Annotated in this window: 48 protein-coding genes, 1 pseudogene and 1 riboswitch; of the genes and pseudogenes, 23 read left to right on the forward strand and 26 right to left on the reverse strand. The window is 58.5% G+C overall.

Annotated elements, in window-relative coordinates; all coding sequences use genetic code 11:
- From ACUTJJ_RS10485 to hflX, 8 genes are all read left to right on the forward strand, one after another.
- Positions 1–292: tRNA-dihydrouridine synthase (locus ACUTJJ_RS10485; protein ID WP_445542086.1), on the forward strand; the 292-nt coding region annotated here is incomplete at its 5' end.
- A complete protein-coding gene (locus ACUTJJ_RS10490) occupies positions 289–1,434 on the forward strand; it encodes a two-component system sensor histidine kinase NtrB (protein WP_063949021.1) in 1,146 nt (381 codons plus the stop codon). The genes ACUTJJ_RS10485 and ACUTJJ_RS10490, both read left to right, overlap by 4 nt.
- On the forward strand, positions 1,431–2,882 hold the full coding sequence (gene ntrC, locus ACUTJJ_RS10495) for a nitrogen regulation protein NR(I) (protein ID WP_445542087.1): 1,452 nt from the start codon (positions 1,431–1,433) through the stop codon (positions 2,880–2,882). Before ACUTJJ_RS10490 ends, ntrC begins: the two co-directional genes overlap by 4 nt.
- Before the next feature lie 147 nt (positions 2,883–3,029).
- Positions 3,030–5,291, forward strand: a complete 2,262-nt coding sequence (locus ACUTJJ_RS10500; RefSeq protein WP_063949019.1) for a sensor histidine kinase NtrY-like — start codon at positions 3,030–3,032, stop codon at positions 5,289–5,291.
- Complete coding sequence (gene ntrX, locus ACUTJJ_RS10505) at positions 5,281–6,645, forward strand: nitrogen assimilation response regulator NtrX (protein WP_063949018.1); 1,365 nt, start codon at positions 5,281–5,283, stop codon at positions 6,643–6,645. Before ACUTJJ_RS10500 ends, ntrX begins: the two co-directional genes overlap by 11 nt.
- Positions 6,646–6,666: 21 nt before the next feature.
- The gene (trkA, locus tag ACUTJJ_RS10510; RefSeq protein ID WP_296071254.1) at positions 6,667–8,070 is read left to right on the forward strand and encodes a Trk system potassium transporter TrkA; all 1,404 of its coding nucleotides are present in this window, start codon (positions 6,667–6,669) and stop codon (positions 8,068–8,070) included.
- Positions 8,071–8,254: 184 nt separating this feature from the next.
- Positions 8,255–8,497, forward strand: a complete 243-nt coding sequence (gene hfq / locus ACUTJJ_RS10515) for an RNA chaperone Hfq (RefSeq protein ID WP_003496145.1) — start codon at positions 8,255–8,257, stop codon at positions 8,495–8,497.
- 90 nt (positions 8,498–8,587) lie between these two features.
- Positions 8,588–10,021, forward strand: coding sequence for a GTPase HflX (hflX, locus tag ACUTJJ_RS10520; protein ID WP_172801603.1), 1,434 nt, complete (start codon positions 8,588–8,590; stop codon positions 10,019–10,021).
- A 97-nt stretch (positions 10,022–10,118) separates the two neighbouring features.
- On the opposite strand, the gene mazG is transcribed toward hflX, so the two are convergent.
- Genes mazG through ACUTJJ_RS10535 form a run of 3 tightly spaced genes read right to left on the reverse strand, consistent with a single transcriptional unit; the run spans position 10,119 to position 11,807 of the window.
- Positions 10,119–10,964 (reverse strand): nucleoside triphosphate pyrophosphohydrolase, encoded by an 846-nt coding sequence (gene mazG, locus ACUTJJ_RS10525; protein WP_445542088.1) that lies wholly within the window; start codon positions 10,962–10,964, stop codon positions 10,119–10,121.
- Positions 10,965–10,986: 22 nt separating this feature from the next.
- Complete coding sequence (locus ACUTJJ_RS10530; protein WP_371417804.1) at positions 10,987–11,601, reverse strand: deaminase; 615 nt, start codon at positions 11,599–11,601, stop codon at positions 10,987–10,989.
- On the reverse strand, positions 11,598–11,807 hold the full coding sequence (locus ACUTJJ_RS10535; protein ID WP_445542089.1) for a hypothetical protein: 210 nt from the start codon (positions 11,805–11,807) through the stop codon (positions 11,598–11,600). Before ACUTJJ_RS10535 ends, ACUTJJ_RS10530 begins: the two co-directional genes overlap by 4 nt.
- A 30-nt stretch (positions 11,808–11,837) precedes the next feature.
- Here ACUTJJ_RS10535 and cysG point away from each other — a divergent pair, with 30 nt between their 5' ends.
- The 5 genes from cysG (at position 11,838) to ACUTJJ_RS10560 (ending at position 16,763) form a co-directional block, all read left to right on the forward strand.
- Positions 11,838–13,301, forward strand: coding sequence for a siroheme synthase CysG (cysG, locus tag ACUTJJ_RS10540; RefSeq protein ID WP_445542090.1), 1,464 nt, complete (start codon positions 11,838–11,840; stop codon positions 13,299–13,301).
- Complete coding sequence (locus ACUTJJ_RS10545) at positions 13,294–13,608, forward strand: DUF2849 domain-containing protein (protein ID WP_063949014.1); 315 nt, start codon at positions 13,294–13,296, stop codon at positions 13,606–13,608. The genes cysG and ACUTJJ_RS10545 overlap by 8 nt, the downstream gene beginning before the upstream one ends.
- An 8-nt stretch (positions 13,609–13,616) precedes the next feature.
- On the forward strand, positions 13,617–15,287 hold the full coding sequence (locus ACUTJJ_RS10550) for a nitrite/sulfite reductase (protein WP_144574439.1): 1,671 nt from the start codon (positions 13,617–13,619) through the stop codon (positions 15,285–15,287).
- Positions 15,288–15,297: 10 nt separating this feature from the next.
- Complete coding sequence (locus ACUTJJ_RS10555; RefSeq protein WP_445542091.1) at positions 15,298–15,804, forward strand: DUF934 domain-containing protein; 507 nt, start codon at positions 15,298–15,300, stop codon at positions 15,802–15,804.
- A gap of 146 nt (positions 15,805–15,950) precedes the next feature.
- Positions 15,951–16,763, forward strand: coding sequence for a ferredoxin--NADP reductase (locus tag ACUTJJ_RS10560; RefSeq protein WP_063949011.1), 813 nt, complete (start codon positions 15,951–15,953; stop codon positions 16,761–16,763).
- A gap of 48 nt (positions 16,764–16,811) precedes the next feature.
- On the opposite strand, the gene ACUTJJ_RS10565 is transcribed toward ACUTJJ_RS10560, so the two are convergent.
- Positions 16,812–18,110 (reverse strand): MFS transporter, encoded by a 1,299-nt coding sequence (locus tag ACUTJJ_RS10565; protein WP_445542092.1) that lies wholly within the window; start codon positions 18,108–18,110, stop codon positions 16,812–16,814.
- A gap of 191 nt (positions 18,111–18,301) precedes the next feature.
- Here ACUTJJ_RS10565 and ACUTJJ_RS10570 point away from each other — a divergent pair, with 191 nt between their 5' ends.
- Complete coding sequence (locus ACUTJJ_RS10570) at positions 18,302–18,805, forward strand: hypothetical protein (RefSeq protein WP_063949135.1); 504 nt, start codon at positions 18,302–18,304, stop codon at positions 18,803–18,805.
- 24 nt (positions 18,806–18,829) lie between these two features.
- Here the strand turns inward: ACUTJJ_RS10570 and ACUTJJ_RS10575 are convergent, their stop codons facing one another.
- The 5 genes from ACUTJJ_RS10575 to ACUTJJ_RS10595 all read right to left on the reverse strand — a co-directional run bounded on the left by ACUTJJ_RS10575 (position 18,830) and on the right by ACUTJJ_RS10595 (position 24,765).
- On the reverse strand, positions 18,830–19,633 hold the full coding sequence (locus ACUTJJ_RS10575; RefSeq protein WP_296070501.1) for an endonuclease/exonuclease/phosphatase family protein: 804 nt from the start codon (positions 19,631–19,633) through the stop codon (positions 18,830–18,832).
- Between the two features lie 152 nt (positions 19,634–19,785).
- On the reverse strand, positions 19,786–22,650 hold the full coding sequence (gcvP, locus tag ACUTJJ_RS10580) for an aminomethyl-transferring glycine dehydrogenase (protein ID WP_445542093.1): 2,865 nt from the start codon (positions 22,648–22,650) through the stop codon (positions 19,786–19,788).
- Positions 22,650–23,012, reverse strand: coding sequence for a glycine cleavage system protein GcvH (gene gcvH, locus ACUTJJ_RS10585; RefSeq protein WP_445542094.1), 363 nt, complete (start codon positions 23,010–23,012; stop codon positions 22,650–22,652). Before gcvH ends, gcvP begins: the two co-directional genes overlap by 1 nt.
- 27 nt (positions 23,013–23,039) lie before the next feature.
- Positions 23,040–24,179: a glycine cleavage system aminomethyltransferase GcvT gene (gene gcvT, locus ACUTJJ_RS10590; RefSeq protein WP_445542095.1), complete on the reverse strand. Its 1,140-nt coding sequence runs from the start codon at positions 24,177–24,179 to the stop codon at positions 23,040–23,042.
- 151 nt (positions 24,180–24,330) lie between these two features.
- Positions 24,331–24,418: riboswitch (glycine riboswitch) on the reverse strand.
- A gap of 161 nt (positions 24,419–24,579) precedes the next feature.
- Entirely contained in the window at positions 24,580–24,765 is a 186-nt protein-coding gene (locus ACUTJJ_RS10595; protein ID WP_063949006.1) for a DUF3008 family protein, read from the reverse strand.
- Between the two features lie 172 nt (positions 24,766–24,937).
- On the opposite strand from ACUTJJ_RS10595, the gene ACUTJJ_RS10600 reads away from it, so the two are divergent.
- Both ACUTJJ_RS10600 and ACUTJJ_RS10605 read left to right on the forward strand, forming a co-directional pair.
- Complete coding sequence (locus ACUTJJ_RS10600; protein WP_209088455.1) at positions 24,938–25,315, forward strand: hypothetical protein; 378 nt, start codon at positions 24,938–24,940, stop codon at positions 25,313–25,315.
- Positions 25,316–25,399: 84 nt separating this feature from the next.
- Entirely contained in the window at positions 25,400–26,386 is a 987-nt protein-coding gene (locus ACUTJJ_RS10605; RefSeq protein WP_445542096.1) for a copper chaperone PCu(A)C, read from the forward strand.
- Positions 26,387–26,447: 61 nt separating this feature from the next.
- On the opposite strand, the gene ACUTJJ_RS10610 is transcribed toward ACUTJJ_RS10605, so the two are convergent.
- Together ACUTJJ_RS10610 and ACUTJJ_RS10615 are read right to left on the reverse strand one after the other, a co-directional pair.
- Positions 26,448–26,876 carry a plastocyanin/azurin family copper-binding protein gene (locus ACUTJJ_RS10610; protein ID WP_445542097.1) on the reverse strand — a complete coding sequence of 143 codons (429 nt, stop codon included), beginning with the start codon at positions 26,874–26,876 and terminating at the stop codon, positions 26,448–26,450.
- A 119-nt stretch (positions 26,877–26,995) separates the two neighbouring features.
- A complete protein-coding gene (locus ACUTJJ_RS10615; protein WP_404496751.1) occupies positions 26,996–27,286 on the reverse strand; it encodes a hypothetical protein in 291 nt (96 codons plus the stop codon).
- 198 nt (positions 27,287–27,484) lie between these two features.
- Here ACUTJJ_RS10615 and crcB point away from each other — a divergent pair, with 198 nt between their 5' ends.
- The 6 genes from crcB to ACUTJJ_RS10645 all read left to right on the forward strand — a co-directional run bounded on the left by crcB (position 27,485) and on the right by ACUTJJ_RS10645 (position 31,610).
- A complete protein-coding gene (gene crcB / locus ACUTJJ_RS10620; RefSeq protein ID WP_063949001.1) occupies positions 27,485–27,862 on the forward strand; it encodes a fluoride efflux transporter CrcB in 378 nt (125 codons plus the stop codon).
- Positions 27,863–27,927: 65 nt separating this feature from the next.
- The gene (locus tag ACUTJJ_RS10625) at positions 27,928–28,917 is read left to right on the forward strand and encodes an RluA family pseudouridine synthase (RefSeq protein ID WP_063949000.1); all 990 of its coding nucleotides are present in this window, start codon (positions 27,928–27,930) and stop codon (positions 28,915–28,917) included.
- A gap of 6 nt (positions 28,918–28,923) precedes the next feature.
- A complete protein-coding gene (locus tag ACUTJJ_RS10630; RefSeq protein WP_445542098.1) occupies positions 28,924–29,592 on the forward strand; it encodes an HAD family hydrolase in 669 nt (222 codons plus the stop codon).
- 30 nt (positions 29,593–29,622) lie between these two features.
- Positions 29,623–30,417: an ATP12 family chaperone protein gene (locus ACUTJJ_RS10635; protein ID WP_445542099.1), complete on the forward strand. Its 795-nt coding sequence runs from the start codon at positions 29,623–29,625 to the stop codon at positions 30,415–30,417.
- A gap of 163 nt (positions 30,418–30,580) precedes the next feature.
- On the forward strand, positions 30,581–31,069 hold the full coding sequence (locus ACUTJJ_RS10640; RefSeq protein ID WP_063948997.1) for a hypothetical protein: 489 nt from the start codon (positions 30,581–30,583) through the stop codon (positions 31,067–31,069).
- A gap of 151 nt (positions 31,070–31,220) precedes the next feature.
- Positions 31,221–31,610 carry a RidA family protein gene (locus tag ACUTJJ_RS10645; RefSeq protein WP_063949134.1) on the forward strand — a complete coding sequence of 130 codons (390 nt, stop codon included), beginning with the start codon at positions 31,221–31,223 and terminating at the stop codon, positions 31,608–31,610.
- 57 nt (positions 31,611–31,667) lie between these two features.
- Here the strand turns inward: ACUTJJ_RS10645 and fghA are convergent, their stop codons facing one another.
- From fghA to ACUTJJ_RS10660, 3 genes are read right to left on the reverse strand one after another with little or no spacing between them, the layout of a single operon-like run.
- Positions 31,668–32,501: an S-formylglutathione hydrolase gene (fghA, locus tag ACUTJJ_RS10650; RefSeq protein ID WP_445542100.1), complete on the reverse strand. Its 834-nt coding sequence runs from the start codon at positions 32,499–32,501 to the stop codon at positions 31,668–31,670.
- A 30-nt stretch (positions 32,502–32,531) separates the two neighbouring features.
- Positions 32,532–33,191: a DUF1345 domain-containing protein gene (locus tag ACUTJJ_RS10655; RefSeq protein ID WP_445542101.1), complete on the reverse strand. Its 660-nt coding sequence runs from the start codon at positions 33,189–33,191 to the stop codon at positions 32,532–32,534.
- Between the two features lie 25 nt (positions 33,192–33,216).
- A complete protein-coding gene (locus ACUTJJ_RS10660) occupies positions 33,217–33,672 on the reverse strand; it encodes a YaiI/YqxD family protein (RefSeq protein ID WP_063948994.1) in 456 nt (151 codons plus the stop codon).
- 164 nt (positions 33,673–33,836) lie between these two features.
- Here ACUTJJ_RS10660 and ACUTJJ_RS10665 point away from each other — a divergent pair, with 164 nt between their 5' ends.
- Positions 33,837–34,289 carry a DUF5680 domain-containing protein gene (locus tag ACUTJJ_RS10665; RefSeq protein WP_445542102.1) on the forward strand — a complete coding sequence of 151 codons (453 nt, stop codon included), beginning with the start codon at positions 33,837–33,839 and terminating at the stop codon, positions 34,287–34,289.
- A gap of 51 nt (positions 34,290–34,340) precedes the next feature.
- On the opposite strand, the gene ACUTJJ_RS10670 is transcribed toward ACUTJJ_RS10665, so the two are convergent.
- From ACUTJJ_RS10670 to ACUTJJ_RS10725, 12 genes and pseudogenes are all read right to left on the reverse strand, one after another.
- A complete protein-coding gene (locus ACUTJJ_RS10670) occupies positions 34,341–34,997 on the reverse strand; it encodes a peroxiredoxin (RefSeq protein ID WP_445542103.1) in 657 nt (218 codons plus the stop codon).
- A gap of 331 nt (positions 34,998–35,328) precedes the next feature.
- The gene (locus tag ACUTJJ_RS10675; RefSeq protein WP_445542104.1) at positions 35,329–35,823 is read right to left on the reverse strand and encodes a GNAT family N-acetyltransferase; all 495 of its coding nucleotides are present in this window, start codon (positions 35,821–35,823) and stop codon (positions 35,329–35,331) included.
- Between the two features lie 408 nt (positions 35,824–36,231).
- Positions 36,232–36,442, reverse strand: a pseudogene (locus tag ACUTJJ_RS10680) (ISNCY family transposase); the annotation flags it as partial.
- A 1,283-nt stretch (positions 36,443–37,725) separates the two neighbouring features.
- The gene (locus ACUTJJ_RS10685; RefSeq protein ID WP_445542105.1) at positions 37,726–39,099 is read right to left on the reverse strand and encodes an ISNCY family transposase; all 1,374 of its coding nucleotides are present in this window, start codon (positions 39,097–39,099) and stop codon (positions 37,726–37,728) included.
- Between the two features lie 275 nt (positions 39,100–39,374).
- Positions 39,375–41,156 (reverse strand): chloride channel protein, encoded by a 1,782-nt coding sequence (locus ACUTJJ_RS10690; protein WP_445542106.1) that lies wholly within the window; start codon positions 41,154–41,156, stop codon positions 39,375–39,377.
- Positions 41,157–41,177: 21 nt separating this feature from the next.
- On the reverse strand, positions 41,178–42,008 hold the full coding sequence (locus tag ACUTJJ_RS10695) for an MBL fold metallo-hydrolase (protein WP_445542107.1): 831 nt from the start codon (positions 42,006–42,008) through the stop codon (positions 41,178–41,180).
- A gap of 2 nt (positions 42,009–42,010) precedes the next feature.
- Complete coding sequence (locus ACUTJJ_RS10700; protein WP_445542108.1) at positions 42,011–42,793, reverse strand: TatD family hydrolase; 783 nt, start codon at positions 42,791–42,793, stop codon at positions 42,011–42,013.
- Positions 42,794–42,803: 10 nt separating this feature from the next.
- The gene (gene metG, locus ACUTJJ_RS10705; RefSeq protein WP_445542109.1) at positions 42,804–44,354 is read right to left on the reverse strand and encodes a methionine--tRNA ligase; all 1,551 of its coding nucleotides are present in this window, start codon (positions 44,352–44,354) and stop codon (positions 42,804–42,806) included.
- 289 nt (positions 44,355–44,643) lie between these two features.
- Positions 44,644–45,669: a DNA polymerase III subunit delta' gene (locus ACUTJJ_RS10710; RefSeq protein WP_445542110.1), complete on the reverse strand. Its 1,026-nt coding sequence runs from the start codon at positions 45,667–45,669 to the stop codon at positions 44,644–44,646.
- A complete protein-coding gene (tmk, locus tag ACUTJJ_RS10715) occupies positions 45,662–46,336 on the reverse strand; it encodes a dTMP kinase (RefSeq protein ID WP_296070440.1) in 675 nt (224 codons plus the stop codon). Before tmk ends, ACUTJJ_RS10710 begins: the two co-directional genes overlap by 8 nt.
- A 135-nt stretch (positions 46,337–46,471) precedes the next feature.
- Positions 46,472–47,644 (reverse strand): D-alanyl-D-alanine carboxypeptidase family protein, encoded by a 1,173-nt coding sequence (locus ACUTJJ_RS10720; RefSeq protein WP_445542111.1) that lies wholly within the window; start codon positions 47,642–47,644, stop codon positions 46,472–46,474.
- A 71-nt stretch (positions 47,645–47,715) separates the two neighbouring features.
- Complete coding sequence (locus ACUTJJ_RS10725; protein WP_445542112.1) at positions 47,716–48,804, reverse strand: septal ring lytic transglycosylase RlpA family protein; 1,089 nt, start codon at positions 48,802–48,804, stop codon at positions 47,716–47,718.
- Between the last annotated feature and the right edge of the window lie 424 nt (positions 48,805–49,228).

Genomic DNA, 49,228 nt, shown 5'->3' on the forward strand with positions numbered 1-49,228 from the left:
CCAGCCGTGGCTGCCTGCGGTCCTTGCAGGCCATGCGCCGCCGGATCGCGCCGATATCCCTGCAATCGCCGTCGAACATTACGAGATGATGCTGGAATTTTACGGACGGGAAGCGGGCCTGCGGCATGCGCGCAAACATCTGGGCTGGTATCTCGAGCGATTTGCACCTGACCTCGCCACGCCCGAGAAGGCCGAAATCATGACATCGCGTGACACGGGCGAGGTGGCGGACCGGTTACGCCGCGCCCTTTCCGCAACTACGGGCGAAGACGCCCCGAGGAAGGCCGCATGAGCGCTGACAAACACAGCCCGGCAGATACGAACCCACTCGCCATGGCGGTGCTGAACGCGGTTCAGAACCCGGTCATTCTGGTCGATGCCGAAGGTTTCATTGCCTTCGCCAATTGGGAGGCAGAAGCTTTTTTCGGCGCCAGCGCTTCGCACCTTGCGCGCTACCGCGTCTCCACCTTTATTCCCTTCGGCAGCCCGCTCCTGGCGCTCATCGATCAGGTGCGGGAGCGCCGCGCGCCGGTGAACGAGTACCGCGTTGACCTGAGTTCGCCGCGCCTTGGTCAGGACAAGCTGGTGGATCTTTATGTCGCGCCTGTCGTGAGCGAGCCCGGCTCCGTCGTGGTCGTCTTTCAGGAACGGTCGATGGCCGACAAGATCGACCGGCAACTGACGCACCGCGCCGCCGCCCGTTCGGTTACCGGCCTTGCCTCCATGCTTGCGCATGAGATCAAGAACCCCCTGTCCGGCATTCGCGGCGCGGCACAGCTGCTGGAGACATCGGTTGCCGATGAGGATCGGGCGCTGACGCGGCTGATCTGCGATGAAACGGACCGTATCGTCTCTCTGGTCGACCGCATGGAAGTGTTTTCCGACGAGCGGCCGGTGGACCGGATGCCTGTCAACATCCACTCCGTGCTCGACCACGTGAAGGCGATTGCCAAGGCCGGTTTTGCCCGAAACATCAAGATTTCGGAGAACTACGACCCCTCGCTGCCGCCGGTTTATGCCAATCGTGACCAGCTTGTGCAGGTGTTTCTTAATTTGGTGAAGAACGCCGCCGAGGCCGTAGCCAACCAGCCGGATGGCGAGATCGTGCTGACGACCGCCTACCGGCCAGGCATCCGCCTCTCGGTTGCCGGCAGCCGCGAACGCATCTCGCTGCCGCTGGAATTCTGCGTGCATGACAACGGCCCGGGCGTCCCGGCCGATCTGCTGCCGCATCTTTTCGATCCGTTCATCACCACCAAGACCAATGGTTCGGGCCTGGGTCTCGCGCTGGTCGCCAAGCTCATCGGCGCCCATGGCGGCATCGTCGAATGCGACAGCCAGAACCACCGCACGACATTCCGCGTATTGATGCCCGTCTCGCCGGAAGTGGCGCTTGACGACAGCTTGCCGAACCCGACAGGAAATGACAGATGACAGCTACGATCCTCGTCGCCGATGATGATGCCGCGATCCGCACCGTTCTGAACCAGGCGCTGAGCCGCGCCGGTTACGATGTGCGAATCACCTCCAATGCCGCGACGCTCTGGCGCTGGGTATCGGCAGGCGAGGGCGATCTCGTCGTGACCGATGTCGTGATGCCGGATGAAAACGCCTTCGACCTTTTGCCGCGCATCAAGAAGGCGCGCCCGGACTTACCGGTTCTGGTCATGAGCGCGCAAAACACCTTCATGACGGCGATCAAGGCCTCGGAAAGGGGCGCTTACGACTACCTGCCAAAGCCCTTTGATCTGACGGAGCTGATCGCCATCATCGGCCGTGCCTTGTCTGAGCCGAAGCGCAAGTCGGCAAAACTCGATGACGACATGCAGGACGGGATGCCGCTCGTGGGCCGCTCCGCCGCGATGCAGGAAATCTACCGCGTTCTTGCCCGTCTGATGCAGACCGATCTGACGCTGATGATCACGGGCGAATCCGGTACGGGCAAGGAGTTGGTAGCGCGCGCGCTGCATGACTACGGCAAGCGCCGCAACGGCCCCTTCGTCGCCATCAACATGGCGGCAATCCCGCGGGACCTCATCGAATCGGAACTGTTCGGTCACGAAAAGGGTGCATTCACCGGCGCTCAAAACCGCTCCACCGGTCGTTTCGAACAAGCCGAGGGCGGCACGCTGTTCCTCGATGAAATCGGCGATATGCCGATGGATGCCCAGACACGTCTGCTCCGTGTTCTGCAGCAGGGCGAATATACGACAGTTGGCGGCCGTACACCGATCCGCACCGACGTGCGCATCGTCGCCGCTACCAACAAGGATCTGAAACAATCGATCAATCAGGGCCTTTTCCGCGAAGACCTCTATTATCGCCTGAACGTCGTCCCGCTACGCCTTCCGCCGCTACGTGACCGCGCCGAGGATATTCCTGACCTGGTGCGCCATTTCATCCAGACAGGCGAGAAGGAAGGGCTGGAGGGCAAGCGTTTCGAGAATGAGGCGCTGGAAGTCATGAAGGCCTATGCCTGGCCCGGAAACGTGCGCGAACTCGAAAACCTGATCCGCCGCCTGATGGCGCTTTATCCGCAGGAAGTCATCACCCGCGAGATCATAGAGCAGGAATTGCAGTCGGATGTGCCGGACAGCCCGCTCGACAAGATGGCTGTCCGCACGGGCTCGCTGACGATCTCGCAGGCGGTCGAAGAAAACATGCGCGACTATTTCGCGAGCTTCGGCGATGGCCTGCCGCCGCCCGGCCTCTATGACCGGGTGCTGCGCGAGCTCGAATATCCGCTGATCCTCGCAGCATTGACGGCGACACGCGGCAACCAGATCAAGGCCGCCGATCTGCTCGGCCTCAACCGCAATACGCTGCGCAAAAAAATCCGCGACCTCGGCGTTTCCGTCTATCGCAGTTCCCGCCCAACCTGACGATGTTGACAAGTCCGTCGTTGTCGTTGCATTTTCGCCACATTGTGTTGCTTGGACAACACTAGGACGCTCAAGATTCGCTAAGCAGCGGATTCGGTCCGACTTTCGTGAATGTGACGCTGGTAGGCCAGCGATTGGGAGTAGTGCATGCGGAAACCCGCCGCCGAAAACGCCGTTGCCGATGAAGCAGCGGGCATGGTGGTTGCCGATCGCCGGATGTCTTTCGCTTTGCCGGGGCTTGTGCTCGCGGGGGTCGCGCTCGTCTGCGCCATCATCACCCTTTTCGTCCTCCTTGGCGTCACACCGATCGCCCCGACCTCGAACGTCGTCATCGCATCGGTCATCATCAATTCGATCTTCGTCATTGGTCTGATCTTCCTGATCGGCCGCGAAATCAATCGGCTGCTCAAGGCCCGGAAAAAGGGAAGGGCGGCCGCACGGCTTCACGTGCGCATTGTCGTCCTTTTCTCCATCGTGGCGATCACGCCCGCCGTCCTCGTCGCCATCTTCGCCAGCCTGACGCTGAATGTCGGTCTCGACCGCTGGTTTTCGCTGCGCACGCAGTCGATCGTCGATTCATCCAGCAACATTGCCCAGGCCTATATGATGGAGAATGCCGGCTATCTTCAGGGCCAGACCCTGTCGATGGCGACCGATCTCGATCGAAATCGTGCGCTGTTTTACCTCGACCGTACCGGCTTTATCGATCTGATGACCCGCCAGGCCAAGGGACGCGGCCTGCTTGGCGCGTTTCTGGTGCAGGAAGACGGCGATGCGGTTGCGCAGGCCGATATCAAGACCGAAAAGCCGCTTCCGGCCATTCCGCATGACGCGCTCGAGAAAGCGGCCGCGGGTCAGCCAACGCTGATACCTCCCGGTATCACCAACCTCGTTGGCGCCATCATCAAGCTCGAAGGCATCAGCGGCACCTTCCTATACACGGTCCGGGCCGTCGACCCCAAGGTCATGGGCGCGATGCGGCTGATGGAGGAGAACCGCGCCGAATACAAGGCCATGGAAGCAGGTCGCGCGCCGCTGCAGATCGCCTTTGCCATTCTCTATCTCGGTTTTGCGCTGATTGTGTTGCTCGCCGCTATCTGGACGGCGATTGCGGTCGCGGACCGGATCGTGCGGCCGATCCGCCTTCTCATCGGCGCCGCAGACAGCGTGGCAACCGGCAACATGCATGTGCTGGTGCCGGTGCGCGCCGTCGATGGCGACGTTGGGCGTCTGTCGCGCACCTTTAATAAAATGGTGTCGGAACTGCGCAGCCAGCAAGAGCAGATCATCGAGGCCAAGGACGACATTGACGATCGTCGCCGCTTCATCGAAGCGGTGCTATCAGGCGTTACCGCCGCCGTCATCGGTGTTGACGAGAACCGCAGGATCACCATCGTCAATCCATCAGGCGAGGAGTTTCTGGCGCAGACATCGGATCAGCTCATCGGCGCACAACTGTCTGATATCGCGCCCGAGATCGAGCAGGTGGTCACGGAGGCCAATACCTGGGCGCGCGGGAACTTCCGAAAGCAGATCAACATCATGCGACGCGGCAAGGAGCGTACCCTGAATGTGCAGGTGACGCGCGAGGATGCCCGCGACAGCCGCGATAGCTACGTCATTACCCTTGACGACATCACCGATCTCGTGATCGCGCAGCGCTCCACCGCATGGTCGGATGTGGCCCGGCGCATCGCGCATGAAATCAAAAATCCGCTGACGCCGATCCAGCTGTCTGCCGAGCGCATCAAGCGCCGCTTCGGCAAGCAGATCGATGAAAACGACCGGGCCATCTTCGATCAGTGTACCGATACGATCGTCCGGCAGGTGGGTGACATTGGGCGCATGGTCGATGAATTCTCCGCCTTCGCGCGCATGCCAAAGCCGACGAAGGAAAAATCCGACCTGCGGGCTATTTTGAAGGATGCGGCTTTCCTGCGCGAAATCAGCGCCGCCGACACGAAATTTTCCACCGAGCTTGGCGATGTCCCGCTGGAGGGCATGTTCGATGCCCGGATGTTGGGTCAGGCCTTCGGCAATCTCATCAAGAATGCGACGGAAGCCATCGAAGCGGTGGAAGGCGAAAAGCGGCCGGGAAAAATCCTGGTGCGCGCGTCGTTCGACGAGGCCAACTCCCGTTTTGTGGCTGATATCATCGACAATGGCCGCGGCCTTCCCGTCGAGAACCGGCATCGCATTCTCGAACCCTATATGACCATGCGCGACAAGGGCACCGGCCTTGGTCTCGCGATCGTCAAGAAAATCATCGAAGAGCATGGCGGGTATCTGGAACTCCATGATGCCCCAGCCGAATTCGACCATGGCCATGGTGCCATGATCCGAGTGCTGCTGCCCTATATCGAGGCGGTCGGCAGCGAAAATAACAAGGAAGCAGCATATGGCGTCTGATATTCTGGTCGTGGATGACGAGGCGGACATTCGCGAAATCGTAGCAGGCATTCTTTCCGATGAGGGCCACGAGACACGAATGGCCTTTGACAGTGACAGCGCGCTCGCCGCCATTTCAGAGCGGGTACCACGCCTGATCTTTCTCGACATCTGGATGCAGGGTTCGAAGCTCGATGGTCTGGCGCTGCTTGACGAAATCAAGAGCCGCCACCCTGAAATCCCGGTCGTGATGATTTCCGGCCACGGCAACATCGAGACAGCCGTTAACGCCATCAAGCGGGGAGCCTTCGACTTCATCGAGAAGCCGTTCAAGGCCGATCGCCTGATTCTGATCGCCGAGCGGGCGCTTGAGAATTCCAAGCTGAAGCGTGAGGTTCAGGAGCTGAAGAAGCGCACCGGCGACGCAGTTGAACTCGTCGGCGCGTCGCTTGCAGTGTCGCAGCTACGTCAAACCATCGACCGTGTGGCGCCAACCAACAGCCGCATCATGATCCTCGGTCCATCCGGTTCCGGCAAGGAACTCGTGGCGCGCATGATTCACAAGAAATCGTCCCGGGCAACCGGTCCTTTCGTAGCGTTGAACGCGGCGACGATCACGCCTGATCGCATGGAGATCGCACTCTTCGGCACGGAGGGGTTGCCGGGCCAGCCGCGCAAGGTGGGCGCTCTGGAAGAAGCCCATCGCGGCGTTCTTTATCTCGATGAAGTCGGCGAAATGCCGCGCGAGACGCAGAACAAGATCCTGCGCGTTCTTGTCGATCAGCAGTTCGAACGTGTCGGCGGCGGCAAGCGGGTGAAGGTGGATGTGCGCATCATTTCCTCGACCGCACACCATCTTGAAAGCCTGATCGCGGAAGGGGCGTTCCGTGAAGACCTCTATCATCGCCTTGCCGTCGTGCCGGTGAAGGTGCCGGCGCTTTCCGAAAGGCGCGAGGATATTCCTTTCCTCGTCGATATGTTCATGCGGCAGATTTCCGAGCAGGCGGGCATTCGTCCCCGCAAGATCGGCGACGACGCCATGGCTGTTCTCCAGACGCATGACTGGCCAGGTAACATCCGTCAGCTGCGTAACAACATCGAGCGCCTGATGATTCTCGCCCGCCCTGAAGGCGGTGACGCGCCGATCTCGGCCGACATGCTGCCATCTGACATTGGCGACATGCTGCCCAAGATCGCGGCGCAGGGCGATCAGCACATCATGACCCTGCCGCTGCGCGAAGCCCGCGAGATGTTCGAGCGGGACTATCTCGTGGCCCAGATCAACCGGTTCGGCGGCAATATTTCCCGCACGGCGGAATTTGTCGGCATGGAACGCTCGGCACTGCATCGCAAACTGAAATCTCTCGGCGTATAAGAAAGTCGGGCGCTTCGCCGCATCGGATTATTCTGGCAGAGAGACAGCATGAAAGTCATCATTTGCGGTGCAGGGCAGGTGGGTTACGGCATCGCCGAACAGTTGTCGCGTGAAGATAACGACGTTTCCGTTATCGACACGGCCGCATCGCTCATCACTGCGATCACCGAAACGCTTGATGTGCGCGGCTATGTCGGCCACGGCGCGCATCCGGACATGCTGGCCAAGGCGGGCGCCGATCAGGCCGACATGATCATCGCGGTGACGCTGCATGATGAGATCAACATCGTCGCCTGCGAAGTGGCGCACGCGCTCTTCAGCGTGCCGACCAAGATCGCCCGCATCCGTGACCAGAGTTATCTGAAGCCGGAATATGCCGATCTCTTCAGCCGTGAAAACATGTCCATCGACGTGACGATTTCCCCGGAGGTCGAGGTCGGCAAGATGGTGCTGCGACGCATCGCGTTCCCCGGCGCAACCGACGTCGTGCGCTTTGCGGATGACACCGTTTACATGCTCGCCATCGAGTGCATGGAAGACTGCCCTGTCATCAACACGCCGCTGCAGCAGCTTTCCAGCCTCTTTCCCGACCTCGTCGCTACGGTCGTCGGCATCTACCGCGATGGCATCCTTAAGGTCGCCAATTCGGCGGAACAGTTGCGGGTAGGTGACCTCGCCTATGTAATATGCCAGCGCCAGCACGCCCGTCGCACCTTGAGCCTCTTCGGCCATGACGAGCAGGAAGCGCAACGCATCGTGATTGCGGGTGCCGGCAATATCGGCCATTTCGTCGCCAGCAAGATCGAGGAGATGCAGCCGAAGACGCGGGTGAAAATCATTGAGGCAGACCGTGACAAGGCCGTGGCAGCGTCCGAACACCTCAGCCAGACGATTGTCATGCATGGCTCGGCGCTCGACCAGAAAATCCTCCTGCAGGCAGACATCCAGGACGCGGACCTGATCGTCACGCTCACCAACAATGACCAGACCAATATTCTGGCCGCCGTCATGGCAAAGCAGCTTGGCTGCAAGTCGAACCTTGCGCTCCTGAACAGTACGTCGTTCCACGATGTCGCAGATTCGCTTGGTCTCGATGCCTACATCAATCCCCGGGCCGTGACAATCTCGCGCGTACTCCAGCACGTTCGAAAGGGTCGTATCCGTTCGGTCTATGCGGTCCAGCGCGGCTCTGCCGAGGTCATCGAGGCGGAGGCGCTGGAAACCTCGCCGCTTGTGGGACAGGCGTTCCGCGACATCGATATGCCCGAGGGGGTACGCATCGGCGCGATCTATCGAGACGGTATCGTCATACGCCCCGACGGCAGCACCAAGATCAAGGCGAAGGATCGTGTCGTGCTTTTTGCATCCGCCGATGCGGTGCGGGACGTGGAACAACTTTTCCGGGTTTCGATACAATATTTTTGACTGTTCCGAATTGAAAATGCGGGTCAATACTCGTAGCCGTCACACTGTTTTGACCGTTGCGGAACGGAACATGATTTGATACCAGAGTTTGAGGTCGGCCAAGCGGGGGACATGACTCGGCCGGCTTATTATTGATTGATTATTTTCCGGTATCCCTGCCGGCAAAAAAGAAAGAAGCGGCGCCATGGCGGAACGTTCTCAAAACCTTCAGGATCTCTTCCTCAACACCGTTCGTAAGCAGAAGATCTCGCTCACGATTTTCCTCATCAACGGCGTCAAGCTGACGGGCGTTGTGACCTCCTTCGACAATTTCTGCGTGCTTTTGCGCCGTGACGGTCATTCGCAGCTGGTTTACAAGCATGCGATTTCGACCATCATGCCCGGTCAGCCGATGCAGATGTTCGAAAGCGAAGAAGGCGCGGCCTGAAGCCTCCCTCTACGCCTATTCGCTTTAGATTGACCCGAAGCGGGAACATTTCCCGTTTCGCGAGGTTCTTTCCAATGGCCGTTCCCGCGGATGCGGTCGGCCGTTAACGTATTAGATAAGGCCGAGCCCATTTCCACACGCGACACCTCGAACGAATCGATCATCCCGGAGCAGGAAAAACGCCGCGACGACATGCGCGCCGTCGTTCTCGTTCCGGTCCTCAAACAGCAGCGTGACAATCGCGATCCGGCCGCACCTGTGGCACCCGGTCGCTCGGTTGAAGCCAAGCTTGAGGAAGCGAAGGGGCTTGCGCTTGCCATCGATCTCGACGTGACACAGGGCCTTATCGTTCCGGTCAACCAGCCACGCCCGGCGACATTGTTCGGAACCGGGAAAATCGAGGAAATCGGTCATCTGCTTGATGAAACCGATTCCGGCCTCGTCATCGTCGATCATCCGCTGACGCCGGTCCAGCAGCGCAACCTCGAAAAACAGTGGAACGCCAAGGTCATCGACCGCACGGGTCTCATCCTTGAAATCTTTGGCCGCCGGGCCTCCACCAAGGAAGGGACGCTGCAGGTCGATCTCGCGCATCTGAACTACCAGAAGGGTCGCCTTGTCAGAAGCTGGACCCACCTTGAGCGCCAGCGCGGCGGCGCAGGCTTCATGGGTGGTCCGGGTGAAACGCAGATCGAAGCCGACCGCCGGCTGCTGCAGGATCGCATCGTCAAGCTCGAAAAAGAGCTCGAGCAGGTGGTTCGCACCCGCCAGCTGCACCGCGCCAAGCGCCGCAAGGTGCCGCATCCGATCGTGGCTCTCGTTGGTTACACCAATGCTGGCAAGTCAACGCTTTTCAATCGCATCACCGGTGCTGGCGTTCTGGCCGAAGACATGCTGTTCGCGACGCTCGACCCGACCCTGCGACGCATGAAGCTGCCGCACGGCCGCACTGTTATCCTGTCGGACACGGTCGGCTTTATCTCGGATCTGCCGACCCACCTCGTTGCGGCCTTCCGTGCCACGCTGGAAGAGGTACTCGAAGCCGATCTGATCCTGCATGTCCGCGACATGTCTGACCCTGACAATGCGGCGCAATCGGCTGACGTGCTGCGTATCCTCAGCGATCTCGGCATCGATGAGAAGGAAGCCGAGCAGCGCATCATCGAAGTCTGGAACAAGGTTGACCGTCTTGATCCGGAAGCGCATGACGCCATCATGCACCGCGCCGAGGGGCGGTCGGATATCCGTGCGGTGTCGGCGATAACGGGCGAGGGCGTCGATGCCCTCATGGACGAGATTTCCAAGCGCCTGTCCGGTGTGCTGACGGAGACGACCGTTCTGCTTTCGGTGGAGCAGCTGCCGCTGATTTCCTGGGTCTACAGCAATTCCATCGTCGATAGCCGTGAAGACCATGAGGACGGATCGGTTTCTCTCGATGTGCGCCTATCGGAAGCGCAGGCTGCGGAGCTGGAGCGCAAGCTCGGCAAGACGACCATCAGCGAGCGGGAAGACTGGGAGCGCTGAGCGCTTCGAAAAGGATGCAAGGATGACGGCGGTGCGATTGGCGGGACGCACAGTTCCTCTGGCGGCGCCAGCCGGAGCACGCGCCGCACCTGCACGATCAGAGTGAAACCGAATCAAGCGAACGCTCGATCCGCTTCGCTGCCTGCCACAGCTCTTCCATTCTCTCGAGGCTCGCGTCTTGCAGCGTCTCCCCATTGACGCTGAGCGATGTCTCGATGTGATTGAAACGTCTGCGGAATTTTGTATTCGTGCCGCGCAGCGCATCTTCCGGATCGGCTTTGACATGCCGGCCGATATTGACGAGGGCAAAGATCAAGTCGCCCAATTCGTCGGAGACCTGTTCCGGCCGTCCCTGCGCCAGCGCCTCGCGCAACTCGGCGATTTCTTCCTCGATCTTGTCGAGGATGGGAGCAGGGTCGGACCAGTCAAAGCCGACACGCGCGGCCTGCTCCTGTAACTTCAAGGCTTCCGTCAGCGCCGGCTGGCTGCGCTGGACGCCGCCAAGAAATCCGGCCTTGAAATCTTCGGTGATGCCACGGCGCGCGCGTCGCTCCGCACGTTCGCGCTTTTCTTCGGCCTTTATCACATCCCATTGCAGCTTCACGCGGTCGGCGGTGTCCGCATCGGAAACAGCAAAAACATGCGGGTGGCGGCGGATCATCTTTGAGGTCACCGCATGCACCACGTCCCCGAAAGCGAACTCGCCCCGTTCCTCGGCGATGCGCGCATGGAACACAACCTGAAGCAGAAGGTCGCCCAGCTCTTCGCAGAGGTCGTCCATATCATTGCGCTCGATTGCGTCGGCCACCTCATAGGCCTCCTCGATCGTATAGGGCTTGATCGTCTCGAAGGTCTGGACGATGTCCCAGGGGCAACCAGTTTCCGGCTGGCGAAGCGCCTCCATGATCTCGATCAGGCGGGAAATATCCTTCGAGGCTTCCATGTGTCTCACACCTTCATGCTTATCAGTTCAGCGGAATATCATTGCCGCTTTTTGAGGACTGGTAGCTGTTCGACAGGTCGTCGTAAGCAGCCTTGATGCGGGCAGTCTGCGCCTTCAGCGTCGTGCGCAGCGGGTCTTCCTCACCCTCCACCAGATCGGCGATGAAAAACGAATTCCAGAAAGCATTGTTTCGGCGATATCCACCCGGCTCCAGCCCGAAGACCTCCTTCAGGATTTTAAGATCATGCGGAATCGCGAAGGCGTCGCGGGAATCCTCATGGCTGAAGAAAGAATAAAAGTTATCGAATCCGGCCCAGGTGATGGCGGACATGCACATGGTGCAGGGTTCATGCGTCGACAGGAAGATCAGGTCCCTGGTGTTGAGCTTTTCGCCCAACTCGTAGAACCGTTTCAGCGTGTGGACCTCGCCGTGCCAAAGCGGGTTTTCAAGCTCGTTATTGGTCTCGGCGACCACCAGTGAAAGGTCCGATTTGCGCAGGATCGCCGCACCGAAGACCTTGTTTCCAAGGCTGACGCCGCGTGCCGTCAAGGGCAGAATATCGTGTTCGATGACATCGAGAAGGCGGGCGGCGAGTGGCTGGTTGGTCAAGGGTCTGATCCTTCGTTCCGCCTTCATGAAAAGGCGGTGTCTGCTTGGGAGACGTCTGCTGCTTGCTGCTGCTCCTTGTTCGGCGCGTACGCGTTTTTGTCAAGGGATTCCCAACTTCCGTGGCACGAGCCAATAGGGCGAAAACGCAACGCCGGTTGGTTTTCCTCCAAAACTGGGGTGTTCGAGAAATAAAAATCCAGCCACCGGAAGGGCTTGAATTTCTGTTTCTTCACCAATGCGCGCCGATGCGGGATATATGTCCAATGCATACAGAACATGATTTCTCCGCTGCTGGCGACCGCCTTTCGACCTTCCCCGCATTTTTCCGGGTTGAGGGACGGCAGGTCGCCGTTTTCGGCAATGGTGACGAGGCTTTCGCGAAGGTCAGACTTCTTTCGAACACCAATGCCCATATCATTGCCTACGCCGACGAACCGGATGACAATTTCGCCCGATATCTCGCTGACAACAGTGTTGACCATCGGGCCCTCGCATTTGCCGAAAATCTTCTCGATGGCGCAACGCTCGTTTTTGCTGCAACCGGTGACGAGCGCCTGGATCGCGACATCGTTGTGGCGGCGCGCGCGCGCAAAATACCCGCCAATGCCGTGGACCAGCCTGAGTTCTGCGATTTCTTCACGCCAGCCCTCGTGACGCGCGCACCGGTCGCTGTCGCTATCGGGACGGAAGGCGCCGGACCTGTTCTCGCTCAGATGATCCGCGCCCGTGTCGACCAGATGTTGTCTCCGTCGCTCGGCAAACTCGCGCGACTTGCGGTGCACTACCGTGATGCCGCGGAAAAGAATGTGCCGAAGGGCGCGTTGCGCCGTAATTTCTGGCGGCGGTTTTTCTCGGGCGCTGTCGCAGATGCGGTGGCGAATGGCGACACGCTTACCGCGCACCAAGCGGTCGAGCGACTTCTCGATGCGCCGGAAAGGGCGGAGGGACGTGTCTGGCTTGTCGGTGCTGGACCGGGCGCGGAAGATTTGCTGACATTGCGCGCGCAGCGCGTTCTGATGGAAGCCGATGTGATCGTTTATGATGCCTTGGTCCCGCAGGCGATTGTCGATATGGGCCGCCGCGATGCCGAGCGGCTTTCCGTCGGCAAGCGAAAAGGCTGTCACAGCAAGTCGCAGGACGACATCAACCGCCTGCTGGTCCGTCTCGGCAGGCAAGGCATGCGCGTTGTGCGTCTGAAATCCGGCGATCCGCTGGTCTATGGCAGGGCGGGTGAGGAAATGGCGGCGCTTCGCGACGCGGGCATCGCTTATGAGATCGTCCCCGGCATCACATCGGCATTTGCCGCGGCTGCGGACTTCGAATTGCCGCTGACCTTGCGCGGCGTTGCATCGTCACTCATCTTTACCACAGGCCATGATCTGGCGGGCGACGTTCTGCCGGATTGGGCGCGTCTTGCAGTCTCCGGCGCGACAATCGCCGTCTACATGGGCCGCAGCGTCGCCGCCTCGGTGGCCAAGCGGTTGATGGACGCAGGTCTCGCCGTTGAAACGACTGTTGCCGTCATCGAAAATGCCAGCCGCGCGGACCGCCGCCTGCTGCACGGCACGTTGAACGATCTGCCCGACCTTGAACATCGCGATGAAATGACCGGCCCTGTCATGGTCATTATTGGCGATGCGGTTGCTGGCGCAAATTTTGAGAAGTCCGAATCGCTTGCTCTTTCAGGAGCGCCGGGGGACTTGAAACGGGAGTATGTGAATGGCTGACAAGGTTTTGACCGCCAACCGCCTGAGCGATGGCATCGCTGTCTGGCTGGATGCCAATGGCGAATGGACCGAGAAGCTGCAGGACGCGCTGGTTGCGCGCCATGCCGAAGCCGTTGCTTCGCTCGAGGAGATCGGCAAACGCGACTTTTCTGCCAACAAGGTCGTTGACGTGAACATCATCGATGTTGTCGAGGAGAAGGGACAGCTGTGGCCGACGCGTCTTCGTGAGCGTATTCGCGCCGCTGGCCCGACCATGCACTATGCTGCCGGTTACAAGCCGGCCGATGCAGCCTTTATCGCAGTCTGAGGAAGAATATGTACCGTTACGACGAGTTCGATCACGCATTTGTTGAAGGCCGCGTGGCACAGTTTCGCGATCAGGTCGAGCGCCGCCTTTCCGGCGAGCTGGCCGAGGACGCATTCAAGCCGCTGCGCCTGATGAACGGTGTCTACCTTCAGTTGCATGCTTATATGCTGCGCGTCGCCATCCCATACGGAACGCTGAATTCGAAGCAGATGCGGATGCTGGCCCATATCGCCCGCAAATACGACCGGGGATACGGCCATTTCACCACGCGTCAGAACATCCAGTATAACTGGCCTCGCCTTTCGGACACGCCCGACATTCTGTCCGAGCTCGCAAGCGTCGAAATGCACGCGCTCCAGACATCAGGCAACTGCATTCGAAACGTAACTGCCGATCATTTCGCCGGTGCTGCGGCCGATGAGGTGGCTGACCCGCGGCCCTATGCCGAAATTCTCAGGCAATGGTCCTCCGTACACCCGGAGTTCTCATTCCTGCCGCGCAAGTTCAAGATCGCTGTCACGGGCGCTGAGCGCGACCGTGCCGCCATTCAGGTTCACGATATCGGCCTTCACCTGAAAAAGAACGACAAGGGCGAGATCGGTTTTGCCGTTTATGTCGGCGGCGGGCAGGGCCGCACGCCGATGATCGCCAAGAAAATTCGTGATTTCCTGCCGGAAGAGGACCTCCTGTCCTACACCACGGCGATCATGCGCGTTTACAACCTCCACGGCCGTCGCGACAATAAGTATAAGGCGCGCATCAAGATTCTCGTGCATGAGACAGGCGTAGAGGAACTTTCGCGGCAGGTCGAAGTCGAATTTGCTGAGCTGAAAAACACGGAACTGAAGCTCCCTGATGCCGATATCGCGGCGATCACCGCCTATTTTGCGCCGCCGGCGCTTAAGGACCGGCCCGAGGGCTGGGAAAGCCTGGCGCGCTGGAAGCGTGCTGATGAGGGGTTCGCCCGGTTTGTCGAGCAGAACGTCGCGCCGCACAAGCATCCCGACTACGGCATGGTGACGATTTCGCTGAAGCCCATCGGCGGCATTCCGGGCGATGCAACGGACGAGCAGATGGAATTGGTCGCCGATATTGCTGCCGAATACGCCTTTGATGAAATCCGCATCAGCCATGAGCAGAATATCATCCTGCCGCATGTTGCGCTGGCCGATCTTGAGCCGGTCTATCGCGCGCTTGTGGGTGCAGGGCTTGCAACAGCCAATGCCGGACTCATCACCGATATCATTGCCTGTCCCGGGCTGGACTATTGCGCACTTGCCAATGCGCGCTCCATTCCGGTGGCGCAGGAAATTTCCACCCGCTTTGGTGCGCCCGAGCGTCAGGCGGAAATCGGCGAGCTGAAGATCAAGATTTCGGGCTGCATCAATGCCTGTGGCCACCACCACGTCGGTCATATCGGCCTCCTGGGTGTGGAGAAAAAGGGTGCGGAGCTCTACCAGATCACGCTTGGCGGATCGGGCGACGAAAACACCTCGATCGGTGAGATCATCGGCCGTGGTTTCGAACCGGAAAAGGTGACAGACGCGGTGGAAACCATCGTCGATACCTATCTGGGCCTGCGCCTTTCGAGGGAAGAGAGCTTCCTCGAAGCCTATCGCCGTGTCGGACCCCAGCCGTTCAAGGACGCGCTCTACGGTTCCGCCGCCGAAGCCGCCTGAGGAGAACACCATGACGAAAATCTGGAACCGCGACGGCTTCGTGGAAAATGATCCCTGGGCAATCGAAACGGAAGAAGTGAAGGCGACAGCCGAGCAGAAGCCGGTGTTGCCCCTTGCCGATTTTTTGGTTCGGGCGGCTGAAAGCAATGATATTGGCCTCGGCGTGCTCATCACGCCCGCCGACGATGTTCTCAAGCTAGAGCCATATCTCGACCGTCTCGACCTGGTTGCCATCAGCTTTCCCGCCTTCAATGACGGCCGTGGTTTCAGCCACGCTTCGCTGCTGCGCAGTCGCCTCGGTTTTGCGGGCGAGGTGAGGGCGGTTGGCGACGTGCTGATCGATCAGGTGCCGTTGATGCTGCGCACCGGCTTTACCAGCTTCGCAGTCACGAACGGCACGGCGCTTCGCCGTCTGTCCGAAAACCGCCTGCCGGAAATACCGGTCTATTACCAGCCGACGGCCAAGCCTGCTGCGGGTGGTGAGACCTATAGCTGGAGACGCCGTGCGTCTTCATGACACGGCGCCTAGAAATATGAGTGTGTGATACATATTTCCTACAGACATGGCAGTATTGATATTCTCATACCTTCAAACCGAGGCGAAAATGGTATAATTGCCCGGTCGGAGAATGTCGCATCGAATAGGAACGGACGGAACCTGAAATGAACGCGCCAGCCAAGACGGAAGATTTCGCGATCAAGATACCTGACGGTGTTTACGCCGAGACGGTTTTGTCGGTTGAGCACTATACCGACCACCTGTTCCGCTTCCGCATGACTCGCCCTGCCGGTTTTCGTTTCCGTTCCGGTGAGTTTGCGATGATCGGCCTGATGGTTGGCGACAAGCCGATTTATCGCGCCTATTCGATTGCAAGCCCAGCCTGGGATGAGGAACTCGAGTTTTTCTCGATCAAGGTTCCCGATGGTCCGCTGACGTCGCATCTGCAGGCGATCAAGCCGGGTGACACGGTCTTGATGCGCAAGAAGCCCACAGGCACGCTGGTTCTGGATGCGCTGACACCAGGCAGACGGCTTTACATGTTCTCGACCGGTACGGGCATCGCGCCTTTTGCGAGCCTGATCCGTGATCCGGAAACCTACGAGAAGTTCGAAGAAGTCATTCTCACACACACCTGCCGCGATGTTGCTGAACTTAAATACGGCTTCGATCTCGTTGAGGAAATCCGCAACCACGAATTCCTTAACGACATCGTTGGCGACAAGCTGAAGCACTATGCGACCGTTACCCGCGAAGATTACCCGTTCAAGGGCCGCATCACGACCCTGATCGAGAATGGCAAGCTGTTTGCCGATCTCGGCGTACCCGCCCTCGACCCCGCGATTGACCGTGGCATGATCTGCGGGTCGTCCGCCATGCTGAAGGACACCAAGGAACTGCTTGAAAAAGCCGGTCTGACTGAAGGCGCCAATAACAAGCCTGCCGAATTCGTCATCGAACGTGCGTTTGTCGGCTGATCGCAGGCACATCGAAAATTTCAGGAGGCCGTGAGGCCTCTTTTTTTCTTAAGCCTTGTCCGGCTCATGCGACGGGGCATCGTCATTTTGTTTTGGCGCGATGTCGTGGCGATAGACCAGGAAAAGTCCGATGGCGATCGCGGCAATGCCGCCACCGACCAAGTGAGACAACGAATAGCCGCCCTTCGTGACCAACCATCCCGCAACGACATTGCTGAATGATGCGCCGACGCCCTGAACCATCATGACGCTGGCGAGACCGACGTTGAAGCGGCCGGTCCCCTTAAGGATCCTTTCCACCGCAACGGGCGTGACGATACCGAGAAGCCCGGCGCCCACACCATCAAGAAACTGCACCGGAAAGATGACCCAGAAATCCGTAAAGGCAGCGGCAAGGACGCCGCGCACGGGCAGGGCGGCGAGCGCAATAAGGAAGACGGTCGAAAGGCCGAAGCGCCGGATCAGCCATGGCGCCATGGCGGCGACAAAGATCATCGCGAACTGCGCGACACCCGTAATGATGGCGGTGGTGCGGAAGGGCGTCTGCAACTCGATGGCGAAATCCTGCGCAATCAAGCGGCCCATGGGTGCGTTGCCGAAGTGGAAGACGAGAAGGATGATGGCAAGGAAGATCAGCCCGCGTTCGTGCAACAACACGTTGATACCGGAAGGCCCGGGTTCGCCCTCGTCCTCGCCAAGGCCGCGCGCCACCTTGTGGTCGATCCGGGCGGGGTCGATCGCGGCCGTTGCGACCAGCGCACCGGCTGCGGTCAACAGCATCAGGCCGATGATGCCGTTCAAACCGAAAAAGGTGACGACGACATAGGTCGCGAAAAGCGAAGCGAAATTGCCGCCATGGTTCCAGAACTCATTTCTTGAGATCTGGTGAGAGAAAAGCCGTTCGCCGACGAGCCCCAGGGTGAGGCCGGCGAGCGCCGGACCGACAACAGCTCCGACGACGGCAGTCATGATCTGCCCCGTCCAGACAATCCACACATCCGGAAAGATCAGCGTAATCAGGGCGCCGATGGTCACCAGAACGACAGGGATTGCGATCAGCGTGCGTTTCCATGTCGTGCCGTCCACCAATGCGCCGCAGAGTGGCGTGGCGAGCAGGCCAACGAGGCCACCCACGGTGGCGATCAATCCGAGCGACAGGGAAGACCAGCCTTTGGTTGCCAGGAACGCGTCCAGAAACGGTCCAAGACCATCCCGGGCGTCGGCAAGAAAGAAATTGAGCGCGGCGAGCGCAAACAGCGTCTTGTCCGATATTCCGCCGCTCCTTGGCCTATCACCCGAAGGCAGGCCCGACGAAGTCTGCGGAGCGGTAACACCGATGGCCGTCATGATAATCGCTCCGAAGGTATGATGTGTTGAAAGCGTGTTTGGTAAGGTTCGCGTGAAACATCTCTCTTCGGAAATAGTTGCGCTTGCAAACAAAAAAATGTCCGTCCACTTCTTTTTTAAAACAAGCATGTCGTCAGGAACATTTCCGTTGCTCTGCGAGTTGGCATTCGTCAACAATATGGATGGTTGCCATGAAAGCTTCGCTTGCATTTCTATTGTCGCTGACCGGCATGCTTGCAGTACAACCGGCTTACGCTGACGAAAGCGCATTCCTTTCCTCCCTCAAAGGCACCTGGAAGGGGAAAGGGACGGTTATTACTCGGATCGGTGCGCCCGCCATTAACGTCGACTGCACATTGAACTCCAACGCCCAACGCTCTGCGTTGCAGATGGCTGGAACGTGTCGCGGTCTTCTGGTTGTGAAACGTGCAATCGCCGCCAACCTCACCGCCAGTGGCGCGAGCTATAGCGGAAGCTACACGGGCCCCTCCGGTCGTCCCTCCGCCCTCTCCGGAAACCGGCGTGGCAATGCCATCAATCTCACCGTACGCTGGAACCGCGACATCAACGGCGACCGCGTTGCCGCCATGACAATAGAAAAGGTCGGCGCGAACGGATTGAGGCTGCGCACGACCGACAAGGACGGCAAGACCGGGAAAACCGTGGTGACGAGTGACATCAGACTGGTTCGGTGATTGGATCTACCCCAGCAACCGCGCTTAGCTGAACTCGAGCAGTAAGGGGCAGTGGTCGGAGACCTCCGGCTCTCTCACCACGTCGAAACGATCGACCGTCACAGCCGGATTGACCAGAAGATAGTCCGCATATCTGTTCGGCTTGGTATATAGCGACGTTCTTGTATCGGTGAACCCTCTACCGGTCACGAGCTCAACCAGATCAAGATCGCTCAGCACTGCGAAAGTCTCGCTGTCGGGATGCACATTGAAGTCGCCGCAAACGATTATCCGATCGCCTTCTTCCGCAACATTTCTGACCAGCTTTACGAGATTTTTAGCCTGCTCCAGCCGAGCGGGAGTGTCATGTTTTCCGGCAAGATCACGCAGCCCATGCATGTGGGCGATGACGGCAGGCTGACCCGTCGCAAAATCGAAAATCCTGACGGCGTGGCCTGTTCGCGAGCGTGGGTGCTCACCATATCCGTTCGCCGAAAAGGCTCCGTGAACGAAACCCTGCGACTGTGCGACGACCGCGAAGGACCTGCGCACGAAAGTCGCCAGCCCCCATTGGGAATCATATCGCGTATCGCCATCCCAGAGGTCTCCCCGCGCGGCCGGGCAGAATATCGCCACATGGTCGGGCAGGGCGTCCATGACGTCCCGGAAGAAATTTGCCCTTTGCGGCAACTCGGTGCCATGGTCGCGGTAGTTCAACCATTCGCGCTTGGCTTCCGGCGTGTGCACAACCTCTTGCAGGCAAAGGATATCAGGGTCGGATGACGTGATGTAGGGAATGAGCTCATCGTGAAGCTTGCCGCCCCAACCATTCAGGCAAATCAGACGCATTCCCCCTCCGTCCCGGCTCGAATACCCGTTCTATTTAACACGGGCCGAGCCATGATCAACCGCGAGAAAGCTGGAACACCCATGCGAATCCTGAGCGCAAAAAAAGAGGCCCGGATCGCTCCGGGCCGCCGCATGTTCTTTGCACCTATCTCCTATTCGGCCGCTTCAGCATATGCCTCCATCGGCGGGCAGGTGCAGATGAGGTTTCGGTCACCATAGACATTGTCGATGCGGTTGACCGGCGACCAGTACTTGTCGATGCGGAATGCGCCGGGCGGGAAGCAGCCTTTCTCACGGCTGTAGGGACGATCCCACTCGCTAACGAGGTCTTCCACCGTGTGCGGTGCATTCTTCAGCGGATTGTTGGTCTTGTCCGCGCGCCCTTCCTCGATGTCGCGGGCTTCCTCACGTATCGCCAGCATCGCATCGCAGAAACGGTCGATTTCCGCCTTGGTCTCGGATTCCGTCGGCTCGATCATCAACGTGCCGGCAACCGGCCAGCTCATGGTCGGTGCATGGAAACCGCAGTCGATCAGGCGTTTGGCAACATCATCGACGGTCACGCCGCAGCTGTCTGCGAGCGGTCGGGTGTCGATGATGCACTCATGCGCCACACGTCCCGTTTCGGACTTGTAGAGTACGTCGTAAGCGCCCTTCAGCCTCTCGGCGATGTAATTGGCGTTGAGGATCGCAACTTTGGTTGCCTGCGTCAGCCCTTCGCCGCCCATCATCAGGCAGTAGCTCCATGAGATCGGCAGAATGGAGGGCGAACCGAACGGGGCGGCAGACACCGCACCCTCGCGACCATCCGTCGCTGGATGGCCGGGCAGGTAAGGAGCAAGATGAGCCTTGACGCCGATCGGCCCCATGCCCGGACCACCGCCGCCATGCGGAATGCAGAAGGTCTTGTGCAGGTTAAGGTGGGAAACGTCGGAGCCGATGTCGCCGGGGCGGGCGAGGCCGACCATGGCGTTCATGTTGGCGCCATCGAGATAGACCTGACCGCCGTGCTCATGGGTGATCTCGCAGATCTCGCGAACCGTTTCCTCGAACACGCCGTGCGTGGACGGATAGGTGATCATGCAGCACGCGAGGTTTTCGGCGTACTTCTTTGCTTTCGCACGGAAATCATCGATATCGATGTCCCCGTTGTCTCGCACTTTCACCGGCACGACTTTCATGCCAACCATCTGCGCCGAGGCAGGGTTGGTGCCATGCGCGGACGTCGGGATGAGGCAGACATCACGATGAGTATCGCCATTGGCGAGGTGATAGTTCCGGATCGTCAGAAGACCCGCATATTCGCCCTGCGCGCCGGAATTCGGCTGCATGGAGAAGGCGTCGTAACCGGTGACCGAGCACAGTTTTTCCGAGAGATCATCGATCATCTCCTTGTAACCGAGCGCCTGATTGGCGGGCGCGAAGGGATGGATGTCGGAAAATTCCGGCCAGGTGATCGGCAGCATTTCAGCCGTGGCGTTCAGTTTCATGGTGCAGGAACCGAGCGGGATCATCGAGCGGTCGAGCGCCAGATCACGGTCCGAAAGACGGCGGATGTAACGGGTCATCTCGCTTTCGGCACGGTTCATATGGAAGATCGGATGCGTCATGTACTCGCTGGTGCGCAGCAGGTCCTTCGGCAACCGATAGTCCGGCGTGAAGTCCGAGATCGAGAAATTACCGCCGAAAGCGCGCCACACGGCTTCCAGCGTTGCCGGGCGCGTGCGTTCGTCAAGGCTCATGCCGATCTTGGTCGCGCCGACCTTGCGCAGGTTCACGCCTTCCGCAACGGCAGAACGCAGGATGACGCCCTGCATATGGCCGACTTCGACGGTGATCGTGTCGAAGAAAGTCTCCGGCTCAATGGTATAGCCGAGCTTTTCCAGGCCCTTGGCCATCAGAACGGCCTTCTGGTGGGTCTGCTGGGCAATCGCCTTGATGCCCTGCGGGCCGTGGAAGACGCCATACATCGAGGCCATGACGGCTAGCAGGACCTGCGCCGTGCAGATGTTCGACGTCGCCTTTTCGCGGCGGATATGCTGCTCGCGGGTCTGTAGCGACAGGCGATAGGCGCGGTTGCCGCGCGCATCGACGGACACGCCGACCAGGCGGCCGGGCATGGAGCGCTTATGCGCATCCTTGACGGCCATGTAAGCCGCGTGTGGTCCACCGTAGCCGACCGGAACGCCAAAACGTTGCGAGGTGCCGATGGCGATGTCAGCGCCCATTTCGCCAGGAGATTTCAGCAGCGTCAGCGCCAGGAGATCGGCGGCGACGGCCGCAATCGCGCCCGTCTGGTGCAGGCGGGAAATCAGGCCGGAGAAATCGCTGACATGACCGTGGGTGCCGGGATACTGGAAGATCGCGCCGAACACGTCGACCGGATCGAGATCGGTGAAGGGATTGCCGACGATTACCTTCCAGCCGAGCGGGGCCGCACGGGTCTCGATCAGCGCGATGGTCTGCGGATGGCAATTGGCATCCACGAAGAAGGCCGTCGCCTTGGACTTGGCGACACGCTGGCACATGGCCATGGCTTCGGCGGCGGCAGTCGCTTCATCCAGCAGCGATGCATTGGCGACGTCGAGGCCGGTCAGATCGCAAACCATGGTCTGGTAGTTCAGCAGCGCCTCAAGCCGGCCCTGGCTGATTTCCGGCTGGTAGGGCGTATAGGCCGTGTACCAGGCCGGGTTTTCCAAAATGTTGCGCTGGATGACCGGCGGCGTGATGGTGCCGTAATAGCCTTGGCCAATCAGCGAGGTCAGGACCTGGTTCTTGTTGGCCGTTTCGCGAAGACGGTCCAGCGCCTCGCGTTCGGTCAGCGCAGCACCCCAGGTCAGCGGCACTTTCTGGCGGATGGAGGAGGGGACGGTGGCGTCGATAAGGTCATCAAGGCTCTTATAGCCAACGACCTTCAGCATCTCGGCCATTTCCGAGGGCGACGGCCCGATGTGCCGCCGGTTGGCGAAGTCATAGGGCTGATAATCGGTAAAATGAAACTCGGTGGGCGTCGTCATTACGCGATCAGCTCCTTGTAGGCTGCTTCATCGAGCAGCGTCTCGGCGTCGGCCGGATTGGAGAGCTTCAGCTTGAAGAACCAGCCAGCGCCCTGCGGGTCGGAATTGACCAATGACGGATCATCAACGATCGCCTGGTTGATTTCGACCACTTCTCCATCCAGCGGACAATAAACGTCCGACGCTGCCTTGACGGATTCGACGGTCGCGGCGTCGCCATCCTTGGCAAAGGTTGTGCCCACTTCCGGCAATTCGACAAAAACGAGATCGCCGAGCTGTTCAGCGGCGTGGCTGGTAATGCCAACGGTGGCGACATCGCCTTCAAACTTCAGCCATTCGTGTTCTGCGGTAAATTTCAGCATCGTGTTCTCTCCGGAAATGGGATGAAATTAGCGTTTATAGGTGGGCGTGATGAAGGGCAGGGCAGCGACGGTGACGGGCAGATACTTGCCGCGCACTTCCGCGAAGATCACCGTTCCGGCAGCGGCGTGGGAAACGGGCACATAGCCCATGGCCACGGGACCTTCGACCGAAGGACCGAAGCCGCCCGACGTTACTTCACCGATTTCCGTCTTGCCGTCTGCATCCGCAAAAAGCTTCGAATGGCCGCGAACCGGCGCCTTGCCTTCGGGCTTCAGACCGACGCGGCGGCGCGATGTGCCGTCTTTGAGCTCGCCGAGAATGCGTTCCGCGCCCGGGAAACCGCCTTCACGCTCGCCGCCGGTGCGGCGCGCCTTCTGGATCGCCCACTCCAGCGATGCCTCGATGGGCGAGGTGGTCGTGTCGATATCGTTGCCGTAGAGACAAAGACCGGCCTCCAGCCGCAGGCTGTCGCGCGCGCCAAGACCGATAGGTTCGCAATCGGGGTGTTCAAGCAAGGCCTTGGCAATCTCTTCGGCCTTATCTGATGGTACGGAGATTTCAAAGCCATCCTCACCGGAATAACCCGAGCGCGAGACGATGCAGGGAATATCGTGCAGCGGCACTTCCTGCACATCCATGAACTTCATGGCGGAAACGCCAGCCCACAATTCGGCCAGCACGGCCTCGGCTCGCGGGCCTTGCAGCGCGATCAGGGCGCGGTCTTCCAGCAGCGTGATCTCGCACACCTCGGAAAGATGCGCCTTCATATGGGCGAGATCGGCATCCTTGCAGGCGGCGTTGACGACGACGAGAAGATGATCGCCGCGATTGGTGATCATCAGATCGTCCAGAATGCAGCCGTTTTCTTCTGTGAAGAAGCCATAGCGCTGGCGCCCTTCCTTGAGGCCGAGGATATCGACCGGCACCAGCTTTTCCAGCGCGAGGGCAGCATCCGAATTGTTGCCGGACTTCGCCTTAACGATGACCTGTCCCATGTGAGACACATCAAAGAGACCTGCCGAAGTGCGTGTCTGAAGATGCTCCTTCATCACGCCTGCAGGATATTGGACGGGCATGTCGTAACCGGCGAACGGCACCATGCGGGCGCCCAGCGAAATGTGAAGCGAGTGGAGCGGCGTGGTTTTCAGCGCGGCGGTATCGTCCAAGGACGCCTCCAGGGGTAGCGCGGCTTAACGCGCGGGCTCAGGTCATGGCGCGATGCGCCGGTTCAAGAGCCCCCTCTGTCCTTTTCGCCTGAGATTGTTATCCCTTCGGCGAGCCGTCCTTAGATCAAGGTGGCTTCTCTCCAGAGTTCCGTCGTCAACGTTGGTCCTTTTGCCTGAGAGTTTCCGGGGCGGTTGCTCCTTCGGCACCGCATTGAAGCGGTTTCTCCCAACGGTGATGCGACGCTCATTATCTTCGAAGCCCGCCTATTGGCAAGGACCAAATGACGCATCTGAACAGATTTTTGCTCCATCTGCGCCATCACCATCGGCCGCGCAGCGACTTGCTCTGCTTATGGCGTTCTCTGAGCGGACCTTACAAGCCCGATGTGGAGATGGTTCCCTAGTCGGATTTCTTCGATGGCAACCCCTTGCGTTTCGTCGAAGCGAAATCCTCAAGTTCCTTTTCCGTCATAGACTTCTCCATGCTTTTTGAAGCACCTTTTAAGCTGGATTTCTTTGTTTCACCCCGCTTGGCAGAAAGAGCTGCACCGGCGGCTTTCTGCTGGGCTTTCGATTTGGCTGGCATGGCGGATCTCCCTTAAGCAGTGGTTAAGCAAAGAAAATGTCGCCTCGGGTCGATTGTTCCCAATCTGCTTCTGTCCCTGCGTCAAAATTCCCCTTTGATATCGTCGGCAAAGCGAGCTATCGCATTGAGCATGGGTGCAGATCGAACACGACAGCTGAGGGGACAGGGGAAGATGCTTCGCATTTTCTGCGCGATGCTGATGCTGTCGCTCGGTTTTGCCCATAAACCGGCGCTCGCCGGGACGCCCGCGGTCGTTCTCGATGAGAGCTACAGACTGCCGGATGGTACGTTTGCGGAAATTTGCCTAGGCCACGCCGATGGTTTGAACAGTTCCCACAAGAATGATGGCCCACATTCAGGTGATGCCATTCTCTTCTGCGAAGCCTGCCTGCTTGCATCATCAATTCTTCTGCCTGTGCCGCAGACGGATGGCTGGCTGAAGACCGAATTCGCCTGGCTCGACAATCGCCTTTCGGCGGAGTGGCATTTCCATCCTGTCCTGACGATCCAGAGACCGTCTGCGCGCGGCCCACCAGCGCTGTCAGCCTGATTTTCGTTTTCGGATCATCGCCGCTTCTGCGGCAAGCACGCGGCTGCGTGGACCCGGAGGGGTCGCAGTCGCAGGGACAAGCAAATGAACAGCACCAAAATTATCGCCTGCGGCGTCGTCGTCGCATCAATTTCGGCGTCGCAGGCTTTTGCGCACGCCACCTTCGTCGACGGCTCGGCTGAGCAGGATAGTACCATCGTAGCCGCCCTTCAGGTGCCGCATGGATGCGATGGCGGCCTCGCCACCACCGAGGTTCAGATCAAACTGCCTGAGGGCTTTATTTCCGCCAAGCCGCAGCCCAAGGCAGGCTGGCAGCTGGAGGTCATCAAGGGCGACTATCAGAAGACCTATGCGAACCACGGCAAGGAGATCAAAAGCGGCCCCATTGAAATCCGCTGGAAGGGTGGCGATCTGCCGGATGAGTTCTACGACACCTTCGCCGTGCAGGGTAAGATTTCCGGCATCGAAGCAGGGCAGGACCTGGCGTTCAAAGTGACCCAGCTTTGCGGCGACAAGGGCAAGGTCTCGTGGGATGAGGTCGCAGCCGCTGGCGTTGATCCACATTCCCTGAAAAGCCCGGCGCCGACCATCAAGGTCACCGCAAAGTCTGATCATGCAGGCGGCCACGACCACGCTGCCATGGCGATGGACACGGATGTCGTGAAGGCGGGTAGCCTCGAAGTGTCTGGGGGCGCGACCAAAGCCATGCTGCCGGGACAGCCGGTGGGTGGCGGTTACGTGACGATCAAGAACACCGGCGATGCCGACGACAGGCTGATCGGCATCGAATCGTCCGCGGCCGGCCGCGCGGAAATCCATGAGATGGCCATGGTCAACGACGTCATGAAAATGCGCAAGCTGGAAGAGGGTATCGTCATTCCCGCAGGAAAAACCGTCGAGCTGACGCCCGGCGGCCTGCATATGATGTTCTTCAACGTCAAAAAGCCGTTCGCGGAAGGTGACAAGGTGCCTGTGACCCTTGTCTTCGAAAAGGCGGGAAAGGTCGACGTGGTGTTGGCGACCGGCTCCGCAAAGGGCGTTGACGACAAGGGCGGGCACCAGCACAACTGACAATAAAAAGGGCTGCCGGAACGCTGTAACCACCCGGCAGCCCAAGTTTGTTTGGCCATTCTTATTTTGTAACGGTCAGCCTGGCCTGCATGCCTGCTTCGTAGTGACCCTTGATATTGCAGAAGAGGAGGTAACTGCCAGGCGTCAGCTTTGCTTTCAGCTGCCCATCACCACCCGGCTTGAGGTCGGCAACCTCTCCGAGGCTCTTCAACTGTTTTTCATCAACGCGATGTTTGGCGGTGTTGAGCGGAATTTTCTGGTCGGCCGACTTGAGCTTCACGAGGATCATTTCGTGCTCTTCGCTCATCGCATCGTTGTGCACATGGAAAACCGCATCGCCGGCCTTGACGGTGGTCTGGTCAAGCACGAGCGTCATCGGCCCGCCGCCTTCACCACCCTCTGTCACCTTGATTGTCGTGGCTGCGAAAGCGGGCACTGACATTGTCAGAACTGCTGCGAGGGCAGTTGCATAGCGCATCATTGATGTCATGACGGTCCTCCAATTGACGCTGGAGAACTAGGATTTCCAACTGACAGCAACCTGAACGCGTGAAATCGAAATGACATATATCAGAAAAAACATGCAGTCATTAAGGTAAGAGATTGAATTTAAATTGATTTATTTCCATTATTATCGTCATATGCCTGCTGGGCCTGTTCCAGCGTCGCCTGCCGTTCCTGGCGCTGGCTGGCAACCGTCAGAAAATAGAGCGTCAGGGCCGGCGGTTTGATCACAGTCATCAGACCGCGCAATTGAAAATCGTCTCCACTCTCTGCCTTGCGCGCCAATTCGTGAATGGCTTCTTCCACTTCACTTTTGCGCGGGGCGCGCTGAGACGGTTTTACGGCCTCCAGTGCATAGGCGGCCGTATTGGCAGAAACGGAAAAGACCTGTGTCATGCAACCCCCGGCAATCGCGGCCGACCCTTAAAAAACCAAACATTAGCATCTGCTTCTTGTTGGAAGACTAAACCGGAGGCGGACAATTTAATCGTATTTTAACGGAAGGGCCGGGCATCGAGGGGTTTCGCATTCTTTCCCCATGATCTAGAAATTGCGCCGGACGAAACGGTCCGCAAATCCGGAGACACGATACCAATGCTCAACATCGCCCTCGTCGCGACAGGCGGCGCAATCGGTTCCGTCTTCCGTTATCTCGTCGGCGTCTGGAGCGTGCGACTGGCCGGGCCGAATTTTCCCTGGGGCACGCTCGCGGTCAACGTGGTGGGTTCGTTCATGATCGGCCTGTTGGTCGAGCTCGTGGCACGACGACTGAACGCTTCAATGGAGATGCGGCTGTTTCTCGTGACCGGTGTCCTTGGCGGGTTCACGACATTTTCGTCCTTTGCGCTTGACGCTGCCTCGCTCCTCGAGCGTGGTGCGACGGGCCTTTCGATCGTTTACGTGCTGGCGAGCCTCATCGTTTCCATCGCCGCGGTTTTCGCCGGGCTGGCCTTGGGCCGCAACTTGTTCTAAAGGCTTGATCCAAACAGCGCGCCGAACAGCGGGCGCGCGATCAAGACAGAGAGACTGGAATTTTCATGGCAGGTATCGAGCATATCAAGGTCGGGGCCGACGAGGCCGGTATGCGCCTCGATCGCTGGTTCAAGATTCATTATCCGGGACTTGGGTTCGGGCAGTTGCAGAAGCTGCTGCGCTCCGGTCAGGTACGTGTGGATGGCGGCCGGGTGAAAACGGATGCACGCGTGCAGCCGGGTCAGATGGTGCGTGTGCCGCCGGTTGATTCCGATCTGAAGGTAAAAAGCGGGCCGATCGGCTCGCGAGATCTCAAACATTCAGAAGATTCCGAACTTCTGGCGCGCATGCTGCTGCACGAAGATGACAAGGTCTTCGTCTTCAACAAGCCGGCCGGCATTGCCGTGCAGGGAGGCTCCGGCGTCAATCGCCATATCGATGGGCTCTTGGAAGCCTGGACAAGCCAGAAAGGCGAGAAGCCGCGTCTGGTGCATCGCCTCGACCGTGACACGTCAGGCGTGCTGGTTGTTGCCCGAACACGCGGCGCAGCACAGAAACTGACCGCCGCCTTCCGAGAGCGCGACACCAAAAAGACCTACTGGGCGCTGGTCAAGGGCGTGCCTCGCAAGCATCAGGACAAGATCTCCACCTGGCTCGTCAAGGAACAGACGATGGATGGCGACCGTATGCGCATCGCCAAACATGGTGAGGATGGCGCCGATCACGCCGTTTCCTATTACCGCGTCATCGATACGGCTGCCCAGAACCTCGCCTGGCTGGAGATGGAGCCCTATACCGGCCGCACCCATCAGCTGCGCGTTCACGCGCTCCATATGGGCCACCCGATCATCGGCGATCCCAAATATTATATCGACGATCCGAACTGGGATTTTCCGGGTGGCATCCAGAAGCGCCTGCATCTCCATGCGCGTCATATCGATATTCCCCATCCAAATGGCGGCCGGCTTCGGGTCAGTGCGCCTTTGCCGCCGCATATGGTGCAAACGTGGAACCTGCTCGGTCTCGATGTGGCCGACGGCGACAGGGAAGACTGATATCAGATGAAACTGGTTCTCTTCGATTGCGACGGCACGCTCGTGGACAGCGCCGGTCTCATCCATGCGGTCATGGCTCAAACCTTCGCCGACTTCGGCAAGCCGCGGCCTGATATGTCGCAGACGAAGGCTATCATCGGCCTGACGCTGGATATCGCGATCGCGCGCATGCTGGGCAGGGCCCACGTCGATGACGAAGCGTCGGCCATGGCGCTGCGGTACAAAGAGAACTACCTCCCACTGAAGGAACGGGCCGAAAATCCAACGCCGCTTTTTGAGGGCATTGCACCGTTGATAGAAATGCTGGCAAAACGGGACGACGTGCTGATTGGCGCAGTCACCGGCAAGGGCCGGCGCGGCCTTCTCCAGATTCTTGAAAGCCACGGCTTTACCGAACACTTCATCGTTTCGCGCACGGCGGATGACTGTCCGTCCAAACCGCACCCGGCCATGGTTATGGAATGCTGCCATGAAACCGGCATGGTTCCGGCCGATACTGTCGTGATCGGCGATGCGATCTACGATATGCAGATGGCGAAAGCCGCGGGCGCAAAGGCGATCGGTGTCTCCTGGGGGTATGCCTCCGTCGACGATCTCTGGAAAGCGGGCGCCGATGCGGTTGTCAGCCACCCGCGTGAAATTCCAGCCTTTGTTCCGATCGATACTCTCGAATGAATTTCTCTATCCGACTGATGAGGACGTGCCATGCGTGATCTCCTGAACGACCTTACGGAGGGCTTGAGCCATCCCGACCCGATCCTGCGTGCGCAAATTCAGATGCAGAAGCCCCTGCCGAAACGGTTCTACAAGGACGTGACCGTTGGAGAGGCAGAGGAGGGCGGCTTCACCATTCTCCTCGATGGAAAGCCGCTGCGCACCCCTGCCAAAAAAGCCCTCACCGTTCCGACGCGCGCGCTTGCGCAACTGCTGCGCGACGAGTGGGACGCTCAGAAAGACGTCGTCAATCCTGTGGTCATGCCCGTCTCACGACATGTCAACACGGCCATCGACGGTGTCGCCAATGACACGCAGGCGGTTTTCGAAGATATTCTGAGGTTCTCCTCCTCCGATCTCCTCTGCTACCGCGCCGCCGATCCGGAAGCGCTCGTCAAACGGCAGACGGATCATTGGGATCCGGTGCTAGACTGGGCCGCCAATGCGCTCGGTGCGCGGTTCATTCTCGTCGAAGGCGTCATGCATCAAGACCAGCCGCGCGAGGCTATTTCAGCTTTTGCCGTGACGCTGAAGAAATACGACACACCGATTGCGCTCGCGGCTCTTCACACCATGACGTCTCTGACCGGCTCCGCCATTCTGGCGCTGGCCGTGGCCGAGGGCCAAGTCTCGCTGGAAGAAGCGTGGGCGCTTGCGCATCTCGATGAAGACTGGACCGCAGAACAATGGGGCGAGGACGAGGAAGCACTGGAACGCCGCGCTGTCAGGCTCGTTGACATGCGCGCGGCATTCAGCGTTCTGGAGTCCCTGAAGGGCGCCGCTTAACGCTTTTCTAACCCTGATCAACGATCATGCGGTTATCTCACACCAAAGTCCCGCTCACCCGACGAAGGGGCCGAAAGGGCACTCTGGAGGCGTGAGTTTGTGCATCGTTTCCGTCGAAATTCGTTCTGATTTTCGAGCCGGTGTACGAGGGGAGCCGCTGAAGATGATCACCACGCTGAAGCGCTTTGGCATAGTTTTGCTGGCGTGTTTCACGCTCATGTCTTTCAGGCTGGAACCGGAAGCAACCAATGGCGACCGGCTCCTTTACGATGTGCGGGGCGCCTTTGTCGCCGCACGACCAGATGTCGCACCGGCGCTGATGCAATCCATCCATGCACAGGTGCAAAATGCGATCAAGACCACGGCACGGGGAGAAATTCGCCCGCGCGTCGTTCTGACCATCCGCCTTGCGTCTGTAACGCGCGCTCCTTTTTTCTTCGGAGAAAGGGCGTCAGCCAAGGTCATCGTTCGCGCCGCCGCGGTTGCGACAGGGGAGGTGATCGCGGAAGCGCGGTTCACGGCGACCGTCGTCAGTCTCGATGACAGCGCTATAGAGCAGGAGCTCGCTTACGGCGTAGCCGAGCGCGTGATCCGCGAATTCCGGCTAAATCGGCCGGGACCGACCACGCTCGCAACAGCGCTCTTCCCCTGACACCAGTCAGTCTCAGGCGCACGCTCAGATACTTTCGGTCTGTTATTTGACATACGCGATGTATGTTCCTATCTCACATACGTAACGTATGTAAATTTGACCTTGATGGTTTCAAACATCGAGACGTCACGAAGCGGAAAGTGAGATGGAAATGGGTAAACGCGACGCAGTTTTTCCGGCAAGCAGACACGCGCTATATGAGGAGCATGGCTATTCGGCAGCCATCCGCTCGGGCGACCTTTTATTCGTTTCGGGCCAGGTCGGCAGCCGCGCTGATGGAACAGCTGAGCCTGATTTCGAACAGCAGGTTCGCCTGGCTTTCGAGAATCTGAAGGCCACGCTCAATGCCGGCGGTTGCGATTTTGACGACATCGTGGATGTGACGACGTTTCACACCGATCCCGAAAACCAGTTCGGAACGATCATGACCGTGAAGAATGAAATCTTCAGCCAGAAACCTTACCCGAACTGGACCGCAATCGGCGTCAACTGGCTCGCAGGCTTTGACTTTGAGATCAAGGTTATTGCCCGCATACCGTGATGCGGGCAGGGCTGTAACGGCGGCTCATGCGCAGTACCGCCGTTACGATCCATATGCTTAGCCAAGCCGCTCCGCATGCCACTTCAGATGATCATCCATGAAGGTGGAGATAAAATAATAGGAATGGTCGTAACGCTCGTGCATGCGCAGGGTCAGGCCAATATCCGTGCCCTTGATTGCCTCTTCAAACAACCAGGGCCGCAAGCCATTTTCAAGGAAACTATCAGCCTTTCCCTGATCGATCAAAAACGCGGGAAAGCGCGCGCCATCTTCGACCAACGCGCAGGCATCATACTGCCGCCAGGCGGCCCTGTCGGCGCCAAGATATTTTTCCAGCGCCGGCTCAGACCAGTTAGCGGAGGAGGGTGCCACGATCGGCGCAAAAGCGGAGCAACTCCTGAAGCGCTCCGGGTTCTTCAGTGCGATGGTCATCGCGCCATGGCCACCCATCGAATGGCCGAAAATGCTCTGCCGGCTCATGTCGGCCCGGAAATGCTGGCCGATCAAGGCCGGCAGTTCTTCCGTGACATAGCTGTACATCCGGTAATGCTCGGACCACGGCTCCTGCGTGGCGTCGAGATAAAAACCAGCGCCCTTGCCCATTTGCCAGTTGGTTAGTTCGTCCGGCACGTCATTGCCACGCGGGCTTGTATCCGGGCAAACGATGATCAGTCCGAGTTCCGACGCCATGCGGCGATATTCACCTTTTTCCATGACGTTGGCGTGGGTGCAGGTAAGGCCTGAGAGATACCAGACAACGGGGCAGGGCTTGTGGATCGCCTTCGGCGGCACATAAACCGCAAAGGTCATCTCACATTTCAGGGTCTCCGACTGGTGGGAAAATACGCCCTGCATGCCGCCAAAGGCCGTATTTTGCGAGATAATGTTCATGAAGACAGTCCTCTTGAAAAGAAAATTGGTTCAGCCCGCAAGCGAGACGGCGGCATTCACAGCCGCCGCTACCAGAACCGTATTGAAAAAGAAAGAAACGACCGAGTGGAGCAACGTGACCTTGCGCATGGCGGTCGTCGTCACGCCCACATCCGACGTCTGCGCCGTCATGCCGATCACGACGGCGAAATAAAGAAAATCATATCCGCACGGCTCCTTCGTCGACGGAAAATCCATGCCGCCGCGAGGCTGCTTTTTCCCATCCACCGTGGCGGGCCGCCAGTAGAGATGGGCGTAGTGCAGGGCGGTCATCGTGTGGATCGTCATCCACCCAAAGATCACCGAAGCGAAAGCGATGAGCAGCGTCCAGACGGTTTCGCCCTTGTGATTCAGCGCCTGGAACAGCGAGACAACCGCAACAGCAACGGCCAGCAGCGTGACGGCGATGATGGCAACCGCTGGCAGATCGTCGCTATCGGCGTGGGCCTTCAAATGTTGCGCCGTGAGGCTCGACAGCCTAAAGGCAATCAAGGTGAGATAGGTCAGGAAAAACAGCACCGCCGCAAACTCGATTGCCTCGGACGGAGCGAAAGCCAGCGCGCCGCCGAGGCCAATGGCGCCAGCAAGGAAAGCGATGACGAAGGGTTTATGGCGACGATAGCTGTTGCTTTTCGGACTGGCCGAGGTCATGGGCGGCACCTTTCTGTTGGCACCCTCACTTTTTGACACGGCGGCAGAAACGGTCAAGCGTCTCCAGAAAAGCCGAACGGTCGCGCGGCGAAAAAGCGGCGTTATAGCCTTTGCTTTCGCCGGTTTCGCGCAAATGCGCGCCGAGGTCACGCATCGCCGTCGCCATGCCAATATTCGATGGATCGAACACGCGCCCCGTTGGCCCGGTCACCAGCGCGCCCTTGGCAACACAGCGGCCCGCGAGCGGCACATCGGCGGTAATGACAATATCGTTCTCACCGGCATGGTCGGCGATCCAATTATCCGCGGCGTCGAAACCAGCCGACACGATCACATTTTTTACCATCGGGTCGCGCGATGGGCGCAGACCGGAATTGGCAACGAAGGTCACCTCCAGGCCATGCCGTTCCGCCACCTTGAGAACTTCCGGCTTCACGGGGCAGGCATCGGCATCGACATAGATTTGCGGCTTTTGTGACATGGACACTCTTGATGGATATTCCCGCCACGCTTCTAAGGCTAAACGCCACGATTACCAAGCCCATCAAAGCCGAAATAGCGATGAGGCGTCGCGTGAAAAATCCTTGTCACGAGAGCTAAAGGTGGCTATGTTCATGTTATGTTCCATTCGGGCAGGTTGATCAAATGCTGGAAGAGTTCATCGTGCAGGCCAAGTCCAATACCTATGTCGGTGGCGGCGATCAATCCGCAGCGCCAACGCGTCCGGGGTCGCACGATCTCGGCTACCGCGAAGGCGACTGGCACTATATCGACAGTTATTTCGGAGGAACCGACTTCATCGGCCAGGAGGTCGTCTGGCATCGGGGCGTGCCGGTGTGGGCAATGAGTTATTATGGTCGAATTCTCCGGCCCGACATGATCGACGGAACCACGGCCGGCGAGGTCATACAGCGCTCGCTTTCCACGCTCTATCGGGAGGGCCGGTTTCTCGGCGGCTTCACCCATCCGGTCGACGACCTGACCTATGTCGACACCAATGCTGGAGACTTCAACTCCTTTACCGGCCTCGAACGGATTTACCGCGGACATGTGGAGACATACCGACTTGACTATCACGGCGGGATCATAAAGCCATGAGAGAAAAGCGGATGGAGCGATGGTACTGCCATGCCCCATCCGATTATGAGATCAGCCGGGCTGCTTGGTCTTGCGCAGATAGGGAAGAACGGTGTCGTAGGACCCGAACCGGGCAATTGCATCCTCGTTGGAAACAGCGGCGGTGATGATGACATCCTCACCCTGTTTCCAGTTCGCTGGCGTCGCCACCTGGTGTTTGGACGTCAGCTGGATGGAATCGATAGCGCGAAGAATTTCCTCGAAGTTCCGCCCTGTGGTCATTGGGTAGGTGAGGATCAGCTTGATCTTCTTGTCGGGACCCACGACGAAGACGGAGCGCACGGTGGCGTTATCCGCCGGCGTTCGGCCTTCGGAACTGTCGCCAGCGCCCGCCGGCAACATGTCATAGAGCTTTGCGACCTTCAGATCCTTGTCGCCGATCAGCGGATAGTCGACACTGAAGCCTGTTGCCGTGCGGATATCGTTTTTCCATTTCTCATGGCTCTCGACCGGATCAACCGAGATGCCAATGATCTTGACGCCACGCTTCTCAAATTCCGGCTGCAGTCCGCCCATCGCGCCAAGTTCCGTCGTGCAAACAGGCGTGAAATTCTTCGGATGCGAAAACAGCACCGCCCAGCCGTCACCGATCCAGTCGTGAAAGCTCACCGGACCATGTGTGGTCTCGGCCGTGAAGTCGGGTGCTATATCGTTGATACGCAAGCTCATCTGATGCTTTCTCCCTGATGCTTGTTCCGAAAAAAAACGGGGGTTTTCGAAATCCATGTCTGGCGCAGGAGCTTAGAGTTTTTGCGTCAAATGGCCAGCCTTTTCGTTGGTTACCCGGGAACGTCTGCTTCAGCCTCGGCTGTGAAACAGTCTGGTTGGCCAACCCGGCTACCGGATAGATCAAGCTTGTCTCGGCTCATGCCCACGCTCATTGTGACGCTACGTGGCAAGAGTACGTTCGCCACGTCGCTTGCAACGCGAAGGCGCCAGCGAGGCGAGGGCGGTGGCGCATCGCGCGAATTTACACCACCGATCAACGTCCTCGCGGTGGCTACGTCTCGCCGAGAGCCAACGCCATATCGTAGCGGTCCAATCCTTTGCCGAAACCGTCAGGCGTGATCTTCAAAATTTCGAAACCGAAGCGCCCATAGAAGCAGTAGGTGTGCTGGCTCGTGGACAGCAGCACGTCCGAGACGCCGACCAACGCCCGGGCACGGATCAATCTTTCCTCCGTCAGCCGCTTGCCTAGACCTCGCTGGTGGTACCCGCTGTGCACCATGCCCCAGGTCAGAGAAGCGCTTGTCGATCCCACCTCAAGACTCAGCCCGCCACATGCGACAACGGCTTCGTTCAGCGTGACTACCAGATAGTGGTCATCCATTCCGCTAAGGTTCGCGAGAAAGGCGGCGAAGTCGTCGCGTTCCTCTGAAGTGAAAAATAGGGGCATGTTGCTATCGAAGATCGACAAGCAGGAGAGGAAATCGCCATTTTGGTAAGGCCGGGATAGGATCATGTTCACCAAGAAAGTCGAGCGCCGGAACCGCATTCCATCCCGCCATCTCACCGAAAATGTGGCGACAAGGTTGAAATGTGGGGGATCGCGCAACGATAAAATGTCGTCTATTGTCAAGTCAACGGGTTTGAGATGCGACACTTCCGCCGAAGACCACCCCCCGACCGGACCGGCTGCGCCGGGTTGCGAGGGCGGGGAGGGGCGGGCGATAAGCCCACCTGGCTTTAGCTTCCTCGGTCGTCACGCAAAGAGAGACAATCGAGGAAGTAACCAGGCGGTCGCATGAGGCCAAGACCTGCGCGATTTTTTGCACACCGTGCTTTTCTATCCGAGAATCATTGCAGCCATTTAACGGTCCACGACAGGCGACCGGTGAACGGAGCGAAGCGTATCGACGGTCCGATAGGGCAGCGTAAAACTCTCGTGCATGATTTCCAGGCGGCTGTGACGCCGGTTGCTGGTTGCTGGCGTTTCTAAGAGACGAGACCGGGCATGCCGTCGATCTCATATGGATTAAAAGCCGATGCATTTGGCTCCGGCTAATGCCCAGGACGCCGGCGGCCTTGACGACACTCAGGCATCAATCGTGAATCTTTTGGATAACTTCGAGGCGATGCAATTCTTTCTGCAACATGGTGATCAAAAAGGACATAGCAACTCCGAACGTTCCTGACGGCAGTCAGGCTGAACATCGTCCCATACTTGCTCCCAAGTTGGATATTGACCAGCTTCGTCATGCGAGGAGAGTGTCGCATTTCCATCCAGCCTAACCGTCGCATCACTAAATGGGCGCCAAAAACGATGTGGCGGCAAGGTTGAAATGTCGCGGATTGTGCAAAGTTAAAATGTCGTCTGCCGCTCTCGCAGCCCTTTAGAAATGCGACACTGACCGCCTCCTTGCTCTGACGGTCAGCCCCCGACCGGACCGGCTGGGCCGGGTTGCAAGGGAAGGGCGGGGGCGGGTGATGGAACACCCCTTCGGCTTTAGCTTCCTCATTCGCGATGACCGCTTTGCGCCAAAAGCGGACATCTAACGCATCGTATTTCTTGCTACACCACAACCGGCGGAGGAGCATTCAGGAACACAGTGACCAACCCGGTAAAGTTTGTGGGCCGGACATGGTCGGCCATACCCGCCAAACTTGAATTTTATCAAGTTGGTGGCAGAGGGATGAGGAACGCCATTTTCAGCTTTGGAGTATAGGCTATGGAGCAAGAAATAGGTCGCCCCCGTGTTGCTCTGGTTCACTTTCCGCCGGCGTCGGCTTTTAAACGAAACCCAAACATCGCGTATATCATGTCTTCGAAAGTTGCCTCGCCTCTGACGAAGAAGGTCCTCATGCCAAAAAAAATGGCGAAAGCATTCATCATCAAAAAAAAGCTAACGACGCATCCAAGCCAAACGGGGAAAGCGAAATAGACGTATACCGGAATGAGAAGAAAGAACCCTCGATAAAACTCCTCGTAAAAATACGTCAAACACATTGCCGGTAGGCTGAAGGCGCATGCAAGGACTAGAAAATACGGCAAGAGCAAATATGTCTTGCCGTCTTTGTAAATTTTGAACGCTCTGCGAGCTAAATCGGTCTTTCTCACGGGCACTCCGCAAATTTAAAATGAATAAAGCCGAGCAAAACAGCAAAATCAATACGACTTTGAAAACCTCTTGTCACTTCAAGTTTTCTCACGTCGGACACCCACGCAAAAGGTCGCTAGAAGCGCGTTTTTCTAGGTTCTTATGATTGACTCGAAAAATGCCGGAACACAGCAAGTCGTCGATGTTTATTCCTATGATTATGGGCGGCAATTCAAAATGTGTATTATGGGGCCGGGCTACCCGATCTGCGCATAAATACCTCTCTCCTGTCTGTCGAACAGTGTTGCAGAGATCATGGAGAGACTAGGCGAATGACCGCTTGGGCCCGGAAGCGGACTTCATTCAGCCGCATCCATTCGCGCCAAAGTTCGAGCACGCTTGGCAATCACATCCGGATCATTCATGAAATCCGTGCGCGGACCGGGTTTGCGGCCTCTCGGCTTGTAGCCGATCTTCTCACTGTTGGTCTTCGGCGCAGGTGCGTGGTCTCGATCTTGCTGCTCTTTGATGTAGGCCAGCACTTCGCCGAGACGCTTGTTCTCGACCACAGCCGCATGGGTCACGCGCTGGTCCTTGTCGAAGATCTTGTAAGGCAACGAGTGACCTTTCCATCGAATATCCAGTCGACCATCAGCGTAAGCGTATGTCTCGACATACCTTCCAACCAGGCCGCGCGTGACGTCGTTCTCCTCAAGCATGATGCGTTTACGCTCATAGGAGAATGAAAGCTGTGCGCCGACGTGTCTTTGCTCGCGTTTGCAAAGCACGTCATTCAGCCTGCTTGGCGCCAGATTGACAGGCCGATGGAGGTTGTCGGGGCGGGTAGGGGTCACCGCAAAGCGGTCATTGTATCGATCGATGAAGGCTGGCAGAAACGCATTGCCGGTCTCCATGTCACTGATCTTGGCAAGCCTCAATTCCTTGACCAGCCGATCCTGCAATGTCCTGTTCATACGCTCGACGCGTCCCTTGGCCTGGCTGGAATTGGCGCAAAGGATCTCGATGTGCAGCTCCGATAGCGCGCGACCAAACTGCGTCATGCCTTGCCCGCCCTTGGCATCGTTCCGGGCGACACGAAAAACGGAATGTTTATCGGAGTAAAAGGCGATAGGTGCGCCATGCTTTTCAAGGTAAAGCGAAAGCGCCTCGAAATAGGTAAAAGCGCTCTCCGATCGAACAAACCGCAGTTGCATCAACTTTCCTGTCGCATCGTCGACGAAGACCAATAGCGAGCAGGCGGGCCCACGATCCTCAAACCAACGATGCTCGGAGCCGTCTATCTGTACCAGTTCACCATAGGCCTCTCGTCGCAACCGCGGCTGATGAAACGCCCGCCGCTGTTTTCTCGAAAGCCATATACCGGCATCCTGCATCCACTTACGCAGCGTCTCACGCGAGACCGTAATGCCATGCTCTTCCTGAAGCTTCTCGGCCGCCAGCGTTGGCCCGAAATCAAGGTAGCGTTCTCGCACCAGCATCAAAACGTAATCACGGACGCCGGTGGCTATTTTATTGTTTGACGGGCGACCAACTGCCTTGTGTCTGATCGAGGCAGCGCCGGTGGCCTCAATACGACCAATCAGTCTCTGAACGTGGCGGGCGCTGATTGCCAGCACATGCGCCGCTGCGACGATCGTCATGCGGCCATCAACGACTTTCGACAAAACCTCGATTCGCTGCAAATCGCGCTCGCTCATCGTAATCAATCCCATCTGCAATCTCCCAGATGCCAATCAGACCCGGGAAGTGTGACATTCCAACTTTGCAGAAACAGGACACTTTAACTTTGCGGCTACAAACGATAATCGCATAAGATAGATTATGGAACTTTGGCGGATTAATGGCGCAGTGTGCGTCTCTTCACTCACCACCTCGGACACAGTCTTCACATCATGAACAATCGACGAAACCATCCGTCCATATGCCATAACATGCCCTCAATTGATCTTGAAAATTCAGAACGATAAAGCAGCTTCCTAATCTTGTGTCACAGTTCGCCTGAGGCTTCCCGGCGTCTCTGCTCGAGCTCTTCGCTATAGCGCCGCAGCGTATGGCTCTCCGTCAACAGGCCGACGGGTCGGTTTTCGATTTTGTCGTTGACCACCACGAGCGCTTCGCTTTCCGCGGCATCGAAGGCTGCGGCTGCCTGGCGGGCGTTCATGGTTGGTAGCAGCACGTCGTTCTTGTAGTGCAAATAGGTTTCCATGCTGATCTTGCTCGGATCCCGGTCCATTGGATCTGCGTAGATTTCCGGTACGAGCACGATACCGGCGTAACGGCCGTCGTCATGGGTCATGATCACGCGCTGGGTCGAACCGAGCGGAAATTTTTCCTTGAAGGCTGGCAGTCCCATGCTGACGTTGGCCTTGCGGATATCGGCGCGCATCATCTTGCCGACCGTCAGGTCACGGATCCAGCCAATGTCATGAGCGCTGCGAATGCTTTCGCCACGCAGGTGAAAGCGCCAGGTGGCAAAGGAGTAACCAAATGTCGTGCGCACCACAAGCGATGTGGTGATGACGGCCGCAAGAACCAGCGCCGTGATCTGGAAGTCGCCCGTCAGTTCCAGCGCGAGAAATGTCATTGTCAGCGGACCGCCGATGATGGCGGCGGCAAAGGCGCTCATACCGATTACGGCGTAAACGATGGGCGCAGTCGAGCCATAACCGATATAGGGTGCGCAGAGGGCGAAAATCTTCCCGAGAAGTGAGCCCATGAAGAGAGACGCAAAGAACAGACCACCGCGGAAGTTCGAGCCTATCGAGATCGCGCTGGCTGCAGCCTTCAACAGGAACAAGCCCGCAAGCCCGTAGATCGTCAAGTCGGCATCCATGTTGAGATGCAAGGCCCCATGGCCGCTCGAGAGAACCTGCGGTGAAATCAACGCCAGCCCACCAACAACGATGCCGCCGAGCGTCGGACGCAGCCAGCCAGGAATAGCACTTTTGCGGGCCGTCTCCTCAATGAAGGATACCGCCTGCATAAGCACGATACCGATGGCCGCGCACACAACCCCAAGGAAAATAGCCGGCACATAATCGGCAGGCGTCACGCGGCTGGCGTCGACGATATCGATGGAGAGGCCATGGCCGCCAATCAGGCCGATAACTGTTGTCGCCACCAGCGCTGAAACGATCAGCGGTGCTAGCGTCACGACAGTGTAGGTACCGATGATGAGTTCGATGGCGTAAAATGCGCCAGTCAGAGGTGCGTTGAACGCCGCTGCGATGGCGCCTGCGGCGCCGCAGCCGACGAGGATGCGCATGTCCCCTCGCCTCAGTTTCAGCTTGATTCCGATCTTCGATGCGACGCCGCTGGCGATCTGTGTGTAACCCGCCTCAAGCCCGACGGAGGCGCCAAAACCGTTGGAAACGATGTTCTGAACGCAGACGATGATGCTGTCGGTGAGCGACAGGCGGCCACCATGAAGTGCATTTGCCTCGATGGGGTCGACCATCGGTTTTTTGCGCGTTTTGGAGAGGATGAAGATGATCAGGCCAAGCAGGACACCGCCCATGATCGGCCCCAGCAGCACGATCTGACCAGAGAGATTGCTGCTGCTCAGACGTTCGACGCCAAAGACGAGCACGTGCAATGCCGTGCTCAAAGCGCCAATCAAGGCTACCAAAAGGCCGGCTGCGATGCCGATGAGCACGGCAAGCGCGACAAGGCCAAGTTCGCCGCGCCGGAACATGGCGCGCAGGCGGCTGGCGCGCAGATTGTCGAAGAAGCTCGCCATACTCGGTGCACGGAAAGGCTTGGTCGACATGCTGTTCCTTTTCAGGCGGCGTCAGGCGGCTTCTAAATCGATCTCGATTTCGAAACGCATCTGATCATAAGCCGGTTCAACATGATCAGGCGTTTCATGCATCACCGTCTCATAATCGAGCGGAATATGCATGTGGGTCAAGATCGCCCTTTTGGGTGCCAGTTTTTCGATCCAGCTAAGCGCCTGTTCGAGTGAAAGATGGCTGGGGTGATAGCGATATTGCAGGGCGTCGATGATGAGCACCTCAAGCCCGGCGAGTTTCGGCAGGCTCTCGGCCGGAAAATCGCTGATATCGGTGCAATAGGCCACATCACCAATGCGGAAACCCAGGGAATGGACGTCGCCATGCTGCTGCATATGTGCCTGGAAGGCGATTGGGCCTCCGGCTCCATCAATAACGACTGGCTCGTTGATATCGGCGATCAGATGGGGTCGCGCAATCGGCGGATAATTGCTGCCCGCCGGCGTCTCGAGACAATAGGCAAAACCATCGCGGATGCGCGCCATGGTAACAGGATCGGCATAGATCGGGACGCGGCTTTTCTGCAGAGCGAAATAGATGCGCAGATCGTCAATGCCATGCAGATGGTCAGCATGGGCGTGGGTGTAAAGCACGGCATCGACGGCCTCCACCTTCGCGGCGATCATCTGCTCGCGGAAATCCGGGCCGGTATCGATGACGGCAGTGGTCTTGCCACCGTCAGGGCCGATCTGCTCCACCATGAAAGCCGCGCGCGTGCGCCTGTTCCTGGGGTTGTCAGGGTCGCAGGCACCCCAGTCGCCGTTGATGCGCGGAACGCCGGGCGACGACGCGCATCCGAGAACCGTGAAGCGACGACGGTAGATTGCCACACCTACACCCTTGTCATCTTGGAAAAGCAGCGAAACGCGTTTTCGGTGGTGATTTCGGCCATGCGCTCAAAGGAAATACCGTGCACCTCGGCCAGAACCTCCGCCGTGTTGACCACGTAGGACGGCTCGTTGCGTTTGCCACGCCAGCGCTTCGGCGCAAGATAAGGCGCGTCCGTTTCGACGAGCAGCCTGTCCAGCGGCACGGTGGCGGCGATATCGCGGATGTCCTGCGATTTCGGGAAGGTCAGAATGCCGGAGAAGGAAACATAACCGCCGAGCTCGACACCGGTTTTTGCCAGTTCAGGACCAGCAGAGAAGCAGTGCAGAATAAAGGGGAAAGCACCCTTATCGCTTTCCGCGCGCAAAATGGAGGCCATGTCGTCGTCAGCGCTGCGGCTATGAATGACGAGCGGCAGACTGGTTCTCCGCGCTGCATCGATATGGCGGAGAAGACCAGTCTTCTGGTCTTCCGGCTTCTGCGTGTCGTAGAAATAATCCAGACCCGCTTCACCGATCGCCACGATCTTGTCATGGCTTTCCGCCAAACGCACCAGATCGTCGGCGGAAATGTCGAGCTCTTCGTCGGCATTGTTCGGATGTGTCCCGACTGAGCAGAAGACAGATGGATAGTATTCCGTGATCTTCAAAAGCTCCGGCAGACGGCGCACCCGGGTCGCAATCGTCACCATCTGGCTCACACCCGAAGCGTGTGCGCGAGCGATGATATCGTCGCGCTCCGCCTCGAAATCGGGGAAATCCAGATGGCAATGGGTATCGATCAGCATGGTTACGCCTTCACGCTTCGGGGGCGACGTAACGCGGGAACACCGGCTTCGGCGCTTCGAGCGGTGTGCCCGGAACCAGACGACCGGCGTCGCCCAACGCCGCGAAGTCGCGCTTGTCGGCGGGCGCCGCAACGAGATCGAGAAGCTTTTCACAGGAACCCGGCATGATGGGCTGTAAGAGAATACCGATCTGGCGTACCACTTCCGCCGTCACGTAAAGCACGGTGCCCATCCGCTCAGGGTCCGTCTTCTTCAGCGCCCACGGTTCCTGCGAGGCGAAATAGCGGTCGGTCTCGGAAACGACCGCGATGATGGCGGCTACCGCGCGGTGAATGAGCTGCTTGCCCATCTCCTCACGGCAAATGGCGAGCAGATCGTCTGCAGACGCCAGCATCGCCTTGTCTTCGTCGGTCAAAGGACCGGGCGTCGGGATCTTGCCGTCGCAATTCTTCACGATCATCGACAGTGAACGGCTGGCCAGATTGCCGATGCCATTGGCAAGGTCGGCATTGATGCGGGTGGCGATACCCTCTTCGCTGTAACTTCCGTCCTGACCGAAGGAGACTTCGCGCATGAAGAAATAACGGACCTGATCGAGGCCGAAATGGGCAACCAGATTGGCGGGATCGACGACGTTGCCGAGCGATTTCGACATCTTCTCGCCTTTGTTGAGCAGGAAGCCATGCGCATAGACGCGCTTGGGAAGGGGCAGCTTCGCGCTCATCAGGAAGGCCGGCCAGTAGACCGCGTGAAAACGAATGATGTCCTTGCCGATGATATGCACATCGGCCGGCCAATACTTCGCGCGCGGACCGTTCCTGTCTTCGAGGTAGCCCGTTGCGGTGATGTAGTTGGTCAGCGCATCGACCCAGACATACATGACGTGCTTCGGATCATTGGGGACCTTGATGCCCCAATCGAAGGTGGTGCGGGAAATCGACAGATCCTTCAGGCCGGATTTCACGAAGGAGATGATTTCGTTACGGCGTTCTGCCGGGCCGATGAAGTCCGGGTTCTCCTCGTAGAGCTTCAGCAGCTTGTCCTGGTACTCGGAGAGCTTGAAGAAGTAGCTTTCCTCCTCGACCCATTCCACCGGCGTGCCCTGCGGGCCGTAACGGACGCCATCGGCGCGCACTTCGGTCTCGTCCTCGGCGTAATACGCCTCGTCACGAACGGAATACCAGCCGGCATAGCTGTCCTTGTAGATGTCGCCGCTTTCGGCCATCAGGTTCCAGATATTGCGCGAGGTCTCGTGATGACGTTCTTCCGTCGTGCGGATGAAATCGTCGTTGGACGCGTTGAGCAGCTTGCCCATCTCGAGAAACTGATCGGAATTTCGCTCCGCCAGTTCTTCCGGCGAAATGCCTTCCGCACGTGCCGTCTGCTGCATCTTCTGGCCGTGCTCGTCCGTCCCGGTCAGGAAGAACACATCCATTCCATCCAGGCGCTGAAAGCGCGCCATGGCGTCCGTCGCAATCAACTCATAGGCGTGCCCGATATGCGGCTTGCCATTGGGATAGGAGATCGCGGTGGTGATGTAGAATGGTGTTTTGTCTGTCATGACGGTCTATCGACTTTACAGGCTGTTTTTTGGATAGACCGCTCATAAACCATTGTTCGCAGCAGCGAAAGAAAAAGAGTACATTTTGTACGAGGGCTTGCGGACAAAGTAGGGTTTTGGCGGAGGATTGATTCCGCACTCCTTCACCCCGGACGAAATCCGGGTCCAGCGCGATCAAGTCCTTGATCGCAAAAGGCTCCTCTCATACGCCAACGCGCCTTGGCTGGATACCGACTCGAGGCCGGCATGACGGAAGAGGAAATCGTACGTTCCGTGCGATCCCTCGCCTTCAGACGCCCCGAATATCTTCCAAAATGGAAAGCACCATTTGCTTCTTGTCGAGATTATAGGCCTGCGCGACGGTGATACGTTCGGCAAGCGCCGAAGAAAGCCTTGCATTTTTCTCCGCCGCGGCAATGTCGCCAGCCATTGCGGATGCCCGCGCCCGGGCCATCAGCTCTTCGGTCACATGCTCCATGAAGAAACCAAGGACGATGTCGCCGTCCTTCTGCGCCAGAACCTCTGCCAGCTTGTGCATGCGCTTGCGCGCTGCTGGCCCTTCGGCCGACATGACCTCGGCAAAGGCCTCGACAATGTCGGAGCCGCCGTAATTCATCAGCTTCAGCGCCTGCGCAACGCTGCCCTTCGAGGCCTCAAGCAGGGCGTCGCGTTTTTCGCCCTCAGGACTGATGCCGAGATGATCGAGCGATTGCACCATGGCTTCGTCGGAAAGCGGCAGCAGTCTCAGAGGCATGCAGCGCGATCGGATGGTCGGAAGCAGTTTACCCGGGGCGTGCGACAGCACGAGGAACATGGCCCGCTTCGGCGGCTCTTCCAGTATTTTAAGAATGGCATTGGCGGCATTGCGGTTGAGATCGTCGGCCGGATCGATGATGACGATCCGCCAGTTTCCTGTGCCCGATGTCTGCGAAAAGAAGTGCCCTGCCCGCCGCACCTCATCCACGGTGATCGCGGATTTGACGCGCCCGCTCTTCTCATCGACCGGGCGCGTGAGATGCAGGAGGTTATGCGAGGCGCCGGCAGTAATCTGGCGGCTGACAAGCGACTCCGGTTCGGGGTCGGCGAGATAATCCGGCGCCTGGGTCGGATCAGGATAGCTCAAGACATGATTGGCAAAACGAAAGGCAAGCGTCGCCTTGCCGATACCCTCCGGCCCTTCGATCAGGATCGCGTGGTGGCCCTTGCCGGAACGATAGGATTGCGCAAGAAACGCTTCCGCTTCTTCATGGCCGAAAAGCTTCGTGTTCTGCTGCGGCGCGATGGCGCCGTCGAGAACGCCCGGAACGTCACTCATGCGCGGCGTCCGAAGCGTTTCCGACACGCGAAAGCAATGGCTCAACGAATGACATGACGTCTTCCGTCACCTTGTCTTCCGGCTGATCTGCATTCACGATCCGGCAACGACGCGGTTCGGCAAGCGCAATATCCAGATAGGCCTCGCGCCGCTTCTCGTGGGTGTCAATTTCTTCTTTTTCGAATCTGTCAGGAGCCGCCCCCTCGTCCGCGCGCTTTCTGGCACGCGCAAGTCCCTTTTCAGCGGCAATATCGAAAATAAGCGTCAGTTCCGGCAAAACGCCATCAATCGCGATGCGTTGCAGCGTCTCCACGAAGTCGGGCTCCAGATTGCCGGTCGTGCCCTGATAGACACGCGAGGAATCAAGAAAGCGGTCGCAAAGCACGATCTCGCCGCGCGCGAGCGCTGGTCGAATAACCTCTTCGACGTGATCGTTGCGCGCAGCGGCAAACAGGATCGCTTCCATGCGCACACCGAAGGATTCCGCTGCCCCTGAGAGAATGACGTGGCGCACGGCCTCAGCCCCCGCCGAACCGCCTGGCTCACGGGTCACCACGACCTCAAAACCACGGCCGCGAAGCGCCTGTGCAAGGGTGCGAATCTGCGTCGACTTGCCAGCGCCCTCGCCGCCTTCGAAGCTGATGAACAATCCGGTCTTTTCGGCCAATGTCACGTCCTGCGCGGGTTTCCCTGAATTCGAAATGCCTGTTTACAGCATCGAACCGAAATCTGTGAAGCGCTTTTCGGAAAATCCGGTTCCCAAACAATAGCATGGGATAAATGCCGACCAATCGATGGGCTTTCAGAGCCAGAACAGCAGCAGTTCCTTCAGCGCACCCGCCGCATTCTGGGTCAGTGACCCCTTGCCTACCGCCGCCTTTGTGTAAAGCGGAACCTCGCGCAGCAGTCGCTCTCCCGAGAATATCCTGAGCGTACCCGCATTCGCGCCAGCATCGAGTGGCGCATTGAGGGGCCAGCGATAGACGATGCGGCCGGAAATTCTCTCGGGGTTGTTGACCGGCACGAGAACGCTCACGTCCTCCTTCGGCGAAAGATCGACGGAAGATGCCGCGCCACCGTAGACGCTGACCGAGCCGACAACCTCGTCCCTGCTGAAAAGATGGCGTTTTTCAAAGGCGGTCAGGCCCCAATCGACGACGCGGCGGGTTTCTTCCTGCCGCGTCTTGTCGTCTGCGATGCCCGCAAGCGCCAGATACACACGCCGGCCGTCGCGTTCCGCCGAAACCACGGCTGCAAAGCCCTGCCCCTCTGCAAATCCCAGCCCCAGCCCATCAATGCCGCTCCCCGGCGTCAACAGCGTATTCTTGTTGCGCTGGAAAATCCGGTTCCACTCAAAATCAGGCTTGGTGAAAAGCCCGTAACGTTCCGGGTACCTGTCATGGAGATGCTGCGCAAGACGCACCATATCCTTGGCCGTCGTCTGGTTGCCGGGGTCTGGCAGCCCCGTCGAGTTTTTAAACGTGCTTTGACCCATGCCAAGCTCGCCTGCCCGCGCCGTCATCCGCTTGGCGAAAGCAGCATCCGACCCTGCCATGCCTTCGGCGACGATGATGCAGCCATCATTGGCGTTCTGGACGATGATCCCCGTTAGAAGATCGTTGATGCTGATCGACGATTTCAGAGCCGCAAACATTGTCGAGGTGCGGGACGGCGCGCCGCCGGTCCGCCACGCATATTCCGAGACAGGATAAACCGTCTCGGCGGTCACCTGCCCCTTGGAAAGCGCATCCATCACCACTTCCACCGTCATCAGCTTGGCAAGCGACGCCGGAGCAAAAGGCTGATTTTCGTTTTGCGACAGAAGAACGGTGCCGGTTTCGGCATCGATCATATAGGCCTGTTCCGCCTTGGCGATAAAAGGTCCAGTCTGTGCCTGAGCGGCGACTGCGTTCAGCAATGAAAAAGCGGCCGCCGCAATGGCTGACCGATAGGAGCGATAAATGGCCTTGCGCATGAAACCGCCCAATCCTGCCTGCAGCAACCGGCTGCCAGCCGTCAACGCAACAGGCAGCCTCTTTTTATCCGTCAGCGTGCTTTGGCCTGCTGACGCTTTACATGGGCGAGTATCGATTGCTCGTTGAGCGCGCCACGATCGACGAGCACGCTGTCGAACACGCGCGCTGTCTTTGTAACACTAGCCGATTCTTCGGAGTAAGCCGCCGCATATTTGGAGGAAGGCGTGGGCACGCGTAGATAATTGCCGCCCGGTGCTGCCGGCGCACGCATGAAGTTGCCTTCCGGCCGTTCCGCGAGGAAGGGGCCGATTTCCGGCAGAATTGCAAATTGTTCGAAGCTCGGCGCGGGACCATTAACAAGCGGCATGGCCTGAAGCGCCGCATTTTTCTTGGTCCCAACGAGCGCCGTCTGCGTGGACGCGCCGTAATTGGGGTTGGAGGTCGGCGCAGGAACGAAGTTCGGCGAGGCCGAAGCAACCATCACACCCGTTGCGATCTGTCCTTCAGGTGCGACGCCCGGCGAACGCGAACCCTTCGGGATATAGGAGGCCATCAGATACGGCATATCATGACCGTCCAGGGGGGCACGGCCAGCATATTGAACACGCACATTGGCGGTACCCGTGCCCTTCATGTCCAGAAGGTCGGCAGTCTTGCTGGATACGTCGATCAGGCGACCTTCGTGGAACGGGCCACGATCATTCACGCGCACGAGAACAGACGCGCCATTATCCATATTGGTGATGCGCGCATAGCTCGGCAGGGGAAATGTCGGATGTGCGGCAGAAAGATGTTCTTTGTCGTAAACTTCGCCGTTGGCGGTCAGACGCCCATGGAACGCGGAGCCATACCAGGAGGCAAGGCCTACCTTGTTGTAACCGGGCTCTTCTTTGGGGAAATAACGGCGACCCTTGACGGTGTAGGCATTGCCCAGCAACTCGCGTCCGCCACCCTTGGGTATGTTCTTGCCATCGGCAACGCGCGGGCTGGCCTTCACGCCATACTCGGATTCGGAAAAATATTCCTTGCTGCGCTTGGGTTTAGGCTTGGTCTCCGACGTGGTGGAACACGATGCGGTGGCTGCGCAAAGCACGGAAATTGCAAGCCACTTCACGCCCGACCTGGCGCTGATGCCGAGTTTATTGACCGAAGATTTCAAATCGTCTGCCCCACGCTACTATTGGCTCGGAGAACCGCACCCTCACTTGCCTCGATAATTGCCCCTGCCATCGAAGCACCTAACAGTCGTTTAATCTTGTGCATAACGTGGCGAAAATGCGAACGACATCTGCAAATTCGATAAAATTGTAATGAACGTGGTTAACGATTTCTTTCCATTTGCCTGCCTCCCAAAGCGGATCTTCCGTAAATCGTGTGTCTTTGAGAGAGCCAGAACGGAACAAATTAAGGGCAACCACGTTCTTTTCCCGCACAGAAACAAGCTTTCCGCCGGTGTCGGCTGAGGGAGGAAACATGATAAAGCTTATTCAGACAGCAAGTCTTGCGATCGGTGTCGCACTCGTATCCTTCGCCGCGCCGATCACGGCAAGCGCTCAGGACATGGAGTTGCGGATCGGACCCGA

This window comes from Agrobacterium sp. DKPNP3 (genome assembly GCF_052686535.1).

Excerpts from the sequence above, each read along its gene's own strand:
- ACUTJJ_RS10665 (WP_445542102.1), top strand. The coding sequence starts at position 33,837 with ATGCTGGAAGAGTTCATCGTGCAGGCCAAGTCCAATACCTATGTCGGT.
- hflX (WP_172801603.1), top strand. The coding sequence starts at position 8,588 with ATGCGGTCGGCCGTTAACGTATTAGATAAGGCCGAGCCCATTTCCACA.
- ACUTJJ_RS10645 (WP_063949134.1), top strand. The coding sequence starts at position 31,221 with ATGGGTAAACGCGACGCAGTTTTTCCGGCAAGCAGACACGCGCTATAT.
- ACUTJJ_RS10500 (WP_063949019.1), top strand. The coding sequence starts at position 3,030 with ATGCGGAAACCCGCCGCCGAAAACGCCGTTGCCGATGAAGCAGCGGGC.
- mazG (WP_445542088.1), bottom strand. The coding sequence starts at position 10,964 with ATGGAAGCCTCGAAGGATATTTCCCGCCTGATCGAGATCATGGAGGCG.
- ACUTJJ_RS10630 (WP_445542098.1), top strand. The coding sequence starts at position 28,924 with ATGAAACTGGTTCTCTTCGATTGCGACGGCACGCTCGTGGACAGCGCC.
- ACUTJJ_RS10560 (WP_063949011.1), top strand. The coding sequence starts at position 15,951 with ATGAACGCGCCAGCCAAGACGGAAGATTTCGCGATCAAGATACCTGAC.
- ACUTJJ_RS10595 (WP_063949006.1), bottom strand. The coding sequence starts at position 24,765 with ATGCCAGCCAAATCGAAAGCCCAGCAGAAAGCCGCCGGTGCAGCTCTT.
- ACUTJJ_RS10555 (WP_445542091.1), top strand. The coding sequence starts at position 15,298 with ATGACGAAAATCTGGAACCGCGACGGCTTCGTGGAAAATGATCCCTGG.
- ACUTJJ_RS10625 (WP_063949000.1), top strand. The coding sequence starts at position 27,928 with ATGGCAGGTATCGAGCATATCAAGGTCGGGGCCGACGAGGCCGGTATG.
- metG (WP_445542109.1), bottom strand. The coding sequence starts at position 44,354 with ATGACAGACAAAACACCATTCTACATCACCACCGCGATCTCCTATCCC.
- gcvH (WP_445542094.1), bottom strand. The coding sequence starts at position 23,012 with ATGCTGAAATTTACCGCAGAACACGAATGGCTGAAGTTTGAAGGCGAT.
- ACUTJJ_RS10670 (WP_445542103.1), bottom strand. The coding sequence starts at position 34,997 with ATGAGCTTGCGTATCAACGATATAGCACCCGACTTCACGGCCGAGACC.
- ntrC (WP_445542087.1), top strand. The coding sequence starts at position 1,431 with ATGACAGCTACGATCCTCGTCGCCGATGATGATGCCGCGATCCGCACC.
- ACUTJJ_RS10550 (WP_144574439.1), top strand. The coding sequence starts at position 13,617 with ATGTACCGTTACGACGAGTTCGATCACGCATTTGTTGAAGGCCGCGTG.
- ACUTJJ_RS10600 (WP_209088455.1), top strand. The coding sequence starts at position 24,938 with ATGCTTCGCATTTTCTGCGCGATGCTGATGCTGTCGCTCGGTTTTGCC.
- fghA (WP_445542100.1), bottom strand. The coding sequence starts at position 32,501 with ATGAACATTATCTCGCAAAATACGGCCTTTGGCGGCATGCAGGGCGTA.
- ACUTJJ_RS10575 (WP_296070501.1), bottom strand. The coding sequence starts at position 19,633 with ATGCGTCTGATTTGCCTGAATGGTTGGGGCGGCAAGCTTCACGATGAG.
- crcB (WP_063949001.1), top strand. The coding sequence starts at position 27,485 with ATGCTCAACATCGCCCTCGTCGCGACAGGCGGCGCAATCGGTTCCGTC.
- ACUTJJ_RS10570 (WP_063949135.1), top strand. The coding sequence starts at position 18,302 with ATGAAAGCTTCGCTTGCATTTCTATTGTCGCTGACCGGCATGCTTGCA.
- ACUTJJ_RS10690 (WP_445542106.1), bottom strand. The coding sequence starts at position 41,156 with ATGTCGACCAAGCCTTTCCGTGCACCGAGTATGGCGAGCTTCTTCGAC.
- ACUTJJ_RS10710 (WP_445542110.1), bottom strand. The coding sequence starts at position 45,669 with ATGAGTGACGTTCCGGGCGTTCTCGACGGCGCCATCGCGCCGCAGCAG.
- ACUTJJ_RS10565 (WP_445542092.1), bottom strand. The coding sequence starts at position 18,110 with ATGACGGCCATCGGTGTTACCGCTCCGCAGACTTCGTCGGGCCTGCCT.
- ACUTJJ_RS10655 (WP_445542101.1), bottom strand. The coding sequence starts at position 33,191 with ATGACCTCGGCCAGTCCGAAAAGCAACAGCTATCGTCGCCATAAACCC.
- ACUTJJ_RS10660 (WP_063948994.1), bottom strand. The coding sequence starts at position 33,672 with ATGTCACAAAAGCCGCAAATCTATGTCGATGCCGATGCCTGCCCCGTG.
- ACUTJJ_RS10640 (WP_063948997.1), top strand. The coding sequence starts at position 30,581 with ATGATCACCACGCTGAAGCGCTTTGGCATAGTTTTGCTGGCGTGTTTC.
- ACUTJJ_RS10490 (WP_063949021.1), top strand. The coding sequence starts at position 289 with ATGAGCGCTGACAAACACAGCCCGGCAGATACGAACCCACTCGCCATG.
- ACUTJJ_RS10615 (WP_404496751.1), bottom strand. The coding sequence starts at position 27,286 with ATGACACAGGTCTTTTCCGTTTCTGCCAATACGGCCGCCTATGCACTG.
- gcvP (WP_445542093.1), bottom strand. The coding sequence starts at position 22,650 with ATGACGACGCCCACCGAGTTTCATTTTACCGATTATCAGCCCTATGAC.
- ACUTJJ_RS10530 (WP_371417804.1), bottom strand. The coding sequence starts at position 11,601 with ATGAAGGCGGAACGAAGGATCAGACCCTTGACCAACCAGCCACTCGCC.
- ACUTJJ_RS10610 (WP_445542097.1), bottom strand. The coding sequence starts at position 26,876 with ATGACATCAATGATGCGCTATGCAACTGCCCTCGCAGCAGTTCTGACA.
- ACUTJJ_RS10685 (WP_445542105.1), bottom strand. The coding sequence starts at position 39,099 with ATGGGATTGATTACGATGAGCGAGCGCGATTTGCAGCGAATCGAGGTT.
- ACUTJJ_RS10545 (WP_063949014.1), top strand. The coding sequence starts at position 13,294 with ATGGCTGACAAGGTTTTGACCGCCAACCGCCTGAGCGATGGCATCGCT.
- ACUTJJ_RS10605 (WP_445542096.1), top strand. The coding sequence starts at position 25,400 with ATGAACAGCACCAAAATTATCGCCTGCGGCGTCGTCGTCGCATCAATT.
- cysG (WP_445542090.1), top strand. The coding sequence starts at position 11,838 with ATGCATACAGAACATGATTTCTCCGCTGCTGGCGACCGCCTTTCGACC.
- ACUTJJ_RS10675 (WP_445542104.1), bottom strand. The coding sequence starts at position 35,823 with ATGCGGTTCCGGCGCTCGACTTTCTTGGTGAACATGATCCTATCCCGG.
- ACUTJJ_RS10720 (WP_445542111.1), bottom strand. The coding sequence starts at position 47,644 with ATGCGCAAGGCCATTTATCGCTCCTATCGGTCAGCCATTGCGGCGGCC.
- ntrX (WP_063949018.1), top strand. The coding sequence starts at position 5,281 with ATGGCGTCTGATATTCTGGTCGTGGATGACGAGGCGGACATTCGCGAA.
- ACUTJJ_RS10700 (WP_445542108.1), bottom strand. The coding sequence starts at position 42,793 with ATGCTGATCGATACCCATTGCCATCTGGATTTCCCCGATTTCGAGGCG.
- ACUTJJ_RS10635 (WP_445542099.1), top strand. The coding sequence starts at position 29,623 with ATGCGTGATCTCCTGAACGACCTTACGGAGGGCTTGAGCCATCCCGAC.
- hfq (WP_003496145.1), top strand. The coding sequence starts at position 8,255 with ATGGCGGAACGTTCTCAAAACCTTCAGGATCTCTTCCTCAACACCGTT.